General features: G+C 57.1%; 51 protein-coding genes (1 of these 51 running past the window's edge). 23 read left to right on the forward strand and 28 right to left on the reverse strand.

Translation table 11 applies throughout. The features are described 5' to 3' along the window. Window positions 1-404: 404 nt before the first annotated feature. A complete protein-coding gene (locus VEB01_RS12145) occupies window positions 405-821 on the forward strand; it encodes a pilin (RefSeq protein ID WP_324875777.1) in 417 nt (138 codons plus the stop codon). Window positions 822-918: 97 nt separating this feature from the next. On the opposite strand, the gene VEB01_RS12150 is transcribed toward VEB01_RS12145, so the two are convergent. The 4 genes from VEB01_RS12150 to msrA form a co-directional block, all read right to left on the reverse strand. Further along, window positions 919-1,479: a response regulator transcription factor gene (locus VEB01_RS12150; RefSeq protein ID WP_324875778.1), complete on the reverse strand. Its 561-nt coding sequence runs from the start codon at window positions 1,477-1,479 to the stop codon at window positions 919-921. Further along, window positions 1,476-2,801 (reverse strand): ATP-binding protein, encoded by a 1,326-nt coding sequence (locus VEB01_RS12155; RefSeq protein WP_324875780.1) that lies wholly within the window; start codon window positions 2,799-2,801, stop codon window positions 1,476-1,478. The genes VEB01_RS12150 and VEB01_RS12155 overlap by 4 nt, the downstream gene beginning before the upstream one ends. A gap of 450 nt (window positions 2,802-3,251) precedes the next feature. Beyond that, a complete protein-coding gene (locus VEB01_RS12160) occupies window positions 3,252-4,031 on the reverse strand; it encodes a M48 family metallopeptidase (protein ID WP_324875782.1) in 780 nt (259 codons plus the stop codon). 56 nt (window positions 4,032-4,087) lie between these two features. Beyond that, window positions 4,088-4,750, reverse strand: coding sequence for a peptide-methionine (S)-S-oxide reductase MsrA (gene msrA / locus VEB01_RS12165; RefSeq protein ID WP_324875784.1), 663 nt, complete (start codon window positions 4,748-4,750; stop codon window positions 4,088-4,090). 134 nt (window positions 4,751-4,884) lie between these two features. Between msrA and hslO the strand changes: the two genes are divergently transcribed. Beyond that, window positions 4,885-5,754, forward strand: coding sequence for an Hsp33 family molecular chaperone HslO (gene hslO / locus VEB01_RS12170; protein WP_324875786.1), 870 nt, complete (start codon window positions 4,885-4,887; stop codon window positions 5,752-5,754). Between the two features lie 92 nt (window positions 5,755-5,846). On the opposite strand, the gene VEB01_RS12175 is transcribed toward hslO, so the two are convergent. From VEB01_RS12175 to bioB, 10 genes are all read right to left on the reverse strand, one after another. After that, a complete protein-coding gene (locus VEB01_RS12175) occupies window positions 5,847-6,713 on the reverse strand; it encodes a cytochrome c oxidase subunit 3 (protein WP_324875788.1) in 867 nt (288 codons plus the stop codon). Between the two features lie 39 nt (window positions 6,714-6,752). Further along, complete coding sequence (locus tag VEB01_RS12180) at window positions 6,753-7,301, reverse strand: cytochrome c oxidase assembly protein (RefSeq protein ID WP_324875790.1); 549 nt, start codon at window positions 7,299-7,301, stop codon at window positions 6,753-6,755. A 163-nt stretch (window positions 7,302-7,464) separates the two neighbouring features. Beyond that, complete coding sequence (gene ctaD, locus VEB01_RS12185) at window positions 7,465-9,051, reverse strand: cytochrome c oxidase subunit I (protein ID WP_324875792.1); 1,587 nt, start codon at window positions 9,049-9,051, stop codon at window positions 7,465-7,467. 29 nt (window positions 9,052-9,080) lie between these two features. Beyond that, a complete protein-coding gene (gene coxB, locus VEB01_RS12190; protein ID WP_324875794.1) occupies window positions 9,081-10,202 on the reverse strand; it encodes a cytochrome c oxidase subunit II in 1,122 nt (373 codons plus the stop codon). 42 nt (window positions 10,203-10,244) lie between these two features. Continuing rightward, window positions 10,245-10,727 carry a DUF2244 domain-containing protein gene (locus tag VEB01_RS12195; RefSeq protein WP_324875795.1) on the reverse strand — a complete coding sequence of 161 codons (483 nt, stop codon included), beginning with the start codon at window positions 10,725-10,727 and terminating at the stop codon, window positions 10,245-10,247. 109 nt (window positions 10,728-10,836) lie between these two features. Then, entirely contained in the window at window positions 10,837-11,532 is a 696-nt protein-coding gene (bioD, locus tag VEB01_RS12200; RefSeq protein ID WP_324875796.1) for a dethiobiotin synthase, read from the reverse strand. Between the two features lie 17 nt (window positions 11,533-11,549). Then, window positions 11,550-12,395, reverse strand: coding sequence for a malonyl-ACP O-methyltransferase BioC (bioC, locus tag VEB01_RS12205; RefSeq protein ID WP_324875918.1), 846 nt, complete (start codon window positions 12,393-12,395; stop codon window positions 11,550-11,552). Next, window positions 12,382-13,164, reverse strand: a complete 783-nt coding sequence (gene bioH, locus VEB01_RS12210; protein ID WP_324875799.1) for a pimeloyl-ACP methyl ester esterase BioH — start codon at window positions 13,162-13,164, stop codon at window positions 12,382-12,384. The genes bioC and bioH overlap by 14 nt, the downstream gene beginning before the upstream one ends. Next, complete coding sequence (gene bioF / locus VEB01_RS12215; protein ID WP_324875800.1) at window positions 13,161-14,396, reverse strand: 8-amino-7-oxononanoate synthase; 1,236 nt, start codon at window positions 14,394-14,396, stop codon at window positions 13,161-13,163. The genes bioH and bioF overlap by 4 nt, the downstream gene beginning before the upstream one ends. 36 nt (window positions 14,397-14,432) lie before the next feature. Then, window positions 14,433-15,449 (reverse strand): biotin synthase BioB, encoded by a 1,017-nt coding sequence (gene bioB / locus VEB01_RS12220; protein ID WP_324875801.1) that lies wholly within the window; start codon window positions 15,447-15,449, stop codon window positions 14,433-14,435. Window positions 15,450-15,523: 74 nt separating this feature from the next. Here bioB and VEB01_RS12225 point away from each other — a divergent pair, with 74 nt between their 5' ends. Continuing rightward, complete coding sequence (locus tag VEB01_RS12225) at window positions 15,524-16,216, forward strand: ComF family protein (RefSeq protein ID WP_324875802.1); 693 nt, start codon at window positions 15,524-15,526, stop codon at window positions 16,214-16,216. 407 nt (window positions 16,217-16,623) lie between these two features. On the opposite strand, the gene VEB01_RS12230 is transcribed toward VEB01_RS12225, so the two are convergent. Next, entirely contained in the window at window positions 16,624-16,830 is a 207-nt protein-coding gene (locus tag VEB01_RS12230) for a hypothetical protein (protein ID WP_324875804.1), read from the reverse strand. A gap of 201 nt (window positions 16,831-17,031) precedes the next feature. Between VEB01_RS12230 and VEB01_RS12235 the strand changes: the two genes are divergently transcribed. From VEB01_RS12235 to VEB01_RS12250, 4 genes are all read left to right on the forward strand, one after another. After that, complete coding sequence (locus VEB01_RS12235) at window positions 17,032-18,291, forward strand: TolC family protein (protein ID WP_324875806.1); 1,260 nt, start codon at window positions 17,032-17,034, stop codon at window positions 18,289-18,291. Continuing rightward, window positions 18,288-19,418 (forward strand): efflux RND transporter periplasmic adaptor subunit, encoded by a 1,131-nt coding sequence (locus tag VEB01_RS12240; RefSeq protein WP_324875808.1) that lies wholly within the window; start codon window positions 18,288-18,290, stop codon window positions 19,416-19,418. The genes VEB01_RS12235 and VEB01_RS12240 overlap by 4 nt, the downstream gene beginning before the upstream one ends. A gap of 3 nt (window positions 19,419-19,421) precedes the next feature. Beyond that, window positions 19,422-22,523: an efflux RND transporter permease subunit gene (locus tag VEB01_RS12245; RefSeq protein ID WP_324875810.1), complete on the forward strand. Its 3,102-nt coding sequence runs from the start codon at window positions 19,422-19,424 to the stop codon at window positions 22,521-22,523. 71 nt (window positions 22,524-22,594) lie between these two features. Next, the gene (locus tag VEB01_RS12250; RefSeq protein WP_324875811.1) at window positions 22,595-22,915 is read left to right on the forward strand and encodes a P-II family nitrogen regulator; all 321 of its coding nucleotides are present in this window, start codon (window positions 22,595-22,597) and stop codon (window positions 22,913-22,915) included. 31 nt (window positions 22,916-22,946) lie between these two features. Here the strand turns inward: VEB01_RS12250 and xth are convergent, their stop codons facing one another. Next, on the reverse strand, window positions 22,947-23,714 hold the full coding sequence (xth, locus tag VEB01_RS12255) for an exodeoxyribonuclease III (protein ID WP_324875813.1): 768 nt from the start codon (window positions 23,712-23,714) through the stop codon (window positions 22,947-22,949). Between the two features lie 271 nt (window positions 23,715-23,985). Next, complete coding sequence (gene lpxD, locus VEB01_RS12260; protein ID WP_324875815.1) at window positions 23,986-25,047, reverse strand: UDP-3-O-(3-hydroxymyristoyl)glucosamine N-acyltransferase; 1,062 nt, start codon at window positions 25,045-25,047, stop codon at window positions 23,986-23,988. Between the two features lie 196 nt (window positions 25,048-25,243). Between lpxD and VEB01_RS12265 the strand changes: the two genes are divergently transcribed. From VEB01_RS12265 to gspD, 12 genes are all read left to right on the forward strand, one after another. Further along, on the forward strand, window positions 25,244-28,942 hold the full coding sequence (locus VEB01_RS12265; RefSeq protein WP_324875816.1) for a DUF1631 family protein: 3,699 nt from the start codon (window positions 25,244-25,246) through the stop codon (window positions 28,940-28,942). Window positions 28,943-29,053: 111 nt separating this feature from the next. Continuing rightward, a complete protein-coding gene (gspE, locus tag VEB01_RS12270) occupies window positions 29,054-30,796 on the forward strand; it encodes a type II secretion system ATPase GspE (RefSeq protein ID WP_414675464.1) in 1,743 nt (580 codons plus the stop codon). A 5-nt stretch (window positions 30,797-30,801) separates the two neighbouring features. Then, the gene (locus VEB01_RS12275; protein WP_324875818.1) at window positions 30,802-32,019 is read left to right on the forward strand and encodes a type II secretion system F family protein; all 1,218 of its coding nucleotides are present in this window, start codon (window positions 30,802-30,804) and stop codon (window positions 32,017-32,019) included. 58 nt (window positions 32,020-32,077) lie between these two features. Further along, window positions 32,078-32,512 carry a type II secretion system major pseudopilin GspG gene (gene gspG / locus VEB01_RS12280; RefSeq protein ID WP_324875820.1) on the forward strand — a complete coding sequence of 145 codons (435 nt, stop codon included), beginning with the start codon at window positions 32,078-32,080 and terminating at the stop codon, window positions 32,510-32,512. A gap of 112 nt (window positions 32,513-32,624) precedes the next feature. After that, window positions 32,625-33,119 carry a GspH/FimT family pseudopilin gene (locus tag VEB01_RS12285; RefSeq protein ID WP_324875822.1) on the forward strand — a complete coding sequence of 165 codons (495 nt, stop codon included), beginning with the start codon at window positions 32,625-32,627 and terminating at the stop codon, window positions 33,117-33,119. After that, window positions 33,109-33,534, forward strand: a complete 426-nt coding sequence (locus VEB01_RS12290; protein WP_324875825.1) for a type IV pilus modification PilV family protein — start codon at window positions 33,109-33,111, stop codon at window positions 33,532-33,534. Before VEB01_RS12285 ends, VEB01_RS12290 begins: the two co-directional genes overlap by 11 nt. 218 nt (window positions 33,535-33,752) lie before the next feature. Then, window positions 33,753-34,520, forward strand: a complete 768-nt coding sequence (locus tag VEB01_RS12295) for a prepilin-type N-terminal cleavage/methylation domain-containing protein (RefSeq protein ID WP_324875827.1) — start codon at window positions 33,753-33,755, stop codon at window positions 34,518-34,520. A 5-nt stretch (window positions 34,521-34,525) separates the two neighbouring features. Beyond that, a complete protein-coding gene (locus VEB01_RS12300) occupies window positions 34,526-35,440 on the forward strand; it encodes a type II secretion system minor pseudopilin (RefSeq protein WP_324875829.1) in 915 nt (304 codons plus the stop codon). 5 nt (window positions 35,441-35,445) lie between these two features. Further along, window positions 35,446-36,552: a PilN domain-containing protein gene (locus VEB01_RS12305; protein WP_324875831.1), complete on the forward strand. Its 1,107-nt coding sequence runs from the start codon at window positions 35,446-35,448 to the stop codon at window positions 36,550-36,552. Window positions 36,553-36,562: 10 nt separating this feature from the next. Further along, a complete protein-coding gene (gene gspM, locus VEB01_RS12310) occupies window positions 36,563-37,108 on the forward strand; it encodes a type II secretion system protein GspM (RefSeq protein WP_324875920.1) in 546 nt (181 codons plus the stop codon). Window positions 37,109-37,111: 3 nt separating this feature from the next. Further along, window positions 37,112-37,771 carry a hypothetical protein gene (locus VEB01_RS12315; protein WP_324875833.1) on the forward strand — a complete coding sequence of 220 codons (660 nt, stop codon included), beginning with the start codon at window positions 37,112-37,114 and terminating at the stop codon, window positions 37,769-37,771. Between the two features lie 183 nt (window positions 37,772-37,954). After that, window positions 37,955-40,309, forward strand: coding sequence for a type II secretion system secretin GspD (gene gspD / locus VEB01_RS12320; RefSeq protein ID WP_324875835.1), 2,355 nt, complete (start codon window positions 37,955-37,957; stop codon window positions 40,307-40,309). A gap of 115 nt (window positions 40,310-40,424) precedes the next feature. Here the strand turns inward: gspD and ftsY are convergent, their stop codons facing one another. The 3 genes from ftsY to VEB01_RS12335 form a co-directional block, all read right to left on the reverse strand. Continuing rightward, window positions 40,425-42,440, reverse strand: a complete 2,016-nt coding sequence (gene ftsY, locus VEB01_RS12325) for a signal recognition particle-docking protein FtsY (RefSeq protein WP_324875837.1) — start codon at window positions 42,438-42,440, stop codon at window positions 40,425-40,427. A gap of 208 nt (window positions 42,441-42,648) precedes the next feature. Continuing rightward, a complete protein-coding gene (locus tag VEB01_RS12330; protein ID WP_324875839.1) occupies window positions 42,649-43,251 on the reverse strand; it encodes a hypothetical protein in 603 nt (200 codons plus the stop codon). A 32-nt stretch (window positions 43,252-43,283) separates the two neighbouring features. Further along, on the reverse strand, window positions 43,284-44,009 hold the full coding sequence (locus tag VEB01_RS12335) for an SURF1 family protein (RefSeq protein ID WP_324875841.1): 726 nt from the start codon (window positions 44,007-44,009) through the stop codon (window positions 43,284-43,286). Between the two features lie 59 nt (window positions 44,010-44,068). Here VEB01_RS12335 and VEB01_RS12340 point away from each other — a divergent pair, with 59 nt between their 5' ends. Then, on the forward strand, window positions 44,069-44,341 hold the full coding sequence (locus VEB01_RS12340) for a twin transmembrane helix small protein (RefSeq protein ID WP_324875843.1): 273 nt from the start codon (window positions 44,069-44,071) through the stop codon (window positions 44,339-44,341). 280 nt (window positions 44,342-44,621) lie between these two features. Continuing rightward, complete coding sequence (locus VEB01_RS12345) at window positions 44,622-46,934, forward strand: DUF1631 domain-containing protein (protein WP_324875845.1); 2,313 nt, start codon at window positions 44,622-44,624, stop codon at window positions 46,932-46,934. Between the two features lie 54 nt (window positions 46,935-46,988). Here VEB01_RS12345 and VEB01_RS12350 read toward each other — a convergent pair whose 3' ends face one another. The 3 genes from VEB01_RS12350 to gap all read right to left on the reverse strand — a co-directional run bounded on the left by VEB01_RS12350 (window position 46,989) and on the right by gap (window position 50,515). Continuing rightward, entirely contained in the window at window positions 46,989-47,987 is a 999-nt protein-coding gene (locus tag VEB01_RS12350; RefSeq protein WP_324875847.1) for a class 1 fructose-bisphosphatase, read from the reverse strand. A gap of 63 nt (window positions 47,988-48,050) precedes the next feature. Then, a complete protein-coding gene (gene pyk, locus VEB01_RS12355) occupies window positions 48,051-49,487 on the reverse strand; it encodes a pyruvate kinase (protein WP_324875848.1) in 1,437 nt (478 codons plus the stop codon). A gap of 14 nt (window positions 49,488-49,501) precedes the next feature. Beyond that, entirely contained in the window at window positions 49,502-50,515 is a 1,014-nt protein-coding gene (gene gap, locus VEB01_RS12360; protein ID WP_324875851.1) for a type I glyceraldehyde-3-phosphate dehydrogenase, read from the reverse strand. Between the two features lie 302 nt (window positions 50,516-50,817). Here gap and VEB01_RS12365 point away from each other — a divergent pair, with 302 nt between their 5' ends. Continuing rightward, window positions 50,818-51,234 carry a hypothetical protein gene (locus VEB01_RS12365; protein WP_324875853.1) on the forward strand — a complete coding sequence of 139 codons (417 nt, stop codon included), beginning with the start codon at window positions 50,818-50,820 and terminating at the stop codon, window positions 51,232-51,234. 33 nt (window positions 51,235-51,267) lie between these two features. Continuing rightward, a complete protein-coding gene (locus tag VEB01_RS12370) occupies window positions 51,268-53,622 on the forward strand; it encodes a Lon protease family protein (protein ID WP_324875855.1) in 2,355 nt (784 codons plus the stop codon). 21 nt (window positions 53,623-53,643) lie between these two features. On the opposite strand, the gene VEB01_RS12375 is transcribed toward VEB01_RS12370, so the two are convergent. The 5 genes from VEB01_RS12375 to VEB01_RS12395 form a co-directional block, all read right to left on the reverse strand. After that, the gene (locus VEB01_RS12375) at window positions 53,644-53,892 is read right to left on the reverse strand and encodes a YfhL family 4Fe-4S dicluster ferredoxin (RefSeq protein ID WP_324875857.1); all 249 of its coding nucleotides are present in this window, start codon (window positions 53,890-53,892) and stop codon (window positions 53,644-53,646) included. A gap of 143 nt (window positions 53,893-54,035) precedes the next feature. Then, window positions 54,036-54,533, reverse strand: coding sequence for a pantetheine-phosphate adenylyltransferase (gene coaD / locus VEB01_RS12380; RefSeq protein WP_324875859.1), 498 nt, complete (start codon window positions 54,531-54,533; stop codon window positions 54,036-54,038). Between the two features lie 5 nt (window positions 54,534-54,538). After that, window positions 54,539-55,099, reverse strand: a complete 561-nt coding sequence (rsmD, locus tag VEB01_RS12385) for a 16S rRNA (guanine(966)-N(2))-methyltransferase RsmD (RefSeq protein WP_324875861.1) — start codon at window positions 55,097-55,099, stop codon at window positions 54,539-54,541. Continuing rightward, entirely contained in the window at window positions 55,096-56,409 is a 1,314-nt protein-coding gene (locus VEB01_RS12390) for a M16 family metallopeptidase (protein WP_324875863.1), read from the reverse strand. The genes rsmD and VEB01_RS12390 overlap by 4 nt, the downstream gene beginning before the upstream one ends. Further along, window positions 56,399-57,671, reverse strand: partial view of a M16 family metallopeptidase gene (locus tag VEB01_RS12395; RefSeq protein WP_324875865.1) — the 3' portion only. It continues 110 nt past the right edge of the window; the window shows 1,273 of its 1,383 coding nt (coding positions 111-1,383); the start codon falls outside the window, past its right edge; the stop codon is at window positions 56,399-56,401. The genes VEB01_RS12390 and VEB01_RS12395 overlap by 11 nt, the downstream gene beginning before the upstream one ends.

The raw sequence follows: 57,671 nt of genomic DNA on the forward strand, positions 1-57,671 counted from the left end.
GCGGCACTGGCGAAAACTCAATGGCATTCCCCGCTTGGCTCAGGTTATCGAGGGAGTCGTGTTCAAGGACGGAGTTCGGGAAGACGCCGAGAAAATCGCCGCCTGAGTCCGCCCCGTACACAAAATTTGACCATTACTCTAAATTCAACACTGACGCTCAGCGTCACAATCTGCCTCAATAGCCGCGCTTCTTACGAATTTAGTGCTTGTCTTGCCCCTGCTAATTCCGGAGTCGCCTGTTATTAAACGCGACGCTGAGCCGAGAAAATCCTGATTTTTTATAATTCTACTAGACTTTTTGTTCGACTATTCCTTCTCGGGAACTCCAAAAGGGATTAGGCACGCCGTTTGCGTATCTCTCGCTGCAAACACTCTGTTTGGTTTTTTTACAATCGAGGTAAGAAATGAAAACGATACAAAAGGGTTTCACACTGATCGAATTGATGATTGTGGTCGCAATCATCGGTATTCTGGCCGCCGTAGCGATACCTGCCTATCAGGACTACACCGTTAGAGCCAAGGTCTCTGAACTCATTTTAGCGGCAAGTGCCGTCAAGACTGCGATTACCGAAAATTCTCAAAATGCAGGCGCACTGGCCGCAACCGGAATCGCTGCCCCAGCGGCTGCTGGAAAGATCAGTGCCGCGGCGATTACTACCGCTTCAGGTATAATTAATATCGCCAGCGTGAATGCTGAAACAGGAAACACAAATGTAACAGTAACGCTTTCCGGTTCATGGAATGGTTCCGCCTCCACCGTAATGTGGTCGTGTGCTGTAAATCCGTCGAAATATGAGCCAGCGAGCTGCCGCCAAGACTAATTGATGTAATTAGCATCAGTAGTCGAAGAAAAGGGGATCTTGGGATCCCCTTTTTTGTTTCTTTGTGACTAAAGACCGTTGACTTGCAATAGTTGCCTCACTCCCTCACCGGCCGCTTATCCAACTTCCGCTGCAAGGTACGCCGGTGCATCCCGAGAGCTCGCGCCGCGGCGGAGATGTTACCGCCGTGCTCGATCAGGACCTTCTGCAAGTGCTCCCACTCCAAACGCCGTACGGAGAGCGGCTTTTCCTTGATTTCGACAGTTGCATCGCCTTGATCCTTGTGGAGCGCCGCGACGATCTCGTCGGCATCGGCGGGCTTGGTGAGATATTGGATGGCGCCCAGCTTTATGGCTTCGACGGCCGTGGCGATACTAGCGTATCCGGTTAGCACGACGATGCGGGTGTTGGCGTCGAGTTCGTGGAGCCGTCTGACCAAGACCAGCCCCGAATCGTGGCCGATGCGCAAATCGATCACCGCGTATTCGGGCTCCATGTGCTCCGCCAGCGAGACGCCAGCCTCGATGTCCTGAGCGGCGTGCACTTCGAACCCGCGCTTCTCGAGGGCTTGCTTCAAAACCCCGCAGAATGTGGGATCGTCATCGACCAACAATAAACTGGGGGATGGATTTTCAGGTGCGGATTTTGTGCTGTTCATAGGCATTGATTCGGACGCAGCAACGGAAGCTCGATGTGGGTACACGTACCGCCCTCGGCACGAGGCAACATTTCGATTCGACCACCCAGTCGCTCGATAGTGGCAAACGCCAAAAACAGGCCCACACCTAAGCCGTGCTCTTTGGTGGTGATAGGTGCCTTGCCCAGCCGTTGCGAAAGCGTGGGGGCGATACCGGGTCCTTGGTCAAGAATCTCCAAGGTCGCACGCTCAAAGCTCCAGCGGGCACGAAGTTTTATACCTCGGGGGGACACATCGGCGGCATTGTTCAGAATGTTAAGCAGTGCATGGGTTAGCGTATCCTCAGCCAGAATGCACGGCGGAGGCAGAGGTCCGGCCTTTTCGCAGTCCAATTCGGCGTTGAGACGCTGTTTCCGCCAGCTATCCACCGTCTCGTCCAAATAGGTCGTCAACGGCATCACGCGTCCTGATTCCGCTCGAATCTCACCGGCCGAGGCCGACATGACCGAAAGAGCTTTTTTGCAGCGAGTCACCTGCTCCCGCAGGATTTTCATCTTTTCCGACAAATCATCCTGTTTCGCGCCCTCGCACTCGCTTTCTATTTCATGAATGAGAATCGCCATAGTCCCCAACGGAGTACCCATTTCGTGGGCGGCACCGGCCGCCAGGGTACCCAGCGCCACAACTCTTTCGTTGCGCAATGCCTGTTCGCGGGCCTCGGCCAATCGGCGCTCGCGCTCTCTAAGCGTCTTGGCCATCTCCACGACGAAATAGGCCACCAGCACGGCACTAAATACAAAACCGAACCACATGCCGAATGCGTGCAGCTCAATGTCGTGATGCTCCATCAAGGCTTGAACGGCCGGCGAGGCGTCACCTTGCAACATCATGGGCTGAATATCGGGAAGCGGCTGGTAAAAACCGATGAGCACCGTGTAACACCCCGAGGTGAATATCACCATGTACCAGGTGTAAGACTGGGGCAGCACGGTAGCCGCGATAATCAGCGGAAGCAGGAAAAACCAGGCCATGGGATTGGTCGCACCGCCAGTGAAATAAAGAATGGCGGTAATGGCCAGGACGTCGAACGAAAGCTGAACGAACAACTCCATCTCGGCAACCGGCCGGGGATTGCCGAGCCTTAACCATGTCCACCAGTTGAACCCTCCAAGCGCCGTCATGATAGCCGTGAGAGGCACTTCGCGAAGCGGTATCTCCAAACCATAGACGCTGATCAGCACGATTAACGCTTGGCCGGCAATCATCAGATTGCGCAGAACAAACAGCCAGCGGAGGTTCTGGCGGGCGTCGGTTTCCGTGTCCGCCGGAGTGGGAATATTCATTAACGGGTTCGAATTCATGGAGCGGATTGTAAACGGCTGACTTTGTTGGGCGAATGCGACAATTTGTCACATTTTTGAATAGAAAGGTCGCTGCTAGTATAGAACCATAGTTTCTGGCGCTTAAGGAACCAGCGCTATGGCGAGAGCCGACGATCAGATGCTATCTGTAGCTGTGCGCTATAGCCTCCTCGAAGGCAGAAGATTGGTTCTTCTGCCTTTTTTATTTTCCGGAATATTGTTTACTTTTATTACTCAATACAGTTTTAAGCGCGACAATTTGTCACATTTCCTATACAAGTCGCCGTTGATAAAATTTTAGCCACTTGTTAGGAACTGCTCCTAGCAGAGACCAGACGCACGTGTAGTGCTCACAATCCTCCTCTTGACGTGCAGGGACTGATTTCCCTGCACTTTTTTCTTTTAGACGAAAGCGCATTCGCTGCATTCAATTCAACGGCCGCAACGGGGGTTCTTCCCCATCGCCTGTGCGCTCCGATATATTTCCATGGCTTTCGGCATGTTTTGCTTGAGATCCTGCATCCGGGTCGCGTGGGACGGATGGGTTGAAAGGAACTCCACAGGCTGCCCGCCGCCTGCTTGCTCCATATTGATCCAGAGGTCGATGCTCTCCTGAGGGTTAAACCCTGCCCTGGCCATCAACTCCAATCCGAGCAGATCGGCTTCACTCTCCTGTAGCCGGCTGTACGGCAAAAGAACGCCGTATTCGGCACCGAGCCCTAATACCCCCATCATTACCTGCCCGGTTTGACTGGTTGGATTGGTTATGGCTTGGACAGCATTCAGCCCTTGCTGCATGGCAAGCTGCTGCGACATCCGTTCGTTGGAGTGTCGAGAAAGCACGTGCGCGACTTCGTGCGCCACTACAGCGGCGAGTTGATCCTGGTTCCGAGCCACGCGCAGTATGCCGGTATGTACGCCGATTTTGCCGCCTGGCAGCGCGAACGCGTTGGGCGAATCATCCTGAAATACCGCCACCTCCCATTCGCCGCCGATCTCTTTGATCAACGGCCCGGCTACACAGACGACGTATTGATTCGTTTGCGGGCTCTGATCGATCGGCAACTTTTGTTTCATGTTGACAAAAGCCTTGGAGCCCATGAGAGCGACTTGATCTTCCGGCATCATCATAAATTGGGTGCGCCCCAAAGGCGAGGTCGCGCAGGCCGAGAGGATCAATGCAAAAAAAGCAACCAATAGGATTCTTTTCATGGAAACTCGAAAATATTTTGAGGAGAGCCGATCATAGCCAAACGCGTCACGTGCTATCAATCGGTGGCGGCATTTACACCCGTATCAAATTCGCTGGAGCAACTTACTCCCGTCCCGCCTAAACCGCAGTACCCACTAGGATTCTTGGCCAGATACTGCTGGTGATAAGGCTCGGCGTAGTAGAATTCCGGGGCATCTCGGATCTCCGTGGTAATTCGTCCATACCCATTCCGGCTCAGAACAGCCTGATAAGCTTCGCGGGACGCGACGGCCAAGTCTCTCTGTTTTGGCGTGTAAGTGAAAATTACCGAACGGTACTGTGTGCCAATATCGTTGCCCTGACGCATACCTTGTGTCGGGTTGTGAGACTCCCAGAAGATTTTCAGCAATTCTTGAAAACGGATTTTATCCGGCTCATAGACCACACGTACTACCTCGGTGTGTCCGGTCATCCCGCTACAGACTTCGTCATAAGTCGGATTAGGCGTAACTCCTCCGGCGTACCCGACGGCCGTCACATAAACGCTGGGCACCTGCCAATATTTTCGCTCCGCGCCCCAAAAGCATCCAAGTCCGAAGATGGCGATTTCCGCGCCTTCCGGATATGGCGGCTCCATTCTATGCCCATTGACGAAGTGCAACTCCGGAACCGGCATTTTTTCCGCTCGTCCGGGCAGAGCCGAATGATCGTCGGGCAGTGAAAGTTTTTTCGTAAACATGGAATTTACCCTGCGTTGGTCGGTCAATCAGAAGCTGTCACGAATACCGCAGTACGAGCAGAAATTAGTAGACTACGGACTTTCCCGGCTCAGACGGCATGCATTACATTCCTTTTAAGGTTTTGAATTAGACGATGAGTAAATTCGACAGTTTCCAAAGGTTCGTGTTCGAAGATCTCGGAATACGGGGCGAGCTCGTGCGCCTTGACGCAAGCTGGCACGCTGTACTTGAGCGCCATCCTTATCCCCCGGTCGTTCAGAGTCAACTGGGGCAAGCGCTCGTAGCCGTGGTTTTGCTGTCGGCCACCATTAAGTTCAAGGGGTCCCTGATTCTTCAGGCACAGAGCCGCGGGCCGCTACATACCCTGGTCGCGCAGGCAACACACCAGCGAACCATTCGCGGACTCGCCCACTGGCGCGGAGAAGTTGCCGGAGAAACGCTGCCGGACATCTACGGCCCCGGGCATTTGGTGTTGACGGTCCGGAACGAGGATGCCGAGCCCTACCAAGGCATCGTTGCTCTGGAGGGAAGTGATCTGGGTGAAGCCATCCAGACGTATTTTTCACGCTCGGAACAACTGGCGACTCGACTTTGGCTGGCCGCGGATGAACAGCGCGCCGCAGGGCTCCTTATCCAAGAGCTGCCGGGCAAACAACGCGAGGTTGACGATTGGGCGCGCGTTCAATATTTAGCGGATACGGTTACGGAGGCGGAATTGCTGAATCTGCCCGGCCAAGAGCTGTTGTATCGGCTCTTTAACGAAGAAAAGGTACGCCTTTTCGATTCGGAACCGATCTCGTTCCGCTGCGGGTGCTCTCGGGAGCGCATCGAATCCGTCCTGCATACCCTAGGACACCGCGAAATCGAATCCATTTTGGAGCATGAGGATTCTGTCGAGGTTGATTGTGAATTCTGCAACCGCCACTATCATTTTGATCGGGTCGATATCGGCGGATTATTCACCAACGAAATACGACTCTCGCCTCCGGTGACGCGGCAATGATCGCCCCGACAGCCTGTCAGTTTTCAGGGGGATAAACAAAAAGGGCGCTACCCGAAGGAGTAGCGCCCTTTTTGGCAAAAGGCAGCGGCGAGTTACAGCCAGTAGACAAAAATGAAGAGGCCTAACCACACCACGTCAACAAAGTGCCAATACCAAGCGGCAGCCTCAAACGCGAAATGATGTTCCGGGTTGAAATGTCCGCGGATACTCCGGAACAAGACAACCGTAAGGATAATCGCGCCGATGGTCACATGCATACCGTGGAATCCGGTCAGCATGAAGAATGTCGAACCGTAGATCCCGGAGCCTAGCGTCAGACCCATTTCACTGTAGGCTTCGTGATATTCGACCCCTTGCAGGATCACGAACAGGAACCCCAGTACGACCGTAGCGATCAGACCCTTGATCAGTTGTCCGCGATTATTCGCGAGTAAACCCCAATGCGCCCAGGTCACGGTTCCACCGCTGCTCAGAAGGATCAGAGTATTCAGAGCCGGAACGCCCCAGGCACCCATGGGCTCGAACTCACCGCCTACCTGCCCCGGTCCGTTCGTCGGCCAAATCGCCTGAAAACCCTGCCAAAGATCCCCGGTTGCCCCGGCCGCGAAATTGCCCTCGCCGCCCAACCACGGCACCGAGTAAATGCGGGCATAAAAAAGCGCGCCAAAAAATGCGGCAAAAAAGAATACTTCCGAGGTAATGAACCAAATCATCCCCATTCGGAAGGAACCGTCCACCTGCTGGTTGTACAGCCCGGCGACGCTTTCCCTTATCACCGAGCCAAACCAGCCGGCCATCATGAAAATCACGATGCCCGCCCCAAGCACCATTAAAGTTCCACCGATGCTCGATCCGTTAAGGAAATTAGCGAATCCCACGAGCAAAGTCGTCAGGCCGATCGACCCCACGATAGGCCAGCTCGCTTTATGCGGTAGATAGTATGCGTCTTTCGTTGCCATTACGTTCCCCTGCTTTTGAAATTGTTGATCTTTCTCTCGTCAATTCCGGTTCTTTTCAGTGATGTCGAAAAACGTGTAAGACAGCGTCAGATCCTTCACGTTCTCTGGTATGGACGGGTCAATCACAAATCGAACCGGCATTTCCCGCAATTTGTGCGGTTCGAATTCTTGTTCGGAAAAGCAAAAGCACTCTGCCTTGCTCAGGTATTCCGAGGCTGCGCCGGGAGCGATGCTCGGAATGGCTCGCCCGATCATTTTCTTGTCGGTCGTGTTCTCGCCATAGAACTTAACGGTGTAATACTGCCCCGGATGTATCTTCATCTTGCTTTTTTCAGCCCGGAAAGCGAGAGGCATGTTTTCATTAACCGACGTGATGAATTCGATGGTCAGTTCCCGCGACTGATCGGCCACGTAAGCGGCGTCTTCTGCGACCGCTTCCGTTTTCACTTTCCCATTTAGCCCCGTAAGCTCACAGAACACGTTGTACAGCGGCACCATAGCAAAGCCGAAACCGAACATTCCGACAGCCACCAAGACGATCGACCAAATCAGCCGCGTATTGACTTTTCTGTTCTCTGAATTGTTCACTGGCCGGATGATGTAGTAACTACTTTAAGGATCGCACCTACATAGAGCATCAAAGCGATAACCGCGATGACGATCGCCAGCAGTGCATTCTTTTTTCGGATATCCATAGTTTCTTAAATCGAAGTCCCCGCCTTTTAAGACGGGGACTAATTCGCGCAGGTTCCTATTTAATTTCCGGCGCTGTCGTCCAGGTGTGGTAAGGGGGTGGAGACGGCAGTGTCCACTCCAAACCGTGCTCCTGGGCGCCTTCCCAAACTTCGTCGGTAGCTTTCTCGCCGCCGCGAACGGCCTTGATAATCACGTAGACAAAGATCAACTGCGAGAAGCCGAAAACGAAGGCCCCTACGCTCGACCAAGCGTTAAATTCGGCAAACTGGATCGCATAATCCGGAATGCGGCGCGGCATGCCGGCCAGTCCCACGAAGTGCTGCGGGAAGAACAGCAGATTGACCGAGATAGTCGAGAGCCAGAAGTGCAGCTTGCCCAAACGCTCATCGTACATATGGCCGGTCCACTTGGGCAACCAGTAGTAGGTTGCGGCAAAGAGCGCGAATACCGCCCCCGGCACCAGCACGTAATGGAAGTGAGCGACGATGAAATAGGTGTCGTGATACTGCAAATCCACCGGCGAAATAGCCATCATCAAGCCGGTAAAGCCTCCCATCGTGAATAACACCACGAAAGCTATGGCAAATAGCATGGGCGTTTCGAAGGTCATCGCACCTTTCCACATCGTGGAGATCCAGTTAAACACTTTCACTCCCGTGGGCACTGCGATCAACATCGTTGCGTAGGTGAAATACAGCTCTCCGGCGAGCGGCATGCCAACGGTAAACTGATGATGAGCCCATACGATGAAAGACAGGAACCCGATCGAAGCCGTGGCGTAAACCATCGAGCTATAACCGAACAGCGGTTTACGCGCGAAGGTCGGAATGACCATGGAAATCACCCCGAAGGAGGGCAGAATCATGATGTAAACCTCGGGATGCCCGAAGAACCAGAACAGGTGTTGATAAAGCACCGGATCGCCGCCGCCCGCCGCATTGAAAAAGCTGGTGCCGAAGAACTTATCAGTCAGCAACATGGTCACCGCACCTGCAAACACCGGCATAACCGCGATCAAGAGGAAGGCGGTGATCACCCACGTCCACACGAACAACGGCATTTTCATCAGGGTCATGCCGGGTGCTCGCATGTTGAACACGGTGACGATGATATTGATCGATGCCATGATCGATGAAATACCCAGCAAATGGACGGAAAAGATGGCAAAAGGCAAGTGCGCGCCGCCTTGAAGAACCAAGGGCGGATAGAGCGTCCAACCGGCTGCCGGCGCGCCACCTTCCATGAACAGCGTGCTCGCAAGGAGTAGTAAGGCGAAAGGCAGGAGCCAGAAACTCCAGTTGTTCAACCGCGGTAAAGCCATATCCGGCGAACCGATCATGATTGGGATCATCCAGTTCGCCAACCCCGCGAAAGCCGGCATGACCGCACCGAACACCATGACAAGTGCGTGCAGCGTGGTCATTTGGTTAAAAAACATCGGATCCACGAACTGCATGCCGGGCGCGAACAGCTCGGCACGAATGATCAGTGCCATAGCGCCGCCGACCAGAAACATGATCAGAGCCGTCGTCATGTACAAGGTTCCGATATCCTTGTGATTGGTGGTGAACACCCATCTCAGGATCCCCTTGGCGGGACCATGGTCGTGGTGCTCATCATGAGTTGCCGCTGCTGATGACATAGCATTTCACCTCATCTACTGTTAATCGATTAATGTTGCGACTTAATTTCGGACGGCTGAACCATGTCGCCCTTGTTGTTGCCGAAGGCGTTCCGCTGATAAGTCACCACGGCGGCCGTTTCCGCGGGATTGAGCGAGTCGTCGAATGCCGGCATCATCTCCCCTTTGCCTTTCAGCACCACGTTAAGGTGCTCATTGATCGGGCCCGTCGCAACTGGGCTGTTCTTGATCGCAGGGAAAGTTCCCGGAATGCCTTCGCCATTGACCTGGTGACAACCCGCGCAGCTAGAGTTATAAACCTCCTGACCTTTCGCCATCAGTTCGTCCATGGTGAAACTTTTGGTGGCTTCTGCCTTAACCGATTCGGCCTTGGCCTTCTGCTCGGCGACCCATTGCTTGTATTCCTCATTGGTCTTGGCTATTACGACAATAGGCATGAAGGCATGATCGCGACCGCAGAGCTCGGTACATTGACCGCGATAAACGCCCGGCTTCTCGACCTTGGCCCAGCCGTCCGTTACGAAACCGGGAATGGTATCTTTCTTCCACCCGAGATCAGGCACCCACCAGGAGTGGATCACATCGGCACCCGTGAACAGGAAACGGATCTTTTTGTTGACCGGAATGACCAAAGGATTATCGACGTTCAGCAGATAATTGGGGATCGAGGCGGGATCGATATTTGCGCCTAACTGGCGGGCTTCGTTGCTTTTCGCATCCAGCGAACTGAAGAAATCGATGCCTTCATCGAGATATTCATAACGCCATTTCCACTGATAACCGGTGACTTTTACGGTCATGTCCGCGCCACTGGTGTCATAAGCCTTGACCATGACGCTGGTCGCGGGAACGGCCATAACTAGAAGAATGAGGAAAGGAATGACTGTCCAAACGATCTCGAGTTTCGTGTTTTCATGAAACTGCGCCGGGACCACCCCTTTGGATTTCCGGTGATGCATAATGGAGTAAACCATCATTCCGTACACGCCAACGCCGATCGCCACGCAAATCCATAGGATCAACATGTGTAGATCGTAGATGTCGCGGCTGACCTCGGTGACGCCCGGCGTCAAGTTAAGTGTATAGTCGGCATGAGCCTCCCCCCATAACACTAACCCGAAACCAACAAGCAGTCGTCTTATCTTATTCACGGAGCCCTCTCCTCAGTCTTTAAAGAAATGCCTTGTGTTTAATCACTTGCTATCAAACAAAATCTTTCGCAATTCGCCCGCGAGCGCCACACGCTCTGATTCGACCAAAAATCGGCCGATTTCGACTTCTTTTCCGTGGGAGCGAAAAGACAAGCGGCTTGGGTGCCCCTTTATCGGCGCTTTAGCCCAATCGAGTACCACCCATGCACGCTGGAATCGGTAGTTCTGCTCCGGCGTGCCATAATCTCGCTCTAGTAGTACCGAGGTATCCGTAATCGTAATAACTTCGCGAACCCTACAGCTCCTTAACCCGAGCTTGAAGCAATAGGCCAAAAGAACCCATTCTGCTCCGGAAAAAGGCAATACAAGCCAGGCGCCCATTGATGCAAAGCCCCCCGCGATAACGGCCATCACCAAGGCGATACCCAGCATCAAAAATAGCGCCTGCCGGCTGTTCAGGGATGCGTTCGGCTTCAATACGAATCGCTGGCTGCCGGCCCTAGCATCCTGCTCTGACTCGATCATTTGAACCTCCGACCTCGGCTCACTTCATGAGCCAAAGTAGCCACCCTTAAGCGGGTGCAGAGAGAACCAAAACACCTGAAAAATAGGCCTTCAGCCGGCCCAGCTTAAGCTATGAGAATTTAACGTATGAGCTGAGCGCATGCAAGACATTATCCTTTGCCCAAGTAGGGAAAATATCCTGAGCAAACCCCTCTCGTTCATCGTGAAACGGCAAGGCGGTCAGCAACGGCCAATTGAGCGAATTCTCCAAGGTCTCGAGATTTTCGGCTGAAAATAAAAAATCCCGTTCGATCTGATTGGCGATCCAGCCTATACAGCTCACACCGGAATTTTCTATCGCGCGCTGGGTCAACAGGGCATGATTCAAACAGCCGAGACGCAATCCCACCACCAACAGTACCGGCAGACCGAGTACACGGGCTAAATCAGCCACCCGCTGCCGTTCATTCAAAGGGACCTCCCAGCCGCCGACGCCTTCCACCACCACGCAATCGGCAACCTTCGCCACTTCCTCGTAGGCCCGACGGATATGCTGGAGGTCGATTTCTTGGCCTGCCTTTTTGGCGGCGATATGGGGCGAGACCGGCGGCTCGAAAACGAACGGATTGACCTGATTGTAGTCCAACCGGACTGATGCATTTGCCTGAAGCAACAAGGCATCCTCGTTGACCAACCGGCCATCCTGCAAAAATGCTCCGGCAGCCACCGGTTTCATACCCGCCACGCTCAATCCCGCGCCTTTCAACAGACGCATTAAGCCCACGGTTACGATCGTCTTACCAACCCCGGTGTCGGTCCCCGTCACAAAAATACTGCACGCCTTCAAAGACATACCGCGGGACCTCTGGCATAACCGTAAATGGCCTCAAAGGTGGCCTTTATGCCATCGCCGGCCGATTGGCTTTCATAGGCCGCGACCATGCGCTGCAATGCGCCCTTACCCGTCAAATGGCGCGCTCGGTCGATCGTTACGTTGTGAGCTCCCAAGCCTTTCAGCTCGCGCATCAGGTCGTAAACGGAGTTGTATTCCAACCTATTAATCTCACCGCCAACGTCAAACTCTTGAAATCCGGCTTTTCGCAAAGCGGATGTCAGCGCCGTCGAGTCGCCGAACGGATTGACGTGGGAGTAATCGTCGACCGAAGCCCAAGCCGACCGCAGTTCCCGCAGAGTCGTGGGGCCAAACGTACTGAAAAGAACGATGCCGCCCGGCTTCAAAACACGCGCCATCTCGCGAAAAACGGATTCGAAGCCGGAACACCATTGAATCGCCACGTTGGAAAAAACCAAATCTATCGAACCATCCCGAAAAGGCAGCGCCTCCGCATCGCCGCAAACCAATCGCCCCGCTCCTAGCTCGCTGTACCGCGATCGCGCAAAGCGCAGCATGCCCTCGGCGATGTCCAAAGCGACGAGATCGGCCGCTGGATATAAGTCCATCAACCGTGTAGCCAGATACCCGGTTCCCGAACCGACATCCACAATTCGATCCGGAGAGAGGCTCAAGCGCGATAGGCGGGACAGCAGCCTCTCGCCTACCGTCCGTTGCAAATCGGCCAACCCATCGTAACGCTCCGCCGCGGCACTGAAGGAGCGACCGACCAACCGCTTATCGGGACGGCAGTTGGAGTCGATTTCGCCTGTTTGCAGTAAATCAGCGGCCATCATGTCGAGCAATGAAGTTCGTGACCAGCGAAGCGGTCTCGGCAGGATGAGTAATAAACGGCAGATGCGCCGCCCCATCGATCACATGCAACTCGCTTCGAAAGTTCAGCGCTTGCATGGACGCTCCGGCGGCTTTGGGAACCAAACGGTCACGCGCCCCCAAAATAACTAAGCTCGGAATAGTCAAACGACGCAATGCATCGCGCAAATCGGCATGCCGCAGCAGACTCAATCCGCCGCGTAAAGCAGCCTGGTCGGGCGGTTCGCACTCGGTGACCCGCGCAGCAAGCTCTTTGACCAGCAGCCTTGAGTTCTCCATGCCGAACGTTTGCAGGCCAAGGAAACGCCGAATCGTGCCTTCATAATTTCCTTCCAAGTCCGAGGCAAATTGGGCGAGCAGCGCGGGATCGACACCGGGCCAGTCATTCTCGGCTACGAAACGCGCATTTCCGGCCATTATAATCACGCTCTTGGCGCGGCTCGGGCACCGATCCGCGATATGCAGCACGGGCAGAGCCCCCAGCGACCATCCCAACCAATGGGCATGCTCCGGCGCGATCGTCAGCAAGACATCAGCAAGATTGGTTAGGGAAAAGTCGCCGACATCTCCGCTACGCCCATGCCCCGGGAGATCAACCACCGTGACGCGAACCTTTTGGGCCAGCGTCTCCACGAAATCCCGCCAGACTCCGCTGTGCATCCCCCAGCCGTGCACCAGAACCAAATCGTCACCCTGACCAAAGGTTTCCCAGTACAGCCCTCGCTTCCTCATGCCGAACCACTCACGGAAAACGAGTGATCTGCGGCGATCATCAGCTTATTTTGACGCTCATCGATACCAAGCATCTCGGGCGGCAAATTGGCCAGCGCTTCCAAAAGCCTGTCCACCTGAGCCTCGGTATGCTCCGCAGTAAATGTGAATCGCAACCGCGCCGTACCCGCCGGAACCGTAGGCGGTCGAATGGCGGCGACCAGGAAGCCGGCCGACAATAGAACCTCGCTCGCCCGTACGGCATTCTGGTTGTCGCCCACGACAACCGGCTGAATGGGCGTATCGGATTCCATGAGACGCAGCCCCATCTGCATGGCCCCCGCGCGGAAACGATGCACCAAGTAGTTCAACCTATCCCGCCGCCAGGATTCCTCCTGAACCAGGCGCAGACTGGCTCGGGTCGCTTCCGCCACGGCCGCCGGCAATGCCGTCGTGTAAATGTAGGTACGGCCGCGCTGGATTAGGAACTCGATGAGGTCGGCGCTTCCGGCAACGAAAGCGCCGAAAGTGCCGAATGCCTTTCCGAGGGTGCCGACAAGCACCGGCACGTCGTCCTGAGTCAAACCGAACCGCGCCAAGCTGCCTCGCCCGCCGTCGCCAATCACCCCCAAGCCGTGGGCATCGTCGATCACCTGCAGAGCTCCGCACTGCTTGGCCAAATCCGCCAAAGCGGGAACCGGCGCCAAATCGCCATCCATGCTGAAGATCCCGTCGCTCGCTATGAGGCATCGCTTTCCGGCGGAGGCGCCCAGATCGCTCTTCAATCCGGCAGGATCGGAATGAGGATAACGCTTGAGCCGAGCCCCCGAGAGCCGCGCGGCATCGAGCAGTGAAGCATGATTGAGCCGATCCTCAAAAACATAATCGCCGCGCCCTACCAGGGCAGAAATCACGCCGAGATTGGCCATGTAACCGGTGGAAAACAGCAAGGCGCGATCCCTGCCGGTGAACTCGGCCAACTCCTCCTCCAGCGCATGATGGGCACGACCGTGACCACAGACCAGATGGGCCGCACCGGCCCCGACCCCATAACGCTCGGCTCCCTGCCGGAACGCATTAACGACATCCGGGTGATTCGCCAAGCCAAGATAATCGTTGCTGCAGAAGTTGATCAGTTTTCGTCCGTCGACGATTACTTCGACGCCCTGAGGTCCTTCGATAACCCGGCGCCGGCGGTAAAGCCCCCGTCCTTCGAGTTCGTCGAGTTGGCCGCGCAGCCAATTACGCCACATGATTTTCCAGCGACTTTTGCAATTCTGGAAAAATGCTCAAACCTGGTCTACGTATCCGGACATCCGAAGACCCAAGCGCTGGAAAAGCCGCCTATCGTTCTCGGCCGCCGGATTCTCCGTGGTCAAAAGCTTTTCGCCGTAGAAAATGGAATTGGCTCCGGCGAGGAAGCACAGGGCTTGGGTCTCGTCGCTCATGTCCGTGCGCCCGGCGGACAAACGCACCCGCGACTTCGGCATCAGGATGCGCGCCACGGCGACGGTCCGCACGAACACGAAAGAATCCAGTTTGGACAACCCGGCCAGGGGCGTACCTTCGACCTGAACCAGCATATTGATGGGCACGCTCTCGGGATGTTTCGGCAGATTCGCCAATTCCAGGAGCAACTCGGCGCGATCCTTGTCGCTCTCCCCCATCCCGACGATTCCGCCGCAGCACACGCTGATGCCGGCATCGCGTACGCGTTCCAGCGTATCGAGACGATCCTGGTAGGTGCGGGTCGTGATGATCTTGGAGTAATACTCTTCCGAAGTGTCCAGATTGTGGTTGTAATAATCGAGCCCGGACTGCTTAAGCCGTTGCGTCTGGCCATCGGTCAGCATGCCCAAGGTGACGCAGGTTTCCAAACCCAAGGACTTTACGTTCTCGATCATCTCGCAAACCCGCTCGACATCACGGTCTTTCGGGCTGCGCCAAGCCGCTCCCATGCAAAAGCGCGTGGCGCCCTGCGCCTTGGCCGTACGCGCCGCGCTCAGAACGGCATCCAAAGGCATCAGCTCTTCGCGCTTCAGGTCCGTGTCGTGACGGACACTCTGCGGACAGTAGGCGCAGTCTTCCGAACAAGCGCCGGTCTTGATGCTCAAGAGACTGCTGACCTGGACTTCGTTCGGATCGAAATTTTGCCGGTGAACGGTTTGCGCCCGGTAGACAAGATCATTGAACGGCAGGGCGAATAACGCCTCGACCTCATCCAATCGCCAATCGTGGCGCAGCAGACAATCCGCAAAATACTCGTGGGCCGCTAAATCCACCTGGGACTCTTCTGCTATTTTCATGGCTACTCCGGAAAAGATTTGGGCTGTGGCCGAAACCGGCGATCAAATGCTGTTAACTTCAAAAACCGAAAGACGTGAACAAGTGGCCGAACATTATACAGGATTGGCTCTATCCACCCACCTGTTTGCTATGCGGCGATCGGGGCGGGCCGGGGCTCGATCTTTGCCCGGACTGCCTGCGGTCTCTGCCTTACAACACAATGGCGTGCCCGCGCTGCGCGCTTCCGATCGAGTCGCCGACTCCGCAGGCTTGCGGACGCTGCCAGAAAAAATTGCCGGCTTTCGATTCCGCCTTTGCCCTGTTCCGCTACGACGAACCTGTTCGCCACCTGATCCACTCACTCAAGTTCGGCGCCCGTTATCCTTGCGGGCGACTCTTGGGCACCCTGATGGCGGAAAAGCTGGCGGCACTGCAAGAAAAGCCTTCCGCAATCATGCCGGTTCCCTTGCACCCTAGCCGGTATCGCCAACGCGGCTTCAACCAAGCCAGCGAAATCGCGCGCACGGTATCACGCCGATTGGACATTCCGCTTGATCTACGTAGTTGCTATCGCATCCGATCGACCGCGGCCCAGGCCGAGCTTTCGGCCAAAGAGCGCCGTAAAAACCTGCGCAACGCCTTCGCGGTCAAAACTCCCCTCACACATCAATACGTGGCCATTTTGGATGATGTAATCACCACCGGCGCGACGGTGAACGAACTCGCCGGAGCGTTACGCCGAGCGGGCGTCGCCCGGGTCGACGTCTGGGCTTGCGCGCGGGCCTGACCCGATTTTCAACGATATCGAGAGTTCCGCTTTTGACGCCACGATCCGCTTTTCGCGGGGCACGAAAAACACCCCCGGATTGTTCGATAACATACTGTTTTATTGGGCATCATCCTCATCCATGAAATGAGGGAGGCATTTTTCCGACATCAACCGGTATATCCCCGTAATTCTCGTGGCTTACAGGGTTTTATCACCGATTTGGAACGGTTTATTTAAGACGATTGGTTTGTAAACGATGGGGACGGTGGTTAGAATTCGGGCGTTGTTTCCGCTTTCGTATTGGCTGATCCGCTCACTTTATTTCAAGAATAATGCAACCTTGGGCACCCATCACAATCTTTGCATTCTTTCCTAAGGAACGTGTCGGCTCAATAATCCTTATCGGCTTTTTCTGCGCTCTCATTCTAATTTCCCGCTTTCAGTCCGTTACCGATTTTCCTTACCTCGCGCCCGTCACCGCAGAATTTTCTGCGCAGGAAGAGAATAAGTCCGACCCCCATAAAGATCGGAAGCCATCCGCCGAACATCAGTCGTCCGTCGACGACGATGACGGCCATGACACCGACCGGTATCCGCCCTCTTCCTATCGTTATCTGTTGTTGCGTCCTCATGCGAAGATTCTCGCCACCGGCGAGGCCATAGCTACGGACTGGATTTCCGAACCGACAGTCCCGCCTCCGCGCCGACTCTGATCCATCGCCTTCTGTTTTGACCGGCGGCACGCCTTGATCTGCCGCCTGAGCGTGCACAGCGGATCCGATCCGCCGTGTAGTCGCGCCTTTTGTTCCGAACCCAGAAGCTTGAGGAGATGCATGTTTCAGCGCCGACGGCAATCTTTTTTATATATTTGTGGGCCGCTAGCCTTAGCCGTACTCGGATCGGCTTTGGCCGGCGAGCCTTTGACCCTGAGCCAAATACTTGACCTGACCATCAAGAACAATCCCGAGCTTGTCGCTGCCCGCACCCAAATACAGGGAGCGGAGGGGGATCTGATTACCGCAAAAGCCTATCCCAACCCTGAGCTTCAAGTCGGGGCAGGTGAATCGGTGGCCCGAGACTCGGGCGTCATGCGCGGCGTTTTAGGCGGCGTCGATATCCTCCAGCCTATCGAACTTCCGTTCGTCCGCCGCCCCCGCCGGGAAGCCGGCGAAGCCGGCGTGGAATCGGCCACCGCATCCTACCGGGCCGTCAGCCTCGACGTGCTGACCAGGGCCAAGCAGGCGTTCTACGCCATCCTGAGGCTGCAGGAACTGCTTCGAATGACGGAGTCCAACCGGGAGCTTCTGGCGTCCATACGCGACAAGATCAGGTTGCGCGTCGACGTCGGTGAAGCCTCACGCTATGAACTGGTCAAGGCGGAAGCCGAACTGCTCGGAGCCACCAAAAACCGGGAGAGCGCCGCGTTGCGCGTCGAACAGGCCAAAGCCGCCCTGCGCGCCCTGGTCGGCGGAGCGCTGCCTTCCCAGGTGGAAATCACCGGCGAGTTGCGTTCATCCGAAGAGCCCCCCCTAGATCTCGACAGACTCCGGGACAGCGTATTGCAGAATCACCCGGCCCTGGTCCGGGCGCGCGCGGAAGTCGAGCGGGCGAAGTCTCAGCTGGAGTTGGAACAGGCGCTGCGATATCCCCAGCCGACCCTTAGGACCGGTGTCTACCGGGAGCCCGGCCTGGAGCAGTGGCGGGTCGACGTCAGTCTTCCGCTTCCTTTATGGAACCAGCGACAGGGCCCCATTGCCCGGGCCGCCGCCGAGCGGGCGCGAGCGGACGCTCAAGCGAATCAGCAGCAGTTGAGCCTAATGTACGAACTGGATACCGCGATTACCGCCTACCGCATTGCAAATCAGCAGATCGAGGCCTTCGAATCCGGACTCCTGCGCGAAGCGGAAACTGCGCTGAAAGTCGCCGAAGCCGCCTATCGCCTCGGAGAACGAGGCATTCTCGATTATTTGGATGCCCAGCGCACCTTTCAGGCGGTGCGCGTCGACTATATCAATGCCTTGTTCGACAAGAACGCCGCGCTTCTAGAAATCGAGCGGCTTCGGGCCCAGGAATATCAGGATCAGCCATTATGAAAAAAGTCATCCTTTTCACGCTGCTTGCTCTGGGCGTCTGGCCCGTCTTCGGACAGCAGGAATCCCAAAAGGCCGAGACAACCGCCGAGATTGCCGTTATGGCGCCCCCCTCGTTGCTTCAACGGCTCAAAATCGCGCCGGTCGCATCGGCGGAGATTGGCGAAACCCTTCACCTGCCGGGCCGGGTCATGTTGAACGAGCACCGGGTGGCTCGCGTTGGGCCGAGCGTAAGCGGCCGGGTGACCGATGTCACGGCCTTCGTTGGACAAAACGTGCGGCAAGGCCAGCACTTGGGAACCATCAACAGCACCGAACTGAGCATCGCTCAAGCCGCTTATTTGAAGGCCAAGACTCAGATGAACCTGCGTCGGCTGGCGGTTGACCGGGCGCGCCGGCTGCTGGAAGCCGACGTTATCAGCCGCGCGGAACTCCACGAGCGCGAAAGCGAGCTGACGGAAGTCGAGGTGGAACTCCGGGCCAGCGCCGATCAATTGGCGGTGATGGGGATGAGCGAGGAAGCGATTCGGCGCTTGTCGAGCAGCGGCCAGATCGACTCGGTGATCCCGGTCACGGCCACTCTGTCGGGAACGGTTATCGAACGGGAAATTTCCATCGGCCAGATCGCTCAGCCCGCCGACGACCTTTTCACGGTAGCCGATCTGTCTGAGGTATGGGTGGTCGCCGAAGCGCCGGAGCAGCAAGCCTATCTGGTCGAAACGGGGGGTAATGCCGAGGTGCAAATTCCGGCCCTGCCCGGGCAGAAGATCACCGGCACGGTGATTTACGTGGCGGATATCGTCAATCCCTCGACTCGCACGGTGACCGTCCGCATGGAGGTCAAAAACCCGGAGCGCAAGATCAAGCCGGAGATGCTGGCGACCATGGTCATTCACAGACCGCGAATAACCTCGCTCAATATTCCATCCAAAGCCGTCGTGAGAACCGGCGACCGCGACTATGTCTTCGTACAGGATTCCGAAAACCAATTCATATTGACGCCGGTGTCCCTGGGGCCGGATCTGGGTGGACTTCGCCGGGTGATCGCGGGACTTACCGAAGGACAGCGGATTGTCGTCGACGGCGCATTCCATCTGAACAACGAACGTATCCGCAAGGAACTGGAGTAAGCCATGATCGAAAACTTGATCCGCACCGCGCTCAAGCAGCGGGTGGTGGTTCTGATAATCGCGGTCTGTCTTCTGGCGTTCGGTATTTCGGCGATGCAGCAGCTGTCCGTGGATGCCTTTCCCGATGTGACCAATGTTCAGGTTCAGGTAGCGGCCGAGGTTCCCGGCAGCTCTGCGGAGGAAGTGGAACGCTTCGTGACCGTACCCCTGGAAATCGCCATGACGGGGCTTCCCGGCCTGGTCGAAATGCGCTCGGTGAACCGCAACGCCTTGTCGCAGATCGTCCTGGTGTTTACCGATGAAACCGATGTTTATTTCGCCCGGCAGCTGGTGCTCGAACGCATGATCCAAGCGGCGGACCGCTTGCCGGAAGGCGTCACGCCCATCCTCGGACCGGTTTCCACCGGCCTGGGCGAAGTCTACCAATACACGCTGGAGCGGCCCGACGACGGTGAACGCGCCCTGACCGAGGAGGAACTGACCGAGCGCAGAACCATACAGGATTGGGTGGTGCGCCCCCTGCTCCGCGGCATTCCCGGTGTCGCCGAAATCAACTCGATCGGAGGCTTGGAACGCCAGTACCAGGTCCTTCCCAATCCCGACCGCTTGCGCCACTACGGCCTGACCCTGAAGGACGTCTATACGGCGCTGGCGCTCAACAACGCCAACAGCGGCGGCGGCAAATTGCCGCAATACGCCGAGCAGTACCTCATCCGCGGGATCGGCTTGATTCACAATGTGGAGGATATCGGCAACATCGTCCTCAAGGAAATCGACGGCACCCCCGTCTACATCCACAACGTGAGCGAGGTGCGCATCGGTCATGCGGTGCGCTCTGGGGCCGTCATCAAGAACGGCTATACCGAGGCGGTAGGCGGCATCGTCTTGATGATCCGCGGCGGCAACGCCAAGCAAATCGTCACCCAAGTCAAGGAGCGGATCAATGAAATCAACGAACAAGGGATGCTGCCGGGCGGTCTCAAAATCGTACCGTTCTACGATCGCACCGACCTGGTGGACGCGGCGATCCACACGGTGACCAAGGTATTGATGGAAGGCATCTTCCTGGTGGTGGTAGTGCTGTTCCTGTACTTGGGCGATATCCGCTCCAGCCTGATCGTGGTGGCGACGCTGATCATCACGCCGCTGGTTACCTTCATGGTGATGAACCGCTACGGAATCTCGGCCAACCTCATGTCTCTCGGCGGGCTCGCCATCGCCATCGGCATCATGGTGGACGGTTCGGTCGTGGTGGTGGAGAACGCCTTTCACCACTTGGGCGAGGCCGAAGAGACCGGCGAAAGCCGCAGCTTGATCGTATTGCGTGCCGCTGCCGAGGTGGGCACGCCGGTACTGTTCGGTGTGGGCATCATCTGCCTGGTGTTCCTGCCGCTAATGACGATGACGGGACTGGAAGGCAAGATGTTCGCGCCGCTGGCCTACACCATCGCGATCGCATTGTTCATCTCCCTGATCGTGTCGCTCACCTTGTCGCCGGTGCTGTGCTCTTACCTGCTCGAAGGCGGGGCGGACCACGATACGCGCATCATCGCGTCCATGAAGCGGCCTTATCTGAAGTTGTTGCACTTTGCTTTGGGCAACCCGCTGAAGGTGGTTGCGAGCGCGATCGCTTTGCTGATCGGCAGCCTTTTGCTGTTTCCGTTCCTGGGTACGTCCTTCATTCCGGAGATGAAAGAAGGCTCCATCGTACCCGGCATCAATCGGGTCCCGAGCATGTCGCTGGACGAGTCGATCCGCCTGGAGAGCGAAGCCATGCGCCTGGTGACGGAAGTACCGGGAGTGGCCAAAGCGGTATCGCAGTTGGGACGTAGCGAAAGCCCTACCGATCCGCAACCGGAAAACGAATCCACGCCCATCGTGACGATCAAGCCCCGGGACCAGCTTCCGGAGGGCTGGGATCAGAACGACGTAATGGACGCCATCCGCGACAAGCTCAGCGTCCTGCCGGGCGTGCAGATCGTAATGGCGCAGCCGATCTCGGACCGGGTGGACGAAATGGTGACCGGAGTGCGCTCCGATATCGCCATCAAGCTTTTCGGCGACGAATTGGAGTTGCTGAAGCAAAAAGCCGACGAAATCATAAAGGTGGTCAACTCGATCGAAGGCGCCGCGGACATCCGCGTCGAGCGGGTAAGCGGACAACAGTACCTCACCATCGACATCGACCGCCGAGCCATCGCCCGCCATGGCATCAACGTGGCCGACATCAACGACATCATCGAGACCGCGATCGGCGGCCGCGTCAGCACCGAAATCTATGAGGGCGAGCGGCGATTTTCGGCGGTGGTCCGGTTTCCGGAAAAATTCCGGAATAATCCGCAGGCCATCGGGCAAATTCTGCTGAAATCCCCCAACGGCGCCTTGGTGCCACTAAAAGACCTGGCCGCCATTCGAGTCGTGGACGGACCCGCGCAGGTCAGCCGCGACAGCGCCCGGCGCCGCCTGGTGATCGGCGCGAACGTGCGAGGCCGGGATTTGGGCGGTTTCGTCGCGGAACTGCAAAAAGCCATCGCCGAACAAGTAAAGCTACCGGAAGGTTATTACCTCACCTGGGGTGGACAATTCGAAAACCTCGACCGGGCCATGCACCGCCTGATGGTGATTATTCCCATCACCATCGCGGCAATCTTTTTCCTGTTGTTTCTGCTGTTCAACTCGCTGCGTTTCGCGGCCCTCATCATCCTGGTCCTGCCGTTCGCCTCGATGGGCGGCATCTTTTCGCTGTTCCTCACCGGAGAATATCTATCGGTGCCGGCCTCAGTCGGCTTTATCACCCTGTGGGGCATCGCGGTGCTCAACGGGGTGGTTCTGGTGTCCTACATCAGGAGTCTCCGCGAGGAAGGACTGATCCAGCGGGAGGCCATCATCGAAGGCTGCAAGCAACGGTTTCGGCCGGTGATGATGACCGCCACCGTCGCCATGCTGGGTCTGGTGCCATTCCTGTTCGCCACCGGGCCCGGCTCCGAAGTCCAGCGCCCTCTGGCGATCGTGGTGATCGGCGGGTTGATCACCTCCACCTTGCTCACCCTGGTAGTGTTGCCGACCCTTTACCGATGGTTCGAAGAAAAACGCATCGAAGCGTGAAAGCGTGTTTAAAAGCTACTGCGCGGTTCGCTCGTGACGCTTTTGAAACACGCGCTGATTAAGGAGTCATCATGAAAGAAATCAAAGCCATCATCCAGCCCCAGCGACTGGGGAAGCTCAGAAACGCCTTCCGCCAGATGCGCGGCTTTCCGGGGATGACCGTGAGCCGGGTGGAAGGTTGCAGCCAGCATGACGAACCGGAAGTTAGCCACAGCATACGGGAGGAATTAACCGACTTTTCGCCCAAGGTCCGGGTCGAGATCGTCGCCCCGGACGACAAGGTGGATGAAATCGTCGGGATAATTCTTGCCAATGGTCACACGGGACAGCCGGGTGACGGCATCATTTGGGTCACGGAAATCGGGAACTTTCAGAGGATCCGCATCGAATAGAATCCGCCCCCTTTACGGAAACCGCCTCCGATCAGGCCCGGAACTCCGCCACCACCGGCGCATGATCGGACGGCCGTTCGAGCCTCCTTGGCTCGACATCGATGCGGCAGGCCAGGCAGTTTTCGCCTAATGCAGAACTAACAAGAATGTGATCGATGCGCAGCCCCATGTTGCGACGGAACGCATAAAGACGGTAATCCCACCAGGTGTAGCTCTTCTCGGCCTGTTCGAAACGCCGAAAAACGTCGGTCAAACCCAAGTCGAGCAAGGTGCGAAACGCCTCACGCTCCGGCGTGCTGCACAGAATCCTCTCGCGCCAGGACTCGGGATCGTACACGTCCCTGTCCTCGGGTGCGATGTTGAAATCGCCCAGTACAATCAAGCGCGGGTGACATTCCAATTCAAGGCGCAGGTAATCACGCATCTTGGACAACCAGTCCAGCTTGTAGACGTACTTGTCCGAACCCACCTCCCCGCCGTTCGGCACGTAGAGATTGACGATTCGGCAGCCGGCTACGGTGACGGCAAGAATGCGCCGCTGCGGATCGTCGAAACCCGCCGGATCGGTTACCGGATTGCAGACATCAAGCTTGCTGAGCACGGCCACGCCGTTGTACGTTTTCTGTCCGCTGTAAACCGCCCGATAGCCGGCTTCGGCCAATTCCGCGACCGGAAACTCCGGATCGGTCATTTTCGTTTCCTGAACGGCGAGCACGTCCGGCTGCTCCTGCCCCAACCAATTCAAGACATGAGGCAGGCGCACGCGCAGAGAGTTAACGTTCCAAGTGGCGATTTTCATGGGTACATCGATTTTGTAAGACGGACGTGGCGGCAAAGGATTGCCGACCTACGACTTTGTAGGCTGGAATAAGCGAAGCGTTTCCGGCGTTCCGGCTAGGAAACGCTTACGCCGGTCCATAACAATTATTCCATTCGGCATTCGAGTGAACATTAATTGTAGGGTGGGTTAGCGAAGCGTAACCCACCGATTCGAGGTCACTTGGTGGGTTACGGCCTCGCAGCCTAACCCACCCTACAAAAATTAATTCCTTATTGAAAGCGATTTGGAATTACTCCGTCTTCGCCAACTCCGCAATCTTCTTCTCCAGATTCTTCAGCCGCGTCCACATCTCGTGCAAACGGGGAAACACCGCCATGTTCTTCAGATATTGCTGTAGGGGCTGAGCCGGCCCGCCGGCGTACATGCCGGGTTCCTTGATGCTGTTGTGGAGCCCGGCGCGATGGAGCAGCACGACATCGTCGGCCACGGTGATATGGTCCAAGGTTCCGGTCTGGCCGGAAGCAATGACCCTCTTCCCGAACCGGGTCGACCCGGAAATGCCGGTGTGAGCGCAGAGGATGCAGTCCTCGCCGATTTCCACGTTGTGCCCGATATGGCAGAGGGCATCGACCACGGCCCCGGAGCGGATGATGGTGGCTCCGTAGGTGGCTCGATCGATATTGGTGTTCGCGCCGATCACCACGCGGTCCTCGATGATGACCTTGCCGGTGTGCGGGATGCGGTAATTGCGGCGACGCTCGTCCTGGGCGAAACCGAAACCTTCGGAGCCGATAACGCAGCCCGCCTTCAAGATGACGTTGGCGCCGATCTCGCACTCGTAGCCGACGGTGCAGCGCGGGTGGATCACCGTCTCTCGCCCGATTTTCGCCTTCTTTTCCACCACGGTGTTCGCCATGATGACGACGCCGGGCTCCAGACTCACCTCCGCGCCCAATACGACACCGGGGCCGATCACGGCATCGCCGGGAACCGCGACGCTCTCATGAATCACGGCGGAAGGGTGAACCCGCGGCCACTCGACATCCCGCACATCGCGGTCGGCATAGGCCTGCTTGAGCAGCGCGATGGCCAAGCGAACGTTCGGCGCGACCAGCAGAGACACCCCGGCATCGGTCAATTCCGCGGCAATCGCCTCGGTAGACACCACCGCGGCAGGCTTTAGTTCGCGTACTTGGGGAAGATATTTCACATGATCCACAAACACCAAATCCCCGGGCGCGCAGTCTTCGATAGGCGCAAGGCGGCGGATAGCTTGATCCGGTCCGCGGTGATCGACGATCAAACCCTGAGCCTTGAAACGTTCAAATACTTCCGAGGCGAGTAAATTCATAGATAAATCCAAATACTTGAAGTTGATCGGAAATAATAAGAAGCCGGGAAAGGGCGGGCAACCCCTTTCATCGTGCAGGCTGCCGGCAGCCGGCCTTGTTCGGATCTGCCCTAGATCCGTTCAGGTGCGTCTACACTTAAGTTTTAGCGAGGATGTATTACAGTTCAAATTGTAGAAGCGTGGAGACGCTAAAGCCATGTGGTCCCGATCCGCCAATTCTTCAACTTCTTTCAAAGAAAAGCGGCGTCATAAACGCTTGCCGGCCTCTCAGCAAGCCACGCTTAAGCTCGGCGAAATGGCGGAGCTCCCCTGCGAAATTCGGGACTATTGTAGAGGCGGAGTCTTCTTGCATTTGCCGGATGAAGGCGCGACGCTCAGAGCGTTACGAGACCGGACGAGCGAAACGGTCGAGATTCGCTTCAAACCGCAACAAGAATCGAACGGAAAAACGCTTTGCCTCCAAGGGCGCATCGTCAGGATATCTCAAGCCGGTGCGGGCGTCTCCTTCGCGGAGCCGTTGTCCGCCCAAAGTTTGCTTGCCCTGAGCGAGCTGGCGAAAACGAATGTAGCGCTTGCCTCACAAAACCAATCGAAAGTCGAAGGCTCGGAAATCAACCGGTCCTGCCTTCAGTCTTTGGGAGAGCGCCTGCCCGAAATCACGCGGTACTTCCTTAGCCAAATCGAGCCAGCGCTCATCCAGGCGGCGTCGAGCGCCAAAACCGACGCGGAACAGGCCGCTTACTTCGATGCCATCACCACTTTCAAGAAATCCCAATTCATCGAAAGCGAGTTTACGGCGAAAGCCTTGGCGCAGGCGCAGAATTTCGCAGTTCCCGAAAACGTCGGCGACTCCCCCTCCAAAAGCCAAACCGAACTCTCATTGGTGGATACGAGCGAGTTCGAGGATTGGCTGAACCTTGTCAGCGCAATCGGAAAAATCGAAGCCACCTATCACGCCGAATTGCAGAGCCTGGAACATCGTCTCAGCCGAATAGCGCCGCACCCTATCCATAGGAAGAACAATCCCTATGGACCGATGGCCTTGGGCTTCGCTTTCGGTCAGATCATCAGTACGCTGCCATTGGCCGATCAGGCAAAGAAAGTGGCCTACGAGGTCTTCGAAAGCGCGCTTCGTGATTCGATGGGACAACTGTATTGCCGGCTGGGTGAACTGACCGCCCCGCTAGACGCCAAACCGAAGTTGAGACGGGAAGCTCATGCCGCGAGACCCAATACTTTATCCGAGGGCAATCCCGCCCCACGCGTTAAAACCGATAGCCCTCCCACACAGACGGACAAAGCGCAACTCACGGGCAGCGCTTCCCGAAGCCAATATCCGCTTCATGCACTCCGCGCACCCGCCTCGGCGGTATTCGCCGAGCTAAGCCGATTACCGGGCGCCCATATGACGCAAACCAGCCAGTACGCTGAAAGCTCTACATGGAGCGAAAGGACTTCACAGCTATTGTCCGATTGGGGAACCTCCCAACACCGACTCGACAATCAACATGTCCAATCTCTGAATTTCCTCGGTGCCGTTCTCGACACCGTGCAAGCGGATAACTCGATTGCCGCGGGCGTAAAACCTTTCTTGCAAAAACTGCAGCTTCCTTTAGCCAAAGCCGCCATAAACGATCCCGCACTCTTGGATGCCGATACTCATCCGGTACGCCGGACTCTCGATCTGCTCGACCAACTCTCGTTGGCAGCGGATGAAAACGGGATGATGGACGAAAAGGTCACGCGTCTATTGAGCGAACTGACCGAGCGCATTATCAACGAGGGCAAACAGGACCCGGGCGTATTCGAGAAAGCACGGCAGGCGCTTGAACAACTGACGGCCCCGTTGCAGCGGGCCAAAACGCTTCGAATCGGACGACTACAGGAAGCGTGCGAAGGGAAACAACGCATCGATAGCGCACGCCGTACGGTAGACCGGGAAATCGCCTGCCGTATCAATGGGCGGGTTGTCCCGAAAGCCCTCTTGAATCTGATCGAGACCGGCTGGCGGCAATGGCTGGTCTTGATTTGCTTGCGTCAGGGCCAAGAAAGCAAAGAGTGGCAGGACGGAATCGCGGCCATGGATCAACTGTCGAGCTGGCTGAATCCCGAATCCGCCGCTCCGCCCGATCTTCTGAAGGCACACGAACTGATTGACTTTATCGATGAACGATTAGCGTCGGCGGGTACGGATCAGGCTGCCCAGCGCGCCATTACCGATGAGTTGACAGCACTGCTGATCGGCACCGGACAGCCCAAAGAACGGGGGCGCCCGCAACTCGTATCGGTGCCTCACGACGCCCTTCCCGGAGCTGCCGAGCATCGAATGGACGCGCGGGTGTCCGAACGAGTTAGGCCATTTCGAGTGGGCGACTGGCTGCAAGTAAGTCTCAAGCCAGGGAGTTCCATTCCGCTACGCTTGACCTGGATCGGCGAGAATCCGGCCCGTTATGCGTTTGCCAACCGCAAAGGTGTCAAGCAACTGGAATTGACTGCCGAAGACTTCGCCCGATACCTTGAGGAGAACCGGGCCAGCCCGATCGAGAATCTAGAGCTTCCCCTCGTCGAACGAACCGTCAGCACCTTAATGCAAGCGATGCAGGACCGGCTGCACCATCAGGCGAGCCATGACCCCACTACAGGGTTACCTAATCGCAAGGAATTCGTCCGCCAGCTCAACCGTCATTTCGCTGCCCAGAAAGGCGGCGATGAGGAATACATCTTGTGCATCATGGAAATCGATCAGCTGCGGGTCATCAACGGTTTGTGCGGAATGGAGGCAGGGGATCTTCTGCTGAGCGAGTTCGCCGGCCTGATCAAACAACAAATCGGTCACGATGAGCTTCCGGCGCGCCTTGGCGACAATAACTTCGGGGCTTTGCTACGCTGCGGATCAATCGACGAAGGTTGCCGCCGAGCCGGGATACTGGTCGATGTTATTCGGCAATACCGGTTCAAGTGGGGCACGCGCAGTTTCTCCTGTGGCCTGAATATCGGATTGATCCGGTTTTCGGAGCGGTTCGGCGGCGTCGGATCGATCTTAAAGAATGCCGATGCAGCGTGCATGGCAGCCAGGGAAAAAGGAGGCAATCAGATCCAGGTTTACATGGAGGACGACGAAACCCTCAATGCCCATAAACAGTTGATGGAATGGGCAGGCCGCATCGATCGCCTGCTGGCGGAGAACCGAATGTTCGTGCGCTGCCAAAAAATCGAGCCGATTGTTGGGGAAAACAAGTCGGCTTCGCATTATGAAATTCTTTTGGGCGTTAGGGACGAATGCGAAAGAGTTGTGCCACCGGGCGAGTTCGTGTCAGCCGCCGAGCATTGGAAGCGCATTACGGAGATCGATCGTTGGCAGATCCAGTCCGTGTTTAGATGGATCCGGAACCATCCCGATCAATTTGCGGCCATTGGCGGATTCTCCATCAACTTATCCGGCCAATCGCTCAATAGCGCCGAGTTCCTGGACTTTTTGCAGCCGAAGCTTGCCGGAGCAGACTGGCCGTTGGACAAAATAACCTTTGAAATCACTGAATCTTCTGCGATCGTCGAATTTGCGCAGGCCGAATACTTCATCCGCAAAATCAAGCGCTATGGGTGCAAATTCTCTCTGGACGATTTCGGCAGCGGCTTTTCATCCTATGCCTACCTCAAGAACCTCCAGGTCGATTATCTCAAGATCGACGGCTCGTTCGTCAGAGATATGGCAAGCAATGACGCCGATTACGCCATGGTCAAATCGATGAATGAAATTGGCCATTCGCTTGGAATAAAAACTATCGCCGAATATGTCGAGAACGACGCCATCCTAGAGAAACTTCGCGAAATCGGCGTCGATTACGCACAGGGATATCACATAGGCAAACCGATTCTTATTGAAGATTTAGTGTAATATGGCCATCCGCCTCTGCCGGAAAAGTAAAAAAATTTCGGCACCGATCCGGCACTTTTAGATCTTTTAAGGTCTAAGGCGCTTTGCCTTATTCGAGAGAAGACTTTGGCCATTGCATCGCAACAGCTAAATCAGCCGGCAATCTGCCCGGAAACTGTTACGGAACGCCCTTACGAGCGTTTTGCCGATGAACTCGTCAAGCGCGGGAAGGTGCGCGAGGCAGAGATCCACCGCGCAAAACGCTTGGCGGCACAAACCGACGAGCAGAAGCTGCCGGCGCTTCTGGTCAGGCTGGGCGTCGTTTCCGAGCGCGACACGGCGGAAATTTTGGCCGAGGTCGGATCGCTGCCCTTGGTGTCGCCCACAGACTATCCGGACACATCCCCGCTTCCCGATACCTTGGCCGTCCGGTTCCTCAAAGAAAATCACGTGGTCGGCGTTGCCGCCCAGGATAATGAATTTGTCGTGGCGGTTGCGGACCCGTTCGACCGCGAGCTATTGGCCGCCCTCACCCTGGCCTGCGAAAAACCCGTGCGCCCCTATGTGGGACTGCCCTCCGAGATCGACCGCGCGCTCGAACAGCAACTCGGCTCCGGCAAGACCCTTATGGGCCAAATCGTCGAGGATTTGGGCAGCGACGAAGAAATCGACGAAGCCGACGTGGAACACCTCAAGGACCTGGCCTCCGAAGCGCCGGTGATCCGGATGGTCAACCTGATCATGCAGCGGGCGGTGGAATCCCGGGCATCCGATATTCACGTCGAGCCGTTCGAAGAGCGCCTCAAGGTCCGCTTCCGGGTCGACGGCGTGTTGCGCGAGGTGGAGGCTCCGCCGGTCCGATCCACCGCCGCCGTCATTTCGCGCATCAAGATCATGGCCAAGCTCAATATCGCCGAGCGCCGGCTTCCCCAGGACGGGCGTATCAAGCTGCAAGTGCAGGGCAAGGAACTCGACCTGCGCGTCTCCACCGTACCGACCATGTACGGCGAAAGCGTGGTCATTCGCCTATTGCACAAGGAAAGCATCGCCTTCGACTTTTCCTCCCTCGGCTTCGAGGGCGCGATGCTCGATCGCTTCCTGGATGTGCTGGCGCTGCCCCATGGCATCATCCTGATCACGGGACCCACCGGCAGCGGCAAAAGCACCACGCTTTACACGGCGCTGCACAAGCTCAATACGCCCGAGCGCAAAATCATCACCGTGGAAGATCCGGTGGAATATCAGCTGGAGGGCGTCAACCAAATCCAGGTCAAGCCTCAGATCGGACTGACCTTCGCCAATGCGCTGCGCTCGATCGTCCGGCAAGACCCTGACGTCATTATGATCGGCGAAATGCGCGACCTGGAAACCGCCCGCATTGCCGTGCAATCGGCACTCACCGGCCATTTGGTGTTGTCCACGCTGCACACCAATGATGCCGCAGGCGGCGTGACCCGCCTCATGGACATGGGCTTGGAGGATTACCTCATCACCTCCACCGTGAACGGCATCCTGGGACAACGACTGGTGCGCCGCCTCTGCCCGAATTGCCGCGAATCCTATCCCGCAATGACCGAGATGGTCGAAGAAATGAGGCTGGCAAGGTTCACCGCCGACAGCCCGGTAGTTCTCCATCGGCCCAAGGGCTGCGAGGAATGTGATGGAACGGGCTACCGGGGCCGCCTCGCGATCCAGGAGTTCCTGGTCATGAGCGATGCCGTCCGTCGTCTGGTGATGAACCATGCCCAATCCCGCCAGATCGAAGAGATGGCCTTGCAAGAAGGTATGCACACCATGTACGAGGACGGCTTGCGCAAGGCCGTCATGGGTCTGACCACGATCGAGGAAATTCTGCGCGTGACTTCGGATAGCTAAGGATTATGACTCTTTACATCTACAAGGCCGTGGACCGGGACGGAGAAACGGTGGAAGCGGAACGGGAAGCCGCCGACGAAAGCACCTTGATCATGGCCTTGCAAAACGAGGGCTTTTTGCCGATCAGGGTTTCGCCGGCAAAATCGCGGCCGTTCGCCTGGTTGAATCTGGGGCGCAACAAGACTCGGATTTCCCAGAAACAAATCGCCCTGTTCACGCGCGAACTGCTGACTTTGCTTCACGCCGGGCTGCCGCTCGATCGGGCGCTGACCGTGTTGCTTGAACTGACGGCGAATGATCCGGCATTGAACGGTCTAATCGCCAAAGTGCTGGACTCGGTCAAAGGCGGAGCACAGCTGTCCGATGCACTGGAAGCCCAAGGCGGAGTTTTCTCGCGTTTCTATCTCAACCTGATCCGCGCCGGCGAGGCGGGCGGCGCACTGGAACAGGTACTGGAACGTTTAACCGATTACCTGGAACGCTCCAAGGAGCTTCGCGATACGGTCACCACCGCGCTGATCTATCCCGCCATCCTGGTCACCATGGCGGTTTTGTCGTTGCTGCTGCTGTTAACCTTCGTGGTGCCGCAGTTTACCGAGATGTTCGAATCGGCCGGCAAGGATCTCCCCGTACCGACCCAGATCGTGATCGGCGTGGCCGGGGGATTGCGATCCTACTGGTGGGCATTGCTGGTTCTGGTCGTAGGCGTGACCAGCTATTTCCGCTATCAGTTCGCGGACCCGGAGCGTCGGCGGGTATGGGATGGACGATTGTTGAACCTGCCCTTGGTCGGAGACCTGATCCGGAAACTCGAAGTCGCCAGTTTCAGCCGCACCCTGGCGACCTTGCTCGCCAACGGCGTCTCCATGCTGGCGGCGCTGACCATCGTCAGGGAAACGCTTGGAAACCGGGTTGTCGCCGAAGGGGTCGGCGTGGCCGTGGAAAGCCTGAAGGGTGGCGGAAGCCTGTCGGCGCCCCTGATCGAGATCGGCCTGTTTCCCACCCTAGCCATGCAGATGATCAAGCTGGGCGAGGAATCCGGCCATTTGGCCGAGATGCTGGAGCGCGTCGCGGTCACTTACGACAAGGAGATCAAGATTTCCGTACAGCGACTGTTGGCGCTGCTGGAGCCCGTTTTGATCGTGGGCTTGGGCATCATGATTGCCGGAATCATCATTTCGATTCTGATGGCGATCTTGAGCGTCAACGATCTCGCCTTTTAACGCCTTTTTTCACAATTCATCCTTACACTAATTCGTTTTACTTATGAGTCGTACCGTTATGCAAAAACATCGACGCCATATCCGCGCTCAGCGCGGCTTTACCCTGATCGAACTGCTGGTCGTGCTCGCCATCATCGGCTTGTTGGCCGGGCTGGTCGGGCCTCAGGTCGTTAAACATTTAGGAGAGTCCAAAACCAAGACTGCTCGCCTGCAAATCGAGGAACTCTCTTCCGCGCTGGACATGTATCGATTGGATGTGGGCCGCTACCCGGCCACGGACGAGGGTCTCGCGGCACTCATCGAGCAACCTAGCAACGCAAAAGTTTGGAACGGCCCCTACCTCCGCAAGAAAAAGGTTCCGGCCGATCCCTGGAACAATCCTTACCATTACGCTTCCCCCGGCCAGCACGGCAAATTCGATCTTTTCACCCTGGGGGCGGATAACACCGAGGGCGGCGAAGGCGAGGACCAGGACATCGCGAGCTGGGAGTAAGTAAACGTGTCGTTCGAATGCCTTCGGCTTGAAAATCGGCTACGGGCGAGATTCACGAAATGCATTTCGACGCCGGGCATCCCGTAGCTTCGGATGCCCCACTCGGGTGACCATGCATAAGGTTCACCGTCCGCACGCGTTCCTCCCCGCCCAGACCGTCAGACCCTCCCGGTCATCTGGATTTACGCTGCTGGAGATGTTGTTGGCGCTGTTCATAGCGGCCGCTCTAACAGCCGTGGCGGTACCGAACGTCACTCCGCTGCTGACCCGCTCCCAGCTCACCGCAGCCACGCGAGATGTCGCATCCGGTCTACGGTACGCGCGAGGCCAGGCGCTTAGTGGAGGGCATGAGGCAACGTTCGAGCTGGATGTGGATCACAGAATCTATCGGGTCAGCGGTCGCCGAAAAAACTTTTCATTACCCGACAGCGTCCACCTCAGCCTTTACACCGCCGAGAAGGAAGCCGGAGAAGAAGGGGTCGGCAACATCCGTTTTTTTCCGGACGGCTCATCGACCGGTGGGCGCGTTACTTTGGAAGCGGCTGGGAAAAAGCGCCTGGTGGATGTCAATTGGCTCACCGGAGAGGTCGTGATCCGTGAGGAATAGTGTCGGTGTCCGCCAGAGCGGATTCTCCCTGCTCGAAATCCTGGTCGCTTTCGCCATACTGGCGCTAGCCCTGGGCGTGCTGCTGCGCATCTTCGGCGGCTCGGGGCGTGTCGCGGGACTCGCCGACAATTATGCGCGCGCCGTGGTGATTGCCGAATCCCTGCTCGCGGCGGCCGATGTGGAAACCCCTTTGCAGCCGGGTGAAACAAGCGGCGAAATCGACGCGCTTTTTCACTGGACGATGCGCGTAAGCCCCTATCAAGGCGAGGAAGATATCTCATTTGCCGAGAACTTGCCGATCGCGCCTTATCAGGTGGAGCTCAGCGTAGAATGGGGGGACGGCGACGAACGACGCTCGTTCGAGATGACGACCCTGAGGCTGCTGCCTAACAAAACGGGGATCACCGGCTTTTGATGATGACCGCATACAAACAGCGGACCAGCTCCGAGCTTGTGAAAAAACCGTCGCGAGCGGCCCAAGTCCGCGCCGACAAATCGGCAGGGCGAGACGCAATGCGGCGAGCGGGCAGGCCAGGGAAGGACTGCCCCGGACTCGCGGGCGAAGCCGGACGGCGTAGCGCGGCGAGGCCGATTTGCACAGCGGAGCTGCCCAGAGGGTGCCGAACAGGGAGTGTGCGGCATGACCAATCGGCAGGACAAGCCGATTGGCACGGCAAAGCCGCCCGCAGGGTGCCGGGCATGGAAGCCCGGCATGAAAAGCGCAGGCGTACAAGCGAGTACGTTGAGCATCGCAGGTGCGGAATCGGGACGCGCAGCAGGTCTTTTCACAAGCTCTCCGGCTTTACGCTGATCGAAGTCCTCATAGCCACTACCCTTCTTGGCGTCATGATGCTTTTGTTATTCGGCAGTCTGCGTATCGGCGTAACGAGCTGGGATAGCGGCGAAGACAAGATGGCGCGGGCAAGCCGGCTGTTTCTTGTGCAAAACTTCTTGCGCAACCACATCGGAAGCGCTTTGCCTCTGGTTGAGATGGAAGAGTCCGAAGGCTCCGGCATTTCCTTAAGAGGCGGGGAAGACTGGCTCGAATATGTTTCCACATTGCCGCCCCAGGTCAGGTCGGGCGGCCTTTATCGCTTTAGATTATATGTCGCCAAAAACGGGCATCAGAACGACCTAAAGCTCGCCATGCGGCCCTATGTCTCAAATCAGGATTCCACCGAAGCGGCCGAGCCGATCGAAGACGTCTTATTACTGGAGAAATTGGATAAACTCACACTTTCCTACCTGCCGGAAAATCTCCAAATCGGCCAACAGAATAATCCGACCTGGCTTCGGGAATGGCAACAAGCCTTGCTGCCGATGCTGATTCAGGTACAAATCGAGCCGGAGGACGAAGAACCTTGGCCTACTTTAGTGATCGCGCTCAGAACTCATAGATAATACCTATGGCGTTCCACCCCCGAGTAGGGCAACAGGGCGTAGCCCTGATTTTGGTGCTCTGGATATTGGCCTTGATGACCATCATGGCGGGCAGCTTCGCGTTGTCGACCCAGCGGGAAACCTCGTTGGTGACCAATGCTCGGGAACGAGCCAAGGCAGTGGCCTTGGCCGATGGCGGCATACACTATGCCATGTTCATGCTAAACCTGCCGAATGTAACCGAGCGTTGGCATGGAGATGGCACTCCCAATCGATGGGCATTCAACGGTGTCCCCATTGAAATACGTATTTACGATGAGGCGGGGAAAATCGATCTCAATGCCGCCCGCGAATTGACGTTACGAACTATATTGGCGAAATTAATCCAGAATGAAGATCAGGCGGTAAAATTGACGGATGCCATTTTGGACTGGCGCGACGGTGATGATACGAAGCGCCTCAATGGGGCGGAATCCGCCGAATACCGCGCCGCCGGGCTCGATCAGATGCCGCAAAACCGCAACTTTCTTGTGTTGGAGGAACTCCGTGGAGTTTTGGGGATCACACCCTCGCTCTACCGAAAACTGGAGCCCTTATTCACCCTTTACACCAATGTCGATGGTATCAACCCGGCAAAGGCATCGAAAAGCGCTTTATTGGCATTGATGGGCGAGAACAGCCAGGCGGTGGACGCCTTCGTCACCGCTCGGGAAGCAGGGGACGAGAACATACCGCCTCCGCCGTTTCCACCAATCCCCGGAGTTCGATTCCACGCGTTCGGGGATTCGGTTTACACGATTCGCGCCCAACCCGCATCGCGGAACCATTCCGAACCGCCGGCTACGGCGGTCGTCAGACGGGAAGCTAGACGCCCGGGGGGAATCCCCTTTGTTTTCCTGAGATGGAAGCCGCAAACAGCCGGCGTAACGGCTGATCAATAGTACACATGCTGAAACTCGATACGCCGATCAATCTCGATGTCGCCAGATTTCTCCACTGGTGGCGCGGCGAGTTGTCCTTTCTCGTCCCTGCGAGATTGAGAAAACTCTTAGGCAAGGCCAGCGAATACCTGGTATTGACGAAAGACGACGATGGCCTGAACGCGGTTTACCACGACGACGAAGGAATCCGTCCGCTGGGCCATTTCACCTTGGACGATGGCGGCAGCCGGAAACGGGAACGCCTCCTGGAAAGCATGCCGACCCTGACGGAGGCGAAAGTCCTCCTGAGATTGACCCCCGGCCAGGCCATGCGGAAGACGCTAAAGCTTCCGCTGGCGGCGGAAGAGAATTTAAGCCGGGTGGTGGCGTTCGAAATGGATCGCCTGACCCCCTTCAAGAGCGACCAGGTTTATTACGCGGCGCGCCAGCTGGAGCGATCGCCGGCAACCCGCCAGATCACGGTGGAACTCATCTTGACCCCGCGCAATAAACTGGATGCCTTGCTGGAAGAACTGGCCGTTTGGGGCTGGCGGCCGAACATCGTGGACATGGCGGGCGACTCCCCGCTCGGCGCCTACGATTTGTTGCCCGAGAAGTACCGGTCGCCGCGAAACCCATGGCCTTACAGGATTAATTTGGCGCTGGCCGCGTTGATCGTTTTGCTCGTGATCGTGTTGGGCGTTCTGCCGATCTGGTCCAATCGCTCGCTCGCATTGGACCTGGAGCAAGAGGTAAAAAAGGCTAGCAAGACCGCAAAAGAAGTCGAGTCCTTGCGCCACGAGATGGAAGATCTGGTGCACCAAACGAGATTTCTTCAGCAAAGGAAGCGCGCAGAACCGGCCATGGTGGATATGCTGCAGGAGTTGACCGACGTTATGCCCGATCAGACCTGGCTCAACGGCTTGCAGTACCGAGACCACCGGCTCGTCATACAAGGACAATCGCCGTCCGCTTCGGCTTTGATCGAACTGATCGAGGCGTCGCCCTTTTTCCAAAATACCAGTTTTGTATCACCGGTAACGAAAGACACGGCCAGCGGGCTGGAACGTTTCCAGATCGCCAGCGAGGTCGTCAACGGGAGGTTTTCTGAAAAACCGGCTTCTTCTGAATAAGCCCCGGCTCCTGGCCCTCGGATTGCTCGCCGGCATCATCGCCGTGCTCTATCTGGCGGCGATCGCTCCGGTAGTCGATCTTGCCCGGGAATACGGCGAATCCGTCGACGATTTGCGGTTTCGCCTGCAGCGCTACCAAAAAGTCGCGGCGGAAAAGGACAATTTGCTCGCAAGCCTAGAACAGATCAAGGCCGCAGGACAGCAAGACGAGCGCTTTATCGCACGTGACTCCGCCGCACTGGCTTCCGCCGATCTGCAGTCGATGGTCAAGGAAATCGTGAGTCAGGCCGGCGGCGAACTGACCAGCACCCAGGTGATACCCGAACGGAAGGAAGAGAATTTCACCCGAATTTCCGTAAAAGTACGCGTGAACGGCAGCACCAATGTGCTGCGCGACGTTTTGCATAGCATTGAATCCTCAAAGCCCATGCTGTTCGTGGAAAACCTCAATATACGGCCGATTCGGATGCCTCGCAATCCGGCGGCCAAGCAGTCCCAGCCGGTCGACAAGCTGAGCGTGGATTTCGACGTCATCGGTTACATGCAGGCCAGTTAAGCCATGAGCAAATGGTCCCGCGATAATTTGTTAACCTTGATTCTGGCCGGCGTTACGGCCTTGCTGCTCATCGGCGTCGCCATCGAATCGGCCGTATTGGAAGACAAGCGGTCAATCGCGCCGGTTTCTTCGGAAAAAGCCTCGAATTCGGAAGCAACCGAAACGGTCGATGCCGAGGATGTTGAGCTGCCCGATATTCAGGAATACGAAGCGATCGTCCAGCGTCCGTTGTTTATGGAAGGCCGCCGTCCCGGCGCGGAAGGTGGGGAAACGACAGCCACGACTGCACAGGATACGCCGTTGACGGTGAAGCTGATGGGGGTCGCTTTCTCTCCGTCGGACAAGACCGCGCTTTTCGTAGACGCAAAAGGCAAGTACAAGCGATTGAAGAAGAACGGCTCAATCGACGGTTGGACCCTGGTCGATTTCGGCCAGGACAGAGTGACGCTGCAGCAGGGCGATGAACAAAGGGAGCTGATGCTGCTTAAACCCAAACCCAAGACGGCACCGGGTCAGCCCCAGCAAACACCGCAGCAGCCGGCCCCCCCGCCGAGACCGGTAACGCCTCCGCCGCCTCCGGTGGAAGAAATAAGCGAAGAAGCCGAAGTTATCGAGGAAGAAGAAACCGTCGACGAAGAAGCCGTTACCGAAGAAGCCGAGTAACCGGATCAGTAATAGAATCCTCGCTAATAAAACAGGCCGCACGGAGCGCCAACTATTGCTAGCGGTTAACACACTGTGCCGCACTCGGAAAGTGAAATCTTTATTTTCGCGTTCCTGCTCGAAAAACATCAGGATGTCGGTTTTTCGAGGTTTCACCTAAGAAGCCAAAGACGAAAAGGGTCTATGCACAAAACAACAAGTCGATTCGTAATTGCACCGCTAGTGGTTGCCTTGGGGTTTTCCGGATGCGAATACATTAAGCCATATGCAACCAAGCCGCCGTCCTTACCGGAGAATTTAACGGGCGAAGGTCGGAAAGCCGAGACTACCGTTCCGGTGCAAACCGAACCGCTCGTCCAGGAGCCGCCGAGACCGCCCGAATACTACCCTCCCTCCGGTAGCGTGATCGGCCCCGGCGCGCCTGTCGAGAAACGGCCTGCGAAAGAGGGAAAATACACCCTGAATTTCGACGATGCCGATCTGGGGGAAGTAGCCAAAGTCATACTGGGCGACATGCTAAGGGTTAACTATGTTTTAAGCCCCAAAGTGGCCGGTAAGGTAAGTCTGCAAACGACCCGCCCCTTGGCCGACGATGAACTGCTTCCCACCCTGGAAATGCTGCTCAAGATGAACGGAGCGGTATTAATCCGGGACAAAGGGCTCTACCGCATCGAACCGGATGCCACTGCGACCGCCGACGCACCGGGCGCGCGACTGGGAGTCGCTGGCCAGACGCTGCCTGCAGGCTATCAATTGCGGGTAGTGCCTTTACGTTACGTGGGCGTGCAGGAAATGCAAAAGGTCATTGAGCCCATGATGCCGCCCAAGTCCATCATCCGCGCCGATGAAAGCCGGAACGTCATGGTCTTGGCGGGAACCAGCGAGGAACTAGAGGGTGTGCTCGAAACGATCCGCATGTTCGACGTCGATTTCATGCGCGGCATGTCGGTTGGACTGTATCCCCTCAAAAACGTCGAACCCGCGACGATAGTGGAAGAACTCGACAAGGTGCTGGGGGATACGGCCAAAGGCCCGCTGGCTGGCGTAGTCCGCTTGTTGCCTATCGAACGGCTCAACGCCGTCTTGGCGGTGACCCCCCAGCCGCGCTATCTGGACGAAGTGGAAACCTGGGTGGAACGACTCGACCGCTACAGCAGCACTCGGGCAGGCGGGGTCCATGTCTATCGGGTACAGAACGTGGACGCCGTGGAACTGGCGGAAACATTGTCCAATATATTCGGCGGAGGCGCGGGGCAGCGGCGGGCGCCCGGTCCCTCGCTGGCACCGGGCATGCAGAGTACGACCATCGGAGGTGGCGGGAGCGGAGGTTTCGATCAAACCGGCGACGGCATCACATCCGACACCGGATCGGTGGGAACCTTGGGCGGCGGTACGGGAAGCTCGCTCGGCAGCACCACCTCGACGCCGAGCCGCTTCGGCTCCACGGCGGGAGGCTTAGGTGGTACTACGGGAGGCTTAGGCGGTGTAAGCGGTACCACGGGAGACTTAGGCGGCCGAAGAACTGGCGGTCTGGGTACGAGAGGCGGGATTAGGGGGGCTCGCGCCGCCCGAGCCGGCCGCGGTGCAGCGGTTGCCGAACTCGGCGGTGTTCGCATCGTTGCCGATCCGGCCAACAATGCTTTGATCATTACCGCCAGGGCGCAGGAGTACAAGGAAATCGAAGCGGTGATCAAGGAATTGGACATCATGCCCTTGCAGGTGCTGGTGGACGCCACGATCGTGGAGGTCAGCCTGACGGGCGATCTGCGATACGGCTTGCAGTGGTTTTTCAACCACGGGTCCGGAGCCGCGGTACTTGGAAGTCAGATCGAAGACATTGCGCAAGCCGCGGCGCTGGCTGGCGGATTCACCTACTCATTGGTCGCTGCGGGCAGAGACATCCGGGTGCAGCTGAATCTTCTGGCCCACGACAACAAAGTCAACGTGATTTCCTCGCCCTCCCTGATGGTGTTGAATAACCAGGAAGCCCAGATCAACGTGGGCGATACCATTCCCCTCGCGACCGCCCAAACGACCGGGCTCGCCGGCGTCGGCGCCACCAACCAGCCGACCATAACCAGCAGCTTTCAGTATGTCGATACCGGCGTCATCCTCCATGTCCGCCCTCGCGTCAACGCGGGAGGACTGGTGACTCTGGAGATCACGCAAGAAGTCAGCACGCCATCGCCCACCACAGTAGGGAATACGTCTACCTTCATCATCTCAAAGCGAGCGATCGAAAGTGCGGTAGCGGTCGGAAATGGCGGGACCATAGCCTTGGGCGGCCTAATCAGAGACAATCACACCAAAGACATAACGGGTATACCAATCTTGAGCAGGATTCCCTGGATCGGTTCCTTGTTCGGATCTACCCAAAAGACGCTCAATCGAACCGAACTGGTCGTACTCCTGACACCGAGAGTGGTTCAGGAGAAAAAGGATATCGGCGCGATCACGTCCGAATTCAAACGAAAACTCACCGGACTTTTCGAAGAAACGGGTCGGCCCGGCGAGTTGAGGCTCAAGACCAGGGATTAGAACACGCCCGGCACTGTGCGTCTGATTGCGCAGGCCGGGCTCTGATCAAGCGCCTTGGGCACGCGCCGGCTCAGACGTGTTCACGGCATTATCATTCGCGCGATCTGGCGTCCGATCACTCGGCGAATAATGCATCTACGAATTTCCGCGCGTCGAAATCCTGCAAGTCATCGATGCCCTCGCCGATCCCTATGAACCGGATCGGCAGCCCGAACTGCTTGGCCAGGGCGAAGATGACGCCGCCCTTGGCGGTGCCGTCGAGCTTGGTGAGCGCGATCCCCGTCAGCCCGACCGCTTCGTTGAACAGCTTGGCTTGCGAAATCGCATTTTGGCCGGTGCTCGCATCGAGCACCAAGAGCACCTCGTGCGGCGCGGTCTCGTCGAGCCTGCCCATGATGCGTTTGATCTTGCTGAGCTCCTCCATGAGATGCGATTTCGTATGGAGACGCCCCGCCGTATCGGCGATGAGCACATCGATGCCCCGCGCCTGGGCCGCTTGCACCGCATCGTAGACGACCGACGCCGAATCGGCCCCGGTGTGTTGGGCGATCACCTGGACGTTGTTCCGGTCACCCCAGGTTTGCAATTGCTCTACGGCCGCGGCGCGGAAGGTATCGCCGGCCGCCAGCATGACGCTGTGTCCCTGGCTTTGAAGGCGTTTGGCGAGCTTGCCGATAGTCGTAGTCTTGCCCACGCCGTTCACGCCTACGACCAGGATAACGAAGGGCCGAGTCTCCGCCGGAATGTCGAGCGGAACGCTGACGGGCCGGAGGATCTCGTACAAATACTCGCGGAGGCTGGCCGCCAAGGTGCCGACATCGTCAAGCTGATGCCGCTCCAAGCTTTCCGTGAGATGGCGAACGATGTCCTGAGTCGCTGTCACGCCGATATCGGCCATCAACAACTGGGACTCGATATCTTCCAAAACATCGCGATCGATGGCTTTCTTGCCGAGGGCGAGCGTCCCGAGAAAGCCGGTGAGACCACTGCGGGTTTTCCCGAGCTGGCTTTTGAGCCGAACGAACATGCCTTCCGGCGTGGGCCGTGCAGGTACCTTTTCGACGGGAAGCGGCGGAACGATCGGCGGCAAGACCTCGGCAGGCGGTGCGACACTGATGCGCTCGGCAGCCGCCTCGCGCGCGGGCATTTCAGCCTCAACACGTCGAGGCAGACGAAGATAAAAATGAACATGGACCAGATTCAGCCAAAGCAGTGCAGCCACGGCGTGGTGCGCGACCGCTACGGCAACCGGCATACGCAGCAGAACCGCTGCGATCCCCAAGCTGATCTGTGCCAGCAGCAAAAAGCTGAGAAGCACGCCGGCCTTGCTCAGGCGAGGCACTTTGCGGTTCGAGGTGATCCCTGTAGCCAGCACGCTGAGCACCAGAAAAACCGCTATGGCGCCCACGCGGTGCGCCCAATGGATGGCGACGCGGGCGTCCAGCGGCAATCCGCCTTTTTGATAATCGGCGCCACCGATACCTCGCCAAAGCGTAAAACCCTCGGCGTAATCGGCATCAGGCCAGAAAGAGCCCAGACAGGTGGGAAAATCCGGGCAGGACAGCGCGGCGTAATTCGACGATGTCCATCCGCCCAAGAAAATCTGCGCGAACAGCAATAACAAGGAGAAACCGCTCAAGCGGCGCAGCCACCGGGTATCTCCGACCGGCGGCGTTTTCGGACTCACCGTGAGGTACAGCCAATACAATAGGGCAAGCGTAAGAAACCCTGCCAATAGATGGGCCGTGACGATGACGGGCATAACCAGGAATTTCACGGTCCACATACCGAGAAGCGCCTGCCCGACCACAAGAGCAAGGGTTGCATAGGTCAATGCGATCGCTCTACCCCTGTTTTCCCGCACCCGAAACACCAGTCCGGCGAGTACGAGAACAAAAACGCCCAAAGTGCCGGCAAGATAGCGATGGATCATCTCTTTCCAGGCTTTGGCCGCGTCGAACGGGGCATGCCGCAACGCTTCGGCAATCTGCGGTTCCTCGACGATCATCTTTCCATAACAGCCAGGCCAATCCGGACAGCCCAGCCCGGCATCCGAGATACGGACATAAGCGCCCATCGCCATTACGCAAAATGCGAGAATCAGGGAAAAGAGAGTTAGGTTTCTGAACATAGTCTTGTTATTGTCGTGTCAATGTTCGATCGCGGTGATCCGAACCGAATAGCGGTCCTGGTTTGAAGGCGTCGGCATCCGATTCAGAGGTTGTGAAAAGAACCGTCGCGAGCGGCCCGACTTCGTTCGAGAAGCGCAGGCGTACAGGGAGTACGTTGAGCATCGCAGGCGCGGACTCGGGCCGCGCAGTAGGTTTTTTCACAATCTCTCAGCCAATCTGTGACGCGCGAAGGAGATGCTTCAAATCCTTGAGTACGCCGTAAGGGTCGAACCCGGAATCGTACCATAGGGCTGCATTCCCAAACGGGTCTATAAGAATCACCATGCCCTCGGTCAACGGTTTTTCAACCGCAGCCGCCAATTTCTGCGATAGAGCTTCGCTCGCTACCGCCAGCAGCAAGGTTTGATCGTCCTTGAGCAAGGGAGCGAGATCGGCAGCAACCGGATCATCTGCCACCAGCAATAAACGACGCACCCGCGGAATTTCCTTGTTCAGCATGAGCCTTATCTGCTTGGTCTTATGAAGGGTTTCCGCACAACGGTCAACGCACTTGCCCGAGACCACATGCAACATCACCCAACGACCTTTAACCTCCGACAGCACTTCGCTCCGACTGACGGGGCGTGCGAGCAACTCGCCGTAATCGATAGGCCTCGGCGGAAGAACCAAGTTGCCGTAATTGCTGCGCTTGGTGATCAACTGGGGATTGTTGGCGTAATACCAAGCGGCTCCGAAGGGAATTATGGAAATAAGGGCGATAAAAATGATCAGGGCGCGATTTCGCCACAGAGAGTTCGTTGGGAGAGACATGAGTAGGAAGAATCGTATTGAAAATTAGGAGATTATTGCCTTTGAGGCCGCGATTTGACGCCGTGCCGAACGTACAACACCAAAGCAACCAAAGCGAACAGAAACCATTGCAGCGCATAACCCAGGTTTTTTCCCGGGTCGAGACGAGTTTCCTTCCAAACTCGGGTATAGCCTTCGGCAACCGTTTCGTCCGCCAGAACCTGATAGGGAAGCACTGCATACCCGAGCCGCTCGCCGATGCGCGCCGTATCCACGACTTGGACCACGGCCGGCCAACCGGCCGTGGGTATCTCCGCGCCTTCGAGACGCCAACCGACACCCGGGAAGCGCTCCACGATGCCGGTGACTTGCACGATCGGCTGACGAATGTCCAGGTTGGGCAGTTCGGCTCGGGTGCGGCCCAGAGGTATCCAACCACGGTTCACCAGGACCGCGGCCTCGGTTCCCGCAATACGCAGAGGCGTCAACACGTGGTATCCGGGACTTTGCCGGTGGATCTGATTATCCAGGAGAAACTGATGACCCACATCGTATTCGCCCGAGACTATGACTCGCCGGTATCGAATATCTTCCAAGTTCGGCTCTTCGGCGCGTAACGTAAGCGGCTCATCCTGTATCCGCTGGAGCCGCAATTCCATCATGCCTTTTTTCTCGTCGGCTCGATGCAGCTGCCAAAAACCCAAGGAAACAAACAGGGGAAGGACTATGATCAATCCTAGCGAGGCGGCCAACCCCGGTTTGAAGCTATAATCACGCAATCGTCACCTCTGGGTGAGAACGTCCGGTCACCACACCGCCTTAAACCGCGAAGTATTGAATGCCATTTGTGAAAGCGCTCATTATTCTGTTCCTGCTGATTATCATCGGAAGCCTGGGCACGGCGTTGGTTTACCTCGTTAAGGACCGCACCCGTTCTCCACGGACGGTAAAAGCCCTGACTGTCCGCATTGGTTTATCCATCGGCTTGTTTATCATACTGCTTCTGGCTTACCGCCTCGGACTACTGCACCCGCACGGCCTCCCGACCGGCCGGACCCCGCCGCCCGCGGAAAACAAGGGGCAGAGTGACGGCTTGCGGCAGCCGCCTTAAAAGAAGGCAAATCCTGAAATGCGGCTTTTTAGAGCCGCACGCAGTCTTGCTGCCGTCAACATCAATATGATAACCGGTGCAGGCTTGAATTGAGCGGGATTTTACGATGCCATCCATAGGTTTGACCAAAGATAGCGAATGGACATATTGCTCTGTACTGAAACCCACTCCGGGTGGCGCATTACGCAAATCTTTTCGATAATTCGTTCGGCAGCGCGAATATTTCGCCGTTTAATCTTTAAGCCAACATTAAGACGGAATCAACCGAAAGCACCCGACTATGGATTTACCGCAATCGAATACACCCGTCGCTAGCGAGACTCGCCAAGAAATTCTGCCGCGTTATCGGGATTTGCTCGGCTCCATCCAGGAGGAGGTTGTCGGGCAATTCGGCGACCTCTTCAAGCAAATGTTCGAGCAGATGGACGGGTTTATGCTGAACTTAGCCGAGAACGCCGACACCAACGCCATGCGCAGCCATGTCTTTGAGGTCATGCACGAGATTCTTTTGCGGCAAACCCATATCCAGCAGAGCTTCATGGGCGAGCTCAACAGGGGCTTCGACAATTTCGCACAAGGCAAGACGGAACCCTTAAGAACATCCACGCCGCCACGGAGTGGAAAACTAAGCCTCATTGGCAAGGACGATTACGACGTGGCGCTGGCCTACTCCGAGGCGGTGCGAAAGGCGAACGAGAATTACGCGCCTCAGCTATTTTCGCTCAACCACCGTTTGGCGATCATCAACGGCGGCATCAAGCTCGGGGAGTTTCATCCCGCTCTGCCCGGTTCGCCGGCCCAGGTGTGCGATGCGATACAAACGGCACTGGAGGCTCTCGATCTGCCCGTCGATCATAAGGTTCGAATTGCGCTGGCCGAGGAATTCGATCGCCTGGTCACACGGCGCGCCGAAAACATTTATGTCCGCTTCAATGATTCGCTGATCGCGGGCGGCGTACTTCCGAACCTTTCCCTAGAGGCAATCGGCTACAAACCCTCGGAGCAGACAACGCCGAGGCCCGCGCCGACGCCAAGTCCGGCCGCTGTTACACCCGCCTCGGAAACCGCCCAGCGCGACGAAACACGGGTCGTTGAACCGGACGACGGCGCCGATGCGACGCTGGAACACGAGATTTTCCGTAGCATTCAGGAAATCCTTGCCCGGCGCCATCAAGGCGAGATGCCTCAACCAACCCGGCATATCGTCTCATCCCCCACCAATTTCGCGAGTCTGATGACCTCGCTGAAGACCTTGCAAATGAGCGCGCCGCCCATAACACAACTCCAACTTGCGCAGATACCGTTGGAGTCCATTAAGGAAAGCTTCTCCGCGCAACTTGCCCAACTGGCCGAAATAGTCCAGCAGCAGCAGGTGAACTCGGCGGAAGCGGACGTCATCGATTTGGTGGGCATGCTGTTCGAATACATCCTCAATGACAACAGCCTGCCGGATTCGGTCAAAGCTCTGCTGAGCCATTTGCACACCCCTTATCTCAAGGTTGCAATCCTGGACAAGAAGTTCTTCTTCCGGAGCAAACACCCGGCACGGCGGCTATTGAATGCCATGGCTCAAGCGGGAGCTTGGTGCAACGTGGAGGACAACAACGGACAGGGCGTTTTCACAAAAATGCGCTCCATCGTTGATCGGATTATTCAGGAGTTCGACGATAACACCCAGCTATTTGCCGAACTCCTGGACGAGTTCACGGCTTTCTTGGATACCTTCAACCAGCGTTCCAAGGTCATGGAAAAGCGCGCGGTCGAATCAGCCAAAGGCCGGGACCGGCTGCGCGAGGCGCGCCAGATCGTATCCCAGGAGATCGTTGACCGCACCTGGGACCGTAGCCTGCCCAAAGCCGCCGAAGATCTGATAATGGGCACTTGGGCCAATGTGCTGGTGTTGACCTGGCTCCGGAATGGGAAGGATAGCGAAGAATGGAAAAATGCTCTCGCGGTGGTCGACGACATCATTTCGAGCGTGACTCCCAAGTCCACTCCGGATGAGCAACAAAAGCTCCGGGCAAAAATACCTCAGTTAGAAGAATCGATCCGCAGCGGCCTCGCCATGATCGGCGATCCGGACGTCAACGCCAGTCGCCTCATAGAGGATTTGAGGGTCTGTTATCACGATCTCCAACGAGGGTCCGCCGATGCAACCGGAGCGGCCCAGCCGGCGGAAGACAAAAGGGAGATTCGGCCAGCCCCGCCGGAAGTGCAGGCCGATAAAGCGCTCTGGGATGACGTGGAAGTGCCGGCGGCAACCGAATTGCCGCTCCTGAAAAACTCATCGCCCGAACTTGCGGAGATCGTTAGCCAATTGAAGGCGGCTAAACTGGGCACCTGGTTCGAGTTTACCCATCCGGAGAAAAGAACCCGGCAACGCGGCAAGTTATCTTGGTTCAGCCCCAAAACCTCCTACTACATTTTCGTCGATCAAGCCGGTATCCAGGTCGCCGTAAAATCTCTCAGAATCTTGGCCAAGGAAATCGCGAAAGGCGAAACCCGAATCCTGCCGATCGCGAGAAAGCCCTTTATCGATCGTGCCCTTGAGACCGTCTATTCGCTGCTCAAGCAATCCGACGAGCCGGCATAAGCTTCCGCCCTGCCCGGCAATCAAGGACTGCCGGACCTTTCGAGGGTCATAACGTTACCGGTGGTAAGACACCACCCGATCGACTTCCGCTTTCGAGCCCAAAATCACGGGTATGCGCTGATGGATGCTGGTCGGCTCAAGGTCCATGATGCGCTGGCGCCCCGTCGAACTTGCGCCTCCCGCCTGCTCGACAATGAAACTCATCGGGTTGGCTTCGTACATCAAGCGCAAGCGTCCCGGCTTGCTTACGTCCCGTGTGTCGTACGGATACATGAAGATGCCGCCCCGGGTCAGAATGCGGTAAACCTCCGCAACCATCGAAGCCACCCAACGCATGTTGAAATTCTTCTCCCGACCGCCGTCCTTGCCCTTGAGACACTCGTCGATATAGCGCTTGACCGGCTCCTCCCAATAGCGCTGATTGGACATGTTGACGGCAAACTCGGAGGTTTCCCGGGGAATCTGCATATTGGGGTGCGTTAAAACGAATTCTCCCACGTCCCGGTCCAGCGTAAAGCCGTTCACTCCGTTGCCGGTTGTCAGCACCATCAGGGTAGTCGGCCCGTAGGTGCAGAATCCCGCGGCCACCTGTTTGGTTCCGGGCTGAAGGAAATCCGCTTCGGCTGGATTGACCACACCTTCCGGCACACGAAGAATGGAGAAAATCGTGCCCACCGTTAGGTTGATGTCGATATTGGACGATCCGTCGAGAGGATCGAAGCAGATCAGGTATTTGCCTCTCGAATAGCCCGGTGGAATCTGAATGATCTCATCGTTCTCCTCCGAGGCCATGGCGGCTAGATGCCCGGTCCACTCGAGCGACCTGATGAAAATATCGTTGGAGATCACGTCCAACTTCTTCTGCGTTTCACCCTGGATATTTTCGGACCCCGCGATACCGAGATTGCCGGCCAGGCCCCCGCGATTCACCTCGTGCGCAATAGCCTTGCAGGCGGTCGCAATATCGCTGAGCAACATCGTGAACTCGCCCGTAGCGTTCGGACTTTTGCGCTGCTCGTGGATGAGAAATCGTGTTAAATATTCGCCGTTCATGCATTTTCCCTTATGACGAAAATGGTAAAAGCCGACCATCCCAAACGGCAGAGAATCCGCGTCCTACACACCTCCAACGCGGGCGATCTTCAAGGCATTGGTTCCGCCACGCACCCCGGTCAGATCGCCTTTGGTCAGAATGACTAAATCGCCTTGCTTCACCAGATCGCGGCTCAGAAACTCGTTGATGATCTCCCGGTTCAGAACCGCGTGATCGGACGTTGTACTATAAAAGCTAATGGGATACACGCCGCGATAGAGCGTAACTTTGCGGCAGGTTTTTTCATGCCGGGTCAACGCGTAAATCGGAATGCCGGAGCTTATGCGGGACATCCACAAAGGCGTCGAGCCCGTTTCCGTCTGCGCACCGATCGCTTTAACCGGTAAATGATTGGCGACATACATGGACGCCATCGCAATCGCTTCGTCGATGTAGCCGAACGTCTCGTCGATGCGGTGGCCGGATTGCCTAACCCGAGGATGCTGCTCGGCCTCCTTGCATATCCTGTTCATCGCCGCTATCGCCTTGTCCGGATATTTGCCGGTGGCCGTTTCGGCGGAAAGCATTACCGCATCGGTGCCGTCGATCACCGCATTGGCGACATCGAACACCTCCGCACGGGTAGGCATCGGACTGTGGATCATGGATTCCATCATCTGCGTGGCCGTAATAACCGCGCGGTCCCGGCTTCGTGCCAGCTTGATCAGGTCCTTCTGCACCCACGGCAAAACGGCATCGCCGATTTCCACGCCGAGATCGCCGCGCGCCACCATGATGGCGTCCGATGCGTCGACTATGGCCTCGATCACGCCCGGCTGCAAAGCCTCGGCGCGTTCTATCTTGGCCACGATCCCGGCTTCTCCCCCCGCGGCGCGCAGCAAGTCTCGCGCTTCCTGGAGATCCGAGGCGGACCGCGGGAAGGATACGGCAAGATAATCGGCATCGATTTCGGCCGCCGTTTTGATGTCCAGCTTATCCTTGTCGGTCAATGCCGCCGCGGATAGACCGCCGCCCTGTTTGTTGATGCCCTTGTGGTTGGACAGTTCTCCCCCGATGATCACTCTGCAGACGATCCGGGAACCTTCTATCCTGTCCACGCCCAGTTCGATGCGGCCGTCATCCAGCAGCAGAACATCGCCCGGATTCACATCTCTCGGCAAATCGGAATACAGGCATCCTACCTGGTGCTCATCGCCCTGATCCGGGGGAAATGCCGTGTCCAGATCGAAGCGGGCGTTTTCCCGAAGATGGACTTTGCCGTTACCCTGGAAACGCGCAATCCGGATCTTGGGTCCCTGCAAATCAACCAGGATGCCGACATGGCGGTTCAGCTTCCGAGTGATAGCCCGCACCGCCTCGGCGCGCTTCTTGTGGGTCTCCGCGTCACCGTGGGAAAAATTAAGCCGGGCGACATCGAGACCCGCTCTGATCGCTCGTTCCAAAACAGCCGGATCGTCCGTGGCCGGGCCTAGGGTCGCTACTATCTTCGTGCGTCTCATCTCATCGTTCGTCTCTAGCGAGCTTCCATTAAAGCGGCCGTGGAATCCAACATACGATTGGAGAAACCCCACTCGTTGTCGTACCAAGCCAATACTTTGACCATATTGCCCTGCATCACCTTGGTAAGGGTAGCCTCGTAAATCGAGGAGCGGGCATCATGATTGAAATCCATGGATACCAAAGGCAGATCGTTGTAACCGAGGATCCCCTTCAACGAACCTTCCGAAGCCTTGCGGATGATGTCGTGAATCTCGTCCTTGCTGGTCTTGCGCGATGCAACGAAAGTGAGATCGACCAGCGAAACGTTGATGGTGGGCACACGAATCGCGAAACCGTCCAGCCGGCCGGCCAATTCGGGCAGCACCAATCCGACTGCCGCAGCGGCGCCGGTTTTGGTGGGAATCATCGATTGCGTGGCGGATCGAGCACGACGCAGATCTTTGTGGTAAACATCGGTCAGCACCTGGTCGTTGGTGTAGGAATGAATGGTGGTCATCAAACCGTGTTCGACGCCTATCGCCTCGTGCAAGGGCTTGACCAGCGGCGCCAGGCAGTTGGTCGTGCAGGATGCGTTCGAAATTACCGTGTCGCTGGACTTAAGGGTGTTGTCGTTGACGCCGTAAACGATGGTGGCATCCACGTCTTCTCCGCCCGGCGCGGAAATGATTACTTTCTTCGCACCCGCGGCGAGATGGGCCGATGCCTTGGCCTTGGAGGTAAAAATACCCGTGCATTCGTGAACGACATCAACTCCCAAATCGCGCCAGGGCAATTTGGAAGGATCGCGCTCGGCAAACACGCGAATCCGGTCGCCATTGACGATCATGGAGTCGCCGTCCACCGAAACTTCCCCCGGAAAGCGGCCGTGCACCGTATCGTACTTGGTAAGGTGCGCGTTGGTATTGGCGTCGCCCAGATCGTTAATCGCTACAATTTGGATCTCCCCGGTTCGTTGCGACTCGTATAAAGCCCGCAGGACATTCCGCCCGATGCGACCATATCCGTTGATTGCAACTTTAATCGTCATGGCTTTTCTCCAAACTCAAAGGGTAACGGTACTGATGGAATGGTCTTGATAATTTTTGAATTGGACTGACCTCGTCCGGACGCGGCCACGCTGGTACTTGGAACGGAGAGTGAGATTGACTCGACATGCCGGGGTTTTCCGCCAAATCCAAACCAGAGGGGTCGCTAGCTGTGCTTTACATCCCGGCTTTCTTGACAGGTCTGGCTTTCGAATATAGCAAACTCAAACTTTGTTATCCAGTTATTGAAACTAGCGGGCTCGCGCGCTAGCGTAAGTGGCAACGGCTAGCGAGGAGGGTCGAGATGTATACAAAAGAAGTCTTTCATCGTTCCAGGGAACTTAAACGGGAAACACGCACTCTGCCCGCCATCGTTTATAACCTTTCCAGAACCCTGCTTTACCGAAGTGGCGAAAAGGCCTTGTTCGTCCCTGTCCGCAGCATGCTTTACCTGGCCGTGATCGACCTGGAGGAAATCGTCTTTCTGGATGGTGCCGTTTCCCGCAGCAACATCGTCCTCGCCTGGCAGAATTTTCGGGCCCGGGAGCGTAGCGCCTTGGACGAGCCAGTCCCTTACGAGGCGGTTTATTACACGGAAGATTCGCTGAATATCATGCAGCGTATACAAAGCGAGTTTCAGCGCGCGTTGCGGCAAATGGACGATAAGGAACAGAGCGAATCCAAATCGGGCGCCGAAATCATCCCTTTGAAGCGACGCTGATAGCCATCTGCAAGATCGTTTGGAATATCTCCGATGACAAGCTCTCACGCAACATTCGGATTACCTCCCGCAGCCCTCAAAGCGGGCGTTCGACTGGAGAATCTATCCTTCGCGACAACCGAAGATCTGGAACCGTTCCACGGCATGCTGGGACAGATTCGGGCACACTCGGCCATCGCTTTCGGCGTCGCCATGCAAAGGCCCGGCTACAACATCTACGTCATGGGCGAAACCGGAACCGGACGCCTCTCGTTGGTCGGCAACTATCTCAAGGCTCGCGCGCGAGAACAGGCGTCTTCAGATGATTGGGCCTACCTCAACAATTTCGACGACCCGCGCAAACCATTCGCTTTGCAGCTCCCGCCGGGCCTCGGCAAATCCTTGCTCGCCGATATCGAAACGCTGGTCGACAACCTTCTGGCGACCTTTCCGGCGGCTTTCGAGAACCCGGCTTACCTAAGGCGCAAAACGGCCGTCGACCGAGAGGTCAAGCAACGCTATAACCGGGCGGTCGACAAGGTCGAGCGGCGCGCCAAGCACTATAGCATCGCCCTCTTCCGCGACGGCGACACCGTCGTATTCAGCCCGCTGATGAACGGTAAACCTGCCGGAGAAGACGATTTCGCCGCCTTGCCGAACACCGAAAAGGACAGGTTCCACGATCACGTTAGGGAATTAGAGGATTACCTGAATGAACTCCTCTCGGAAATGCCGCAATGGAAGCGCGAGAGCATTAACCAACTGCGACAGCTCGATAAATCGACGATCGACGAAGCCATCGAGCCTCTATTGGACAGCTTATATAGCAAATACGCCGATTTGCCGGCGGTACTGCAATACTTGACTGAAATACGCCGCAGTCTGCGCCGTGTTGTCGTGGAGCATTTGGCTGAAGAGCGTGGACATGAACCCCACGAGGAAGCGGCAAAACGGGCGATCCTGATCGCGCAATATGCCCCGCGGCTACTGGTCAGCCATAGCCCCGGCACCGGCGCGCCGGTGGTCTATGAAGCGAATCCCAACCACCCCAACTTATTCGGCCGTCTTGAGTACGCTAGCGAACAAGGTGTTTTAACCACCCATTACCGCTTGATATACCCCGGCGCGATGCATCAGGCCAATGGCGGCTACTTGATACTGGAGGCCGAGAAATTAATCGCCGAGCCCCACGTCTGGCCGACGCTGAAGCGAACGCTTAAAACCCGTCAAATCAGGATCGAGTCTCCCACCGAGGATCAGCTTGCAGTCGCTCCGACGCTTGATCCGGACGTGATCCCGTTGTCTGTCAAGCTCGTTCTGGTCGGCTCTCGCGAACTTTACTACCTGCTGCAATCCATGGACGAAGAGTTCAACGAATTATTCCGGGTTCTCGCGGAGTTCGATGACGATATCCCACGCACCGCCGGATCGATGCTGAATTTTGCCCGGCTGATTAAAACCCACGCCGAAGCCGACGGCTTCAAGCCTATAACCGCTGGCGGCGTCGCTCGGCTGATCGAGTACAGCGCACGGCTGGCGGAACATCAGGAACGTCTTTCCGCGCGTGTGCGCGATGTGTTCGAGCTGGTCGCCGAGGCGGAGCAACTCCGCGGACGGGACGGCGCGGAAGCCATTGCCGAGCGGCATGTCCAAAAGGCGTTGGCCGCCAGGGAAGAACGGCTCGGACGCATCAGCCAGATTCTGCTGGAGGACATGCTGAGCGATACCATTCTGATCGACACCGATGGGGATTCGGTCGGCAGAATCAACGGCCTGACCATATTGGAAATCGGGGACTGGCGATTCGGAATGCCGGCGCGCATTACCGCCACCGTTTATCCCGGCAGCCGCGGCGTGGTGGACATCGAGCGCGAAGCCGAACTGGGGCAGGCGATCCACTCCAAAGGCATCATGATTCTTTCGGGTTACCTGGGCCATAACTATGCCTCGGAATTCCCCCTGGCGATCTCCGCCAACATCGCCTTGGAGCAATCTTACGGTTATGTGGACGGCGACAGCGCGTCCCTTGCCGAGTTGTGCGCCTTGATTTCGGCCCTCACCGGCGTGCCGCTGGCCCAATCCTTCGCCGTCACCGGTTCAATCAATCAATACGGCGAGGTACAAACCGTAGGCGGCATTAACGAAAAGATCGAGGGTTTCTTTCGCTTGTGCGAAGCGCGGGGACTTACCGGGAGACAAGGTGTCGTCATCCCGAAAGCCAACACCCGCAACTTGATGCTGAAGGACGAGGTTATCGAGGCCGTTCGCCGGCGCGCGTTCCTGATCCATGCGGTGAACTCGGTGGATCACACCCTGGAATTGCTGACCGGACAAAAGGCCGGGGAAATCAACCGTCTTGCCGTGGCCAAACTGCGGCAAATGGCCAGGCATGCCGAGCGGAGGTTCTAAAGCTTTCCTTCGCGGGGCACCCTACCCCTTCGCCAAGGCCAAATATTTTTCATAAAGCGTCCCGTGATCTTCCGAGTAATCCGGATCCTTTTGAATACAGTCCACGGGGCACACTTCCATGCATTGCGGCTTGTCGAAATGCCCGACACACTCCGTGCACTGCGCCGGGTTGATCTCGTAAATTTCCTCGCCTTGCGAAATGGCGCCGTTCGGGCACTCGGGCTCGCACACATCGCAGTTGATACATTCGTCGGTAATAATCAGAGCCATAGCTATCTCACTGAAAACGTGTTTTAAAAACGTCGCGAGCGAGCCGAGTGCAAGGCGCCCGGAGCACAGGACCCGGAGTGTACATAGAGTACATGAGGAGTCCGAGCACCGCGCAACGCCGCACTTGGACCGCGTAGTAGCTTTTAAGACACGTTTTGAAAATCGGCATACTTTGTGACCAATGCCTCCCGCACCAGTTCCGGCACGAAACTCGACACGTCCCCGCCGAGCTTTGCAATTTCGCGAATCACCGAAGACGAAATGAACGCGTACTCTTCGCTGGGCGTCAAAAACATCGTCTCCAATTCCGCGCAAAGGTGGCGGTTCATGCCGGCCAATTGAAACTCGAACTCGAAATCCGACACCGCGCGGAGTCCGCGCAGAATCACAGTGGCGCCGCACTTTTTCGCGCAGTTCACCAGCAAGGTATCGAAGCCCAGAATCTCGACGTTTCCCACGGCCTGCAGCGCATGGCGCGCCAGTTCCACCCGCTCGTCCAAAGTGAACAAGGGAATCTTGTTCTTGTTCTCCGCCACGGCGACGACCACTCGATCGAAAATGCGGGCGGCACGGGTCACCAAGTCGACATGACCGTTGGTGATGGGATCGAATGTTCCGGGATAGATCGCGGTGATGATCATGAGAATTAACCGGAAAATATACGCTCACACAGGTGATAGCCGACTTCGCCCGCCTTGTTGCCGCGCAAAATTTGCCAGTTCTCCGGAAGACCCTCGAGCCGAAAGGCGCTTTCGGCTTCCAGATAGATTTTGGCGCGGGACGATAGCCAACCGTTCTCTTCAAGTGCTCGGCAGCACGGAATTACCAAATCCTGGTGGAAGGGTGGGTCGAGAAAGACCACGTCGAACGGCTGCCCCTCACCCGCCAAGAAACGCCTAACCTCTGCTTGGACGATTTCCACCGCCTCTGCGTTCAATAGAGTGCGATTCCGTTCGAGGGCTGCGCAGGCCGCAGCGTCCCGCTCCACCTGCACGACCCTCGCGGCGCCGCGGGAAGCGGCTTCAAGGCCCAGTGCGCCGCTGCCGGCGTAGAGATCAAGGCAGCGGGCGCTCTCGATTTCGTCTCGCAGCCAGTTGAACAGCGTTTCCCGCACCCGGTCCGGTGTCGGCCGGAGCCCGGGCGCATCGGGAAACTTGAGTTTGCGGCTGCGGAAGCGTCCGCCGATGATGCGGAGCTCATTCTTCACTTCGCCCCGCCGCCGACCAGCACGGTCCGGAGCTTATCCGGATCGACCCGGGACCGGAAAGCCCGCTTGATATCCTCCCGGGTCACTGCTTCCACCTTTTCGGTGAACCTGGCGAGATAATCCAGGGGACGGTTGTAAAATGCAACGATAGCCACCTGCTCGGTGAGCTTTTGATTGCTGTCCAAGCGTAAAACGAATCCGCCGATGATGTTTTTCTTGGCGGCCTCCAACTCCTTGTCGGTAGGCCCATTCGCGGCGAAATCCTTGACGGTTTTGAGGGCTACGCGCAGCGCCTCCTCGGCCTGATCGTTGCGGGTTTGAAGCCCCACCTGGAAAGGCCCTGCCTCCCGAAGCGGCATGAAATAGCTGTACGCGTTGTAGGAAAGCCCCCGTTTTTCACGAACCTCCTCACTGATGCGGGAAACGAGGCCGCTGCCGCCCAAAATGTGGTTGCCCACGTAAAGGGGGAAATAATCCGGATCGGTTGCCGTCATCCCGATCAGGCCGGCACGCACGTGGGTCTGCTCGGAAGGGAACGGCCGCTTGACGGTTTCAACCGAATGGATGGGCTCGGGCGCCGACAATGCAGGTGAAACGGCGCCTTGCTCAAGACCCGAAAGCAGCTTTTCCGCAATCGATTCCGCATCCGCCCGTTTCACCTCGCCCACGATAACGACGATCGCGTTTTTCGCCACGTAGTAGCGTTTGTGGAAATCGACGAGATCCTCGCGGGTCAAAGGCTCCACGGTTTCCGTAAACCCTTCCTGAGGGTGAGCGTAGGGATGGTTGCCGTACAGCGCTTGAAAGAACGCGATTTCGGCGAGGTCGTCCGGCTGTTCGCCGCGCTGTTTGATCGCGAGCAACGTCCGGTTTTTCTCTCGATCGAAGTCTTTTTGCTCGAAACGGGGACGAGCCAGAATTTCCCGCCCCGTCTCCAGTGCGACGCCGAGCTTTTCGGGATGCGTCAGGCTGCGCAGCGACAACCAGGCCGTATCGCGCGAAACACCGGTACCCAAGGATGCCCCGACGCTCTCGAGCCGTTGGGCGATGGCGTCGGCGTCCCAATCTCCCGCACCGGTATCGAGCATACCCGAAGTGAGGGCCGCGAGACCGAATTTTTCCGCGTCGCGGGCACTACCGGCGTCGAAGACGACACGGACGTCAAGCAGCGGCAAGCCTTCGGTCGGTACGAAATAGATCCGGCCGCCTTGCGGCGAAACCCAATGCTGGATCTCCGGCACGGCGTATACCGGCGCGCTGATCAATAAAAACAGAAGCACAAGGCATCGGGACACGCGCTTAACGGACATGATCGCCTCCCATCGGTGCGGTTTCTTCCGGCGCCTTGGCGCCCTCGGGCAAGGGTAACGGTTCCAAATAGGCCACGCTGAGCCGATCGTCGATCAGGTATTTGCGGGCGACCTGTTGAATCTGCTCGGCCGTCACGGCGTTGACCTTATCCACATACTCTTGAATGGTCTTCCAACCGAGTCCGACGGTTTCGGTCGCCCCGAGCTGCATGGCCTGATAGAACATGGAATCCCTCTGATAAACGTGGTGGGCCAGCACTTGCGCCTTGACCCGCTCCAATTCCGCGGCGGAAACCGACTCGTCCTGAAGACGACGGATTTCCTCCCTCAGCGCTTTCTCCAATGCCTGCAGGGTCTTGCCCTGAACGGGCGTACCCTCCAAGGTAAAGAGATTGGACAAGCGCGAGTAGAGGTCATAGCCGGCCCCGGCGGATGCGGCCACCTGCTGCCCGCGCACCAGACGGCTGGACAGGCGGGCGCTGTTGCCGCCATCCAGAATCCCGGCGGCGACTTCCAGGGCGTAAGCCTCCCAATCCTCTTGGCCTATCGTCCTCAAGGCAGGCGTCTTATAGCCCATCACGAGGTAGGGCAGCTTGGCCGGCAGATGTACGGTCATACGACGCGGCCCCAATTGCTCGACTTCGCCCCGGGGCTTGATCTCCGGCAGCTTGCTCGGTTTCAACGGGCCGAAATGCTTCTTGGCGAGCGTGTATACCTCCTGCGGGTTCACGTCGCCCACGATGACGACTGTCGCATTATTCGGCGCGTACCAGAGCCCGTACCAATACTTGAGATCGTCGACGGTCAGCCCGCCAACGTCATCCGGCCAACCGATGACGGGGTTCTTGTAAGGACTATTGGTATAGGCGAGCGACTGAAAATGCTCTTCCATCTTGGCCCGCGGCTGGTCGTCCGTGCGCAGCCGGCGTTCCTCCAGGACAACTTGTTGTTCTTTCTTGAATTCCTTGTCCGCCAGAAGCAGATACCGCATGCGGTCGGCTTCCAGTTCGAAGCTTACGGGAAGCCTGGTCTTTTCCAGGGTCTGAAAATAGGCGGTGTAATCTTGCCCGGTGAAGGCGTTTTCTCGGCCTCCGTTTGCTGCGATAATACGGGAGAATTCACCAGGCGGATGTTTCTCGGTACCCTTGAACATCATATGTTCAAGCATGTGCGAGATTCCGGTGATGCCGCCGTGCTCATAGCTTGCGCCCACTTTGTACCAGACTTGCGAAACGACTGCCGGCGCACGGTGGTCTTCCTGG

It is taken from the genome of Methylocaldum sp., from assembly GCF_035627495.1.
Classification (GTDB): Bacteria; Pseudomonadota; Gammaproteobacteria; order Methylococcales; family Methylococcaceae; genus Methylocaldum.

Excerpts from the sequence above, each read along its gene's own strand:
- VEB01_RS12145 (WP_324875777.1), top strand. The coding sequence starts at position 405 with ATGAAAACGATACAAAAGGGTTTCACACTGATCGAATTGATGATTGTG.
- VEB01_RS12150 (WP_324875778.1), bottom strand. The coding sequence starts at position 1,479 with ATGAACAGCACAAAATCCGCACCTGAAAATCCATCCCCCAGTTTATTG.
- VEB01_RS12155 (WP_324875780.1), bottom strand. The coding sequence starts at position 2,801 with ATGAATATTCCCACTCCGGCGGACACGGAAACCGACGCCCGCCAGAAC.
- VEB01_RS12160 (WP_324875782.1), bottom strand. The coding sequence starts at position 4,031 with ATGAAAAGAATCCTATTGGTTGCTTTTTTTGCATTGATCCTCTCGGCC.
- msrA (WP_324875784.1), bottom strand. The coding sequence starts at position 4,750 with ATGTTTACGAAAAAACTTTCACTGCCCGACGATCATTCGGCTCTGCCC.
- hslO (WP_324875786.1), top strand. The coding sequence starts at position 4,885 with ATGAGTAAATTCGACAGTTTCCAAAGGTTCGTGTTCGAAGATCTCGGA.
- VEB01_RS12175 (WP_324875788.1), bottom strand. The coding sequence starts at position 6,713 with ATGGCAACGAAAGACGCATACTATCTACCGCATAAAGCGAGCTGGCCT.
- ctaD (WP_324875792.1), bottom strand. The coding sequence starts at position 9,051 with ATGTCATCAGCAGCGGCAACTCATGATGAGCACCACGACCATGGTCCC.
- VEB01_RS12195 (WP_324875795.1), bottom strand. The coding sequence starts at position 10,727 with ATGATCGAGTCAGAGCAGGATGCTAGGGCCGGCAGCCAGCGATTCGTA.
- bioC (WP_324875918.1), bottom strand. The coding sequence starts at position 12,395 with ATGATGGCCGCTGATTTACTGCAAACAGGCGAAATCGACTCCAACTGC.
- bioH (WP_324875799.1), bottom strand. The coding sequence starts at position 13,164 with ATGAGGAAGCGAGGGCTGTACTGGGAAACCTTTGGTCAGGGTGACGAT.
- bioF (WP_324875800.1), bottom strand. The coding sequence starts at position 14,396 with ATGTGGCGTAATTGGCTGCGCGGCCAACTCGACGAACTCGAAGGACGG.
- bioB (WP_324875801.1), bottom strand. The coding sequence starts at position 15,449 with ATGAAAATAGCAGAAGAGTCCCAGGTGGATTTAGCGGCCCACGAGTAT.
- VEB01_RS12230 (WP_324875804.1), bottom strand. The coding sequence starts at position 16,830 with ATGAGGACGCAACAACAGATAACGATAGGAAGAGGGCGGATACCGGTC.
- VEB01_RS12235 (WP_324875806.1), top strand. The coding sequence starts at position 17,032 with ATGTTTCAGCGCCGACGGCAATCTTTTTTATATATTTGTGGGCCGCTA.
- VEB01_RS12240 (WP_324875808.1), top strand. The coding sequence starts at position 18,288 with ATGAAAAAAGTCATCCTTTTCACGCTGCTTGCTCTGGGCGTCTGGCCC.
- VEB01_RS12245 (WP_324875810.1), top strand. The coding sequence starts at position 19,422 with ATGATCGAAAACTTGATCCGCACCGCGCTCAAGCAGCGGGTGGTGGTT.
- VEB01_RS12250 (WP_324875811.1), top strand. The coding sequence starts at position 22,595 with ATGAAAGAAATCAAAGCCATCATCCAGCCCCAGCGACTGGGGAAGCTC.
- xth (WP_324875813.1), bottom strand. The coding sequence starts at position 23,714 with ATGAAAATCGCCACTTGGAACGTTAACTCTCTGCGCGTGCGCCTGCCT.
- lpxD (WP_324875815.1), bottom strand. The coding sequence starts at position 25,047 with ATGAATTTACTCGCCTCGGAAGTATTTGAACGTTTCAAGGCTCAGGGT.
- VEB01_RS12265 (WP_324875816.1), top strand. The coding sequence starts at position 25,244 with ATGTGGTCCCGATCCGCCAATTCTTCAACTTCTTTCAAAGAAAAGCGG.
- VEB01_RS12275 (WP_324875818.1), top strand. The coding sequence starts at position 30,802 with ATGACTCTTTACATCTACAAGGCCGTGGACCGGGACGGAGAAACGGTG.
- gspG (WP_324875820.1), top strand. The coding sequence starts at position 32,078 with ATGCAAAAACATCGACGCCATATCCGCGCTCAGCGCGGCTTTACCCTG.
- VEB01_RS12285 (WP_324875822.1), top strand. The coding sequence starts at position 32,625 with ATGCATAAGGTTCACCGTCCGCACGCGTTCCTCCCCGCCCAGACCGTC.
- VEB01_RS12300 (WP_324875829.1), top strand. The coding sequence starts at position 34,526 with ATGGCGTTCCACCCCCGAGTAGGGCAACAGGGCGTAGCCCTGATTTTG.
- VEB01_RS12305 (WP_324875831.1), top strand. The coding sequence starts at position 35,446 with ATGCTGAAACTCGATACGCCGATCAATCTCGATGTCGCCAGATTTCTC.
- VEB01_RS12315 (WP_324875833.1), top strand. The coding sequence starts at position 37,112 with ATGAGCAAATGGTCCCGCGATAATTTGTTAACCTTGATTCTGGCCGGC.
- gspD (WP_324875835.1), top strand. The coding sequence starts at position 37,955 with ATGCACAAAACAACAAGTCGATTCGTAATTGCACCGCTAGTGGTTGCC.
- ftsY (WP_324875837.1), bottom strand. The coding sequence starts at position 42,440 with ATGTTCAGAAACCTAACTCTCTTTTCCCTGATTCTCGCATTTTGCGTA.
- VEB01_RS12330 (WP_324875839.1), bottom strand. The coding sequence starts at position 43,251 with ATGTCTCTCCCAACGAACTCTCTGTGGCGAAATCGCGCCCTGATCATT.
- VEB01_RS12340 (WP_324875843.1), top strand. The coding sequence starts at position 44,069 with ATGCCATTTGTGAAAGCGCTCATTATTCTGTTCCTGCTGATTATCATC.
- VEB01_RS12345 (WP_324875845.1), top strand. The coding sequence starts at position 44,622 with ATGGATTTACCGCAATCGAATACACCCGTCGCTAGCGAGACTCGCCAA.
- VEB01_RS12350 (WP_324875847.1), bottom strand. The coding sequence starts at position 47,987 with ATGAACGGCGAATATTTAACACGATTTCTCATCCACGAGCAGCGCAAA.
- pyk (WP_324875848.1), bottom strand. The coding sequence starts at position 49,487 with ATGAGACGCACGAAGATAGTAGCGACCCTAGGCCCGGCCACGGACGAT.
- gap (WP_324875851.1), bottom strand. The coding sequence starts at position 50,515 with ATGACGATTAAAGTTGCAATCAACGGATATGGTCGCATCGGGCGGAAT.
- VEB01_RS12365 (WP_324875853.1), top strand. The coding sequence starts at position 50,818 with ATGTATACAAAAGAAGTCTTTCATCGTTCCAGGGAACTTAAACGGGAA.
- VEB01_RS12370 (WP_324875855.1), top strand. The coding sequence starts at position 51,268 with ATGACAAGCTCTCACGCAACATTCGGATTACCTCCCGCAGCCCTCAAA.
- VEB01_RS12375 (WP_324875857.1), bottom strand. The coding sequence starts at position 53,892 with ATGGCTCTGATTATTACCGACGAATGTATCAACTGCGATGTGTGCGAG.
- coaD (WP_324875859.1), bottom strand. The coding sequence starts at position 54,533 with ATGATCATCACCGCGATCTATCCCGGAACATTCGATCCCATCACCAAC.
- VEB01_RS12390 (WP_324875863.1), bottom strand. The coding sequence starts at position 56,409 with ATGTCCGTTAAGCGCGTGTCCCGATGCCTTGTGCTTCTGTTTTTATTG.